Source organism: Brucella anthropi (assembly GCF_046630315.1).
Classification (GTDB): domain Bacteria; phylum Pseudomonadota; class Alphaproteobacteria; order Rhizobiales; family Rhizobiaceae; genus Brucella; species Brucella anthropi_A.
Genome location: NZ_LQBD01000010.1, coordinates 56,917 through 113,178, shown reverse-complemented (window position 1 = coordinate 113,178; position 56,262 = coordinate 56,917). Strand labels below are relative to the sequence as shown.

Here is a 56,262-nt window from a genome sequence, read left to right as displayed (position 1 = left end):
GTCCGCATAAGCCGATTGATTCTCTTTCGTAAAGCGGCGTTCGATCTTCATCTGTCCCATCCAAACGTTCTATATATAGTAGCTTTAGTGACGGTTTTCAGCCACGGCCTGTCTGTATCGCGTCTCTGTCAAAACAGCTCTTCTACGGGGAGGAGCGCCTTGTTGGGGAGAAGCTCCCGGAAATCCGCTTCCGCCTCATCAAAACCCGCGAAAAGACGCCTCAGGGGAGCGTGATTGCAACCATGTGGGCATTATCGCGATCAAAAATCAGCAGAACGAAAAATACCTTATCTTGTAAGAAGCATGAGCGCAAATACTAAATCTAGTGTTAACGCTGTTTCTGCTCGATGCTGCATCCGCTTCTCCTGAGACGAATGCGCCCGGAATTCGGGCGCAGCCAAACACCGAGCGAAAACCACACTTTCAAAGCGCAACGCCCGTTCGATACTCAACTGAACTGAAAGAAAGACCGGCAGATTGCAGCGCTCGATCCCGCCGCTTACGCAACGACAGGCTCATAAAAAACGACTCGCCCGCGAGCGTCAAGCAATGGTTTGTCGTAACCGCCCGGCATCTAGATATTGTGGGTAATCGCTTGGGCCAAATGTGGATAACGGGGAGAAGCGAGGCTTTTGCGAACCAGGCCGATTCTGTGATTTCGGGGCGTGGAACGGTCGTATATTAGCGATATCTGTAATAATTTCGGCAATCTGGTCTTTTCGTAGAGGAAATCCCTGCGAAACCAGCCGGATCTGGAATATGTCGCAAAGGGGCAGGCGGCGCGCTGCCTATTCGGCAGCCGCCGCGATCCCCGAATCACCAAACTGGTGCAATATCTGCTTGAGTTCCGTCTCTTCGACGCGCTTTGCCGCTTCCTGCGGTGAAACCCATTCGCAAATGCGCTGATCCCGCTCAGGCCAGTCATTTTCCTGTCCGGTGAACTGGACGGGAAACACCGCCACCGTGAACTGGTTTATCCGTTCGGGCGGCAGGTCGGTCTTGCAGTAGCAGAAACTGCCGATGGGCGCCGGCGAGACTTCACCGCGAATGCCAGCTTCCTCATAGGCTTCACGGAGCGCTGTTTGCGCAAGTGTCCGCCCAATCTGGGGCCAGCCCTTGGGGATGATCCAGCGGCCCGTGCCGCGGCTTGTAATGACGAGAACCTTGAGGGTGCCCATGTCGCGGCGATAGACCAGCGCCGCAACCTGCTGCAAACGGCCGGAAGGCGTCAGGATACGCTTTTCGGTTGCAATCAGTTGTTTTGCGTGCGACTTCACCGCGACCCCCCCCTTTTTTCCTATAGCATGATCCGATTCGCCAAAATAACAACTGATTAGTCAGGCATCAGGCCTTTGAGAACAGGCGAAAAAAGCGTTTATTTTAAAGGTATTACTAAAATTGTGGGGCTGGATGGCAGCTTCACGAACGCAATCCGCCCGTCATCGGCGTTATTTCGACGCGTTTTCCATAAGGTGCGATTGCGGCAGAAATATCACCGCAACCGCATTCATTTGTTTTCGTTTGATAGCGTTTTGAGCCTGCGGCCATACCTTGCGCAGGCGCGCGAAAGCGCTCGCCGCCTGCATCGGGTGGGAGCGTCAGCCGCGCTTTCCGCCTGCAATCGGTTCCTGATAGGTGAATCCCATATCCCAGGGAAAATAGATCCAGGTGTCCTGTGATACTTCTGTGACGAAGGTATCGATCAGCGGACGACCTTTGGGCTTTGCATAGACGGTTGCAAAGTGGGCCTTCGGCATCATTTCCCGCACGATGGCTGCCGTCTTGCCCGTATCGGTCAGGTCGTCAACGACGATGACGCCTTCGCCGCCCTTTTCCAGAAGCGTTTCGCTCACGCCCTTGAGGATCTGCATGTCGCCCTGCGACGTGTAATCATGATAGGAGGCAATGCAGACGGTTTCGATCAGGCGAATGCCGAGCTCGCGGCAGACGATGGCCGCAGGGACCAGACCGCCGCGGGTAATGGCGACGATTGCATGCCAGTCGCGGTTCATGCCGGCAATCCGCCAGGCGAGGGCGCGGGCATCACGGTGGAACTGATCCCAGGAAACGGGAAAGGCTTTATCTGGCAAGGACATCGAAACGCTCCGTGGAACGATCCGGAGCTTGTTCCCCGGACCTCTAGAAACCAAAAATGCGCTATGACGGGTTGCCTAGCGCTTTAACTGTCAGGATCTGCGGCTTTTCTTCATCCGCGCCCATTCCGGCGGGCTGCGGGAGATGAAAAGGCTCTCCACCCGGCACAGTCGGCGCCGGGTGATGCTGATAACCGCAAAAATGGTCGTCTTGCAAGCGTGTCTTGTTATTCCATGCCCGTTGGCGGGAGAAATGCGCTGTAACGGTCTTTCCAGGGCCTTTCCAAAACGGGAACCGTCCTTGCGGAAAAGTTCGCTTGCCGGATCGGTTTCCGATCCGGCTAAAGCATGTCCGTTGCATGCGATAAATGCAGCATGCCTAGCGCGAGAAGAGCGTGAGGATCGGAAGCTCGTTCAGCATGGACCGTGTCACGCCGCCAAAAACAAGCTCGCGCAGCCGGGAGTGACTGTAGGCGCCCATGACCAGAAGGTCCGCGCGTTCGGCGATGATATGTTCCCGCAGTGCATCCTGCGCATAGCGCCCGTCGGAGGCGATAGCCGTGGGGATTACATCGATACCATGCCGCGATATGGATTCTGCGATATCGTGGCTCGCCAAAGCCTGGTCCTCTCCCTCGATTTCCGGGGGATCAATCCAGACGATCTGCGTTCTGTCGGCCTGCTTCATCAGGGGCAGGGCGTCAAAGGCGGCTCGGGCCGCTTCACGCTTGCCATTAAAGGCGACCACGATGCGATCGAGTGAAACCATCGGCAGCACCGGCGCATAGGGAACCAGAAGAACCGGGCAGCTGGCATTGAAGACGATCGTATCGGCGGTTTCGTCATTGGTGGCCGGATCGTCGGGATCAGGTTGCCCGGCAATCAGCAATTCGGCACCCAGACATGCCGTGAGCACACCATCGGCGGCCGTGCCGGTTTCAGAACGGGTGATGCGATACTCGTAATCGGTGCCCTGACGGCGCATTTCTTCTTCGAAAATGCGTTTCAGTCTTTCGGAAAGCTCCTTGTGCTGCTTGTCATGCAGCTCGAACATTCCCGGATCGATGAAGCCGTTCGGGTCGGCATAGACGATGGGTGAAGGGATGGAGTAGAGCCCGATAACGTGAATATCGGGCACCTTCTGCTTCAAAAGTCCAACGGCGGACACAACCCGTTTCAATTCGGATTCGCTGCGAGAATAGGCAACCACCGTCTTGTAGGACATGACCGAACTCCTTCCGGCTATTTTTCCATTTTAGCATAGAGTGCAACGAGTTGCGCGGGCAAAAGGTTGCAGAGCATCAAGCCGCACCTTCCGTCTCCAGCGATGCGATCATTTTTTCGATTGCAGCAATTGCGGTGTCGATTTTCTCCGGCTCGCTCCCGCGCACCACGAGTTCCGTGCTGAAACGCCCATTCTCGAATTTCGGATAGGACCCGATGACGGTATCCGGATTTTCCTTCTGAATCCGGGTCAGCGGAGCGCCGATCACGCCTTCGCCAAAAGGACAAGGCACCGATCTCGACAGGAGCTTGCGGCCGGTCCTCAATGTGGGCAGCACATTGTCGAGCATCGCCTGAAAGACAGACGGCACGCCGGCCATCACATAGACATTGCCGATATGGAAACCGGGGGCCGCGGAGATAGGGTTCGCTATATGCTCCGATCCTTGCGGCATACGCGCCATACGCTTGCGTGAGTCCGTGAACTCCAGCCCGCGTTTCGCATAATTGTCGCCAAGCAGCTTCATGGCTTTTTCGTCGTAGATGCACGGCACGCCGAAGGCGGCAGATACCGCGTCGGCTGTGATGTCATCATGGGTCGGGCCTATTCCGCCAGACGTGAAGACATAGTCATAATCGGGCCGCAGCGCATTGAGGGCGGCGACGATGGCGCTTTCCTCGTCCGGAACGATCCGCACTTCCTTGAGGTCTATGCCTGCTGCCGTCAGGACGTCTGCAAGATGTCCGATGTTCTTGTCCTTGGTGCGGCCTGAGAGAAGCTCGTCACCAATTGCCAGCATGGCGGCCGTGACGGCTTGCTGCGGATTGTTCGTCATATCCAGACTCCATTTCTGGCGTCAGTTAAGCGCCAGCAGGACGAGCCTGCAACTGCTTTATTTCAGCATTTCATCCGTTTGCGAGATGTTGCGTCTTTCCAAGGAAGGCCGCTCCCCTAATTGAAACGGTCGGGGTGGGCGCTTGGCAAAATCGGAACAGGGAGACGTTGCATGGTTAAGGTGCTGGTGCTGTATTATTCGGCCTATGGTCACATGGAAAAAATGGCCAGGGCGGCTGCCGAAGGCGCGCGGGAAGGCGGCGCGGAGGTGACACTCAAGCGGGTGCCGGAGCTGGTTCCGCCTGATGTCGCGAAAGCCTCGCACTATAAGGTCGACCAGGAAGCGCCGATCGCCGCGCCTGCCGAACTTGCGGATTACGACGCCATCATCATCGGTGTCGCGACCCGCTACGGCATGATGGCGGCGCAGATGAAGAATTTTCTCGACCAGACCGGCGGGCTCTGGGCAAAGGGCGCCCTCATCAACAAGGTGGGATCGGTGATGGTTTCAACGGCCACGCAGCATGGTGGCGCCGAGCTGGCGCTGATTTCCACGCAGTGGCAGATGCAGCATCACGGCATGATTATCGTTCCGCTTTCCTATGCCTATCAGGGGCAGATGGGTAATGATGTGGTGCGCGGTGGCGCGCCCTATGGCATGACGACAACCGCCGATGGCGATGGGTCGCGCCAGCCGTCGGAACAGGAGCTCGACGGTGCCCGGTTCCAGGGCAAGCGCGTTGCCGAAATTACCGCGAAACTGCATGGTTGATGGCATCAGGGCCAAACAAAAGCCGCCGGTTAAACGGCGGCTTTCATGCGAAGGGTTGTGGTGCGGTCGGCGGGACTTGAACCCGCAAGCCTAAAAGGCGACGGATTTTAAGTCCGTTGCGTATACCAATTTCGCCACGACCGCAGCTAATGCCACGTCTATGTCATGATTTGTATTACGAATTCAAGCCTCAAAGCCTGTTAACATCAACAGTTAGCATTGCTGAATATATGCGTGCCCTAAATCGTTGATTTAACGAGCCGATGCGCTTCAACCTTGTCTGCATTGTCAAACCCATGTAGCGATGGTCAAATCCAGTTGGAAATGCAGAAAGTCGAATAATGACCGCCTTTGTGAAATCCGTATCCGAGGCCGAAAAGGCAATGCGTGCGCTGTTTCCCGAAACGCCGCTGCAACTCAACGACTATCTGTCGCGGAAATACGGCGCGGAGATCTGGCTGAAGCGCGAAGACCTCACGCCGGTCCGCTCCTACAAGATTCGCGGTGCCTTCAATTTCATTTCCAAGGCGGTCGAAACGACCGACGGGAATGTGGTGTTTGTCTGCGCGTCGGCAGGCAATCACGCGCAGGGCTTTGCCTTCGTCTGCCGCCATTTCGGCCGCAAGGGCGTGGTTTTCATGCCGGTGACGACGCCGCAGCAGAAAATCGACAAGACCCGCGCTTTTGGTGGAGAATTCATCGAAATCAAACTGGTGGGCGATATTTTCGACGTTTGCTATGCCGCTTCGCAGGAATTTGCCGCAAGCCATAAGGGTGTGATGGTGCCGCCATTCGACCATCCAGGCATTGTCGAGGGGCAGGCGACAGTGGCGCTTGAGATCGAGCGGCAATTGCCGGAAGGAAAGAAGCCGGATTTCATCCTGCTGCCCGTCGGCGGCGGGGGATTGTCCGGCGGTGTCACGCATTATGTATCCGATCTCGGCTGGAAGACGAGTTTCCGCTTTATCGAGCCGCAGGGCGCGGCAAGCCTGAAAGGAAGCCTTGAAGCGGGCAAGCGGATCAGGCTCCTCCATGTCGACAATTTCGTCGATGGTGCGGCTGTTGCCGAAATCGGCAAGGAAAACTTCAAGCTTCTCAAAGGGTTCGATCCGAAAACTGTCATCACGGTTCCGGAAAACCGGCTCTGCGCCACGATCGTCGAGATGCTCAATATCGAGGGCGTGGTGCTGGAGCCCGCCGGCGCGCTGGGCATCGATGCGCTCAAGGATTTCAAGAAGGGCGATCTCAAGGGCAAGCGTATCGTCATTGTTGTGTCGGGCGGCAATTTTGATTTCGAACGCCTGCCGGATGTGCGCGAGCGTGCATTGCGTTTCGAAGGCCTGAAGAAATATTTCATCTTCCGCTTTCCGCAGAGGCCGGGGGCGCTGCGTTCCTTCCTCGATCTTCTGGGGCCGGAAGATGATATTGCGCGATTTGAATATCTGAAGAAATCGGCGCGCAATTTCGGCTCCGTGCTGATCGGCATCGAAACCAAGAATGCGGCAAACTTCAAGCTTCTGGAAAAGAAGTTCGGGGAAGCCGGGTGGGCTTATCAGGACATCACGGACAATCAGGTGCTGGCTGATTTCATCATCTGATTTCGCAGGCCGAAATGAAATCGGTTGCTTTTTCGGCAAAAACATCCCATATGCCGCATCAGGCGCATGGGCTGACGTATTCGTCGGCTTTCCCGGCATTGGACTTGTTGCGTCTCGCCTCTGTCTTCCGGAATGGTCCGGAAGCGGGGAGACCCGAAAGAATGTTCGGGCACGGCAGCGCAAGTCGCCAGGAGTATTAGAACTTCGGCGTCCCGTCGTTATCATTGAACAGACAGAGTTCGGCAAGTTGCGCTTGACCGGCATTTGTATGCGGACCATGACATCATGGTGCCGCTGAGAGAGATTGAATTGACAAAAGAAATTACGGGCGGCTTTGCCGCTCTCGGCGTTACCGGCGTTTTGCTCAAGGGCGTCGAAGCCGCTGGCATGACCGAGCCGAAGCCGATCCAGTTGCAGGCGATCCCGCACCAGCTCGAAGGTCGCGATATTCTGGGCATCGCGCAGACCGGCTCCGGCAAGACGGCGGCTTTCAGCCTGCCGATCCTGCAAAAGATCATCGGCCTTGGCGACAAGCGCCGTCCGAAGACCGCCCGCGCGCTGATCCTCGCGCCAACGCGTGAACTCGCGGTGCAGATCGAACAGACGATCCGCAATGTTTCCAGGCACGCGCATATATCGACGGCGCTTGTTCTTGGCGGCGTTTCCAAACTGTCGCAGATCAAGCGCATCGCGCCGGGCATCGACGTTCTGATCGCCACGCCCGGCCGTCTGACGGATCTGATGCGTGACGGTCTGGTCGACCTGTCGCAGACGCGCTGGCTCGTTCTGGATGAGGCGGACCGCATGCTGGACATGGGCTTCATCAACGATGTGAAGCGCATTGCAAAGGCAACGCATGCCGATCGTCAGACAGCACTGTTTTCGGCCACCATGCCGAAGGAAATCGCATCGCTGGCCGGGAGCCTGCTGCGCGATCCCGTCCGCGTCGAAGTCGCTCCGCAGGGAACGACGGCTGCCGAAATCACGCAGGTCGTGCATCCCGTGCACACCAAGGAGAAGCGCCGTCTTCTTTCCGCGCTGCTGGGCGACAAGGCCATGCGTTCGGTCATCGTCTTCACCCGTACAAAGCATGGTGCCGATGCGGTTGTCCGCCATCTGGAGCGCGACGGCTATGAAGTCGCCGCCATTCACGGCAACAAGTCGCAGAATGCCCGTCAGCGCGCGCTGAACGGTTTCCGTGACGGATCGCTGCGGATTTTGATCGCGACCGACATTGCCGCCCGTGGCATCGACGTGCCGGGTATCAGCCATGTCGTGAACTATGATCTGCCGGATGAGCCGGAAACCTATGTGCACCGTATTGGCCGCACCGGCCGCAATGGTGCCAGCGGTGCATCGATCACGCTCTACGATCCGGCAGCGGAAGAATCCAAGCTGAAAGCGGTCGAGCGCGTGACGCGCAGCAAGCTTCCGATCAAGGATGCACCTGTGGAGCTTGCACCGGCTCCGGCCCCAAGGGCCGCTGCATCGGGAGCGGCTCCGGGCGAACGCCCGCAGAAGACGGGGCATCGCAAAGGCGGGACGCCGCAAAAGGCGCGTCGTGCCGCTCCAAAGGCAGCCGATCATCGCGCAGGCGGTCATGCAGCCGGCGAAGCCGCTCCGAAAGCAAAGCGTCCGTTCCGCCGCAAGCGCCGCAATGCAAATGGAAATGGCGGACAGCGCGCGGCATAAGGCGCTTTTCTCAAACATTTTTCCCAAAAGCCGCCCTTTTCGGGCGGCTTTTCTATTTTCAGCCGCAAGAGCGGTTTCAGTTTGCGCAATCGGCTGGAAAAATATTCCATGCTTGCTTGAAGGGCGGGGCGCTTCCTCATAACTTCCTCTGCGAAACAGGAAGGATGGAAGCCATGTTCCAATCGGTGCTCGACGCTATCGGCAATACGCCATTGATCCACTTGAAGAAGGCTTCCGAAGCGACCGGCTGCGCAATTTACGGCAAGGCCGAATTTCTCAATCCCGGACAATCCGTGAAGGACCGCGCAGCGCTCTATATTATTCGCGATGCCGAAAAGCGCGGGCTTCTGAAACCCGGCGGTGTCATCGTCGAAGGCACGGCGGGCAATACCGGCATTGGCCTCACCATGGTCGCGAAAGCGCTTGGCTATCGCACCGTCATCGTTATTCCAGAAACGCAGAGCCAGGAAAAGAAGGACGCGCTGCGGCTGCTGGGCGCCGAGCTGATCGAGGTTCCGGCAGCACCTTATCGGAATCCAAACAATTATGTCCGCCTGTCTGGACGCCTGGCCGAGCAACTCGCAAAGAGCGAACCGAATGGCGCGATCTGGGCCAACCAGTTCGACAATCCGATCAACCGGCAGGCCCATGTCGAAACCACGGCACAAGAAATCTGGCGCGACACCGATGGCAAGGTCGACGGGTTTGTGGCAGCTGTCGGGTCGGGTGGAACGCTCGTCGGCACGGCCTTCGGCCTGAAGGACCACAATGCCGATATCAAGATCGCGCTGGCCGATCCCCATGGAGCCGCACTCCATTCCTTCTACACGACAGGCGAACTGAAAGCCGAGGGCGACTCGATCACCGAAGGCATAGGGCAGGGCCGCATCACCGCCAATCTTGAGGGGTTCACCCCCGATTTCTCCTATCGCCTTTCCGATGCGGAGGCGCTCGATATCGTGTTCGATCTCGTGGAAAATGAGGGCCTTTGCCTTGGCGGTTCTTCGGGCATCAACATTGCTGGCGCAATCCGGCTTGCAAAAGATCTCGGGCCGGGCCACACAATTGTGACGGTGCTTTGCGACTATGGTAATCGTTACCAGTCCAAGCTGTTCAACCCTGCCTTTCTGCGCGGCAAGAACCTGCCCGTGCCCGGATGGCTGGAGAAGAAGACCGAGATAGACATACCGTTCGAGGGATAATCATGGCATATGAGACCGAAGCGCTTTTCCGCGAAGATTCCTATCTTTCAACGGCGGAGGGCACGGTGCTCGCCATGACCGACACCGGCGGGATCATTCTCGACCAGACGAATTTTTATGCCACCTCCGGCGGCCAGCCGGGGGATATCGGTTTTTTTGAGCGCGCCGATGGCGCGCGTATCGAGATAGCGGCGACTATCACCGGCGAAAACAAGAACGAAATCATTCACGTTCCGGCAGAGGGGCAGGCGTCGCCCGCAATTGGCGAAAAGCTCGTCCTGCATGTCGACTGGCCGCGCCGCTACAAGCTGATGCGCATGCACACGGCCTGTCACCTGCTTTCCGTGGTCTGCCCGTTCCCGATCACCGGCGCAGCCGTGGGGGAGGATGAAAGCCGTGTTGATTTCGATCTTCCCGACCCGACCTACACCAAGGAATTCGTGACCGAAAAGCTGATGGAGCGCGTCAACGCCAATGACGCGGTTGCCATTCGCTGGATCAGCGACGAGGAATTCCTTGCCAACCCCGATATCGTGAAGTCAAAAAATGTGCGACCGCCGGTCGGGCTTGGCCGCATACGCCTTGTCCTGATTGGCGAAAACGGCGTGGTGGACTCGCAACCTTGCGGCGGCACGCACGTTTCCGAAACGCAGGAAGTGGGCGAAATCCACATTGGCAAGATTGAAAAGAAAGGCAAGGAAAACCGCCGCTTCCGCATTCGGTTCGGTGCCTTGCCGGAAGCTTGATTCTATCGTTTTTCGCAGGCTGCCATTGTGGGCGGCATGTCGCTGGAGTGACCCATGGTTGAAAAAAGCGCTTTCGTCGTTTCACGAGACTGGTTGAAGGAACGGCTCGGCAAGCCGGGCATCGCGATTGTCGATGCATCCTGGTATCTTCCCGCTGCGGGACGCAGCGGCGAGGCCGAATACAACGCCGCGCATATTCCGGGCGCCGTCTTCTTCGATCAGGACAAGATCGCCGACAAGGAGTCCGGCCTGCCGCACACGCTGCCCTCACCGGAGCTCTTTGCGCGGCATGTCGGTGCGATGGGCATCACCGCCGATGAAACGGTCGTGGTCTATGACGGGCCGGGCATGTTTTCCGCGCCACGCGTCTGGTGGATGTTCCGGGTCATGGGCGTGAAGAATGTCCATGTTCTCGATGGCGGCTTCGACGGATGGAAAAAGGCCGGTTATCCGGTGACTGATGAGCCGACGAAGATTGCATCCACATTGTTCACGTCATCCTTCAACAAGGCTGCCGTGGTGGATTTTACGCAGATGCGCGAAATCGTGGATGAGCGCCGCGTGCAGATCGCCGACGCGCGCGCGGCCGGGCGCTTCACCGGACGCGATGCGGAACCGCGCGCGGGCATGCGCTCCGGCCATATGCCCGGCGCGCGCAATGTTCCTGTCGGCACATTGTCCGAAAACGGCGAACTGAAGGATCTGGCGAGCCTGCGCAGGATTTTTGACGAGGCCGGTGTCGATCTTTCCAGGCCGGTGGTGACAAGCTGCGGGTCCGGCGTCACCGCCGCTGTCATCACGCTGGCGCTGACGTCGCTTGGCCACACGGATAACCGTCTTTACGATGGTTCCTGGAGCGAATGGGGCAGCCGGCAGGACACGCCGGTCGTCACCGGCGAAGCTGAACAGGCATGACCGAAAAACTGACAGCGCGCATCACGCATCTGGAAATGTCGATCCGTCAGTCCGTTGCGGTGCCGGTGCCCTCCGGTATCCGCCTCGCGATCATGCGCGCGGGCACCATGCCGGTCCATTATTACCGCTATCTCTACGAACAGGTTGGCCGCAAGCATCACTGGATGATGCGGCGTGTGCAGACGGATGGGGAAGTTGCAGCGGCGATCCATGCCGATACGACCGAAATCCATGTCCTCTACGCGGATGGCTGCCCGGCAGGTTTCGTCGAGCTTGATCTTTCGGCCCTGCCGGAAGCGGCCGAGATTGTCTATTTCGGCCTCATCGATGATTTTCAGGGGCGGGGACTGGGCAAGTTCTTCCTCGGCGAAGCCATTTCCGCCGCCTGGGCGCATGGGCCGGAAAAGGTGACGATCCACACCAATACGCTCGACAGCCCGCGCGCATTGCAGCTTTATCAGAAGATGGGATTTGTGCCGGTTGGATGGTCGGAAGAGGAAATCGACCCCTGGGAATGAATTGGTGGGGCTCTATCCCCGCGCTACTTCGCGCCCGGTCGCAATCGAGACGACAGACGCGCTGGCAAGACGCCCGCTTTCCTCATCGAACACCACGCAATTGCGTCCGCGCTGCTTGGCCATGTAGAGGCAACGGTCAGCGCGGCTGAGCACCTGCGAATTGGTCTCATTTTTGGGCGCCGAGGCGACGCCGATGCTGATCGTCAGCGGATAGACCTGATATTGGGTCGTGTGAAACGGCGTATTCTCCACTTCCGCGCGTATGCGCTGCGCGACGCGCATGCCGGTTTCTCCGCTGGCACCGGGCAGAAACACACAAAACTCCTCCCCGCCAATGCGCCCCACGAGGTCGCCCTTTCGCGTCACATTTTGGAGCGCGAATGCGATCAGCTTCAAGGCGCGATCACCGACGCCATGGCCGAACGTATCGTTGATGGCCTTGAAGTGGTCGGCGTCAACGACCAGCAATGTCCCTGTCTCGATACGGGAGCGGCTGATCTTCATGGCCTCGAACAGTGCTTCGCGGTTGAGAAGACCGGTCATATGGTCGATCCGCGCGCGGGCCTGTAGCTCGATATGGGCCTTTTCAAGCTGGAGATAGGCATCTTTCAGCTTGCTGTGCTGATGGAAAATATAGGCGAGGGAAGGGAAAGCCGTGGCCGCGGGAATCCCGGCGCTGAGAGCAAGCGCAATGATACCGGGGCTGAAGCCCGCGGAATAGGCCGCCATCGACGTTGCTGCTATCGAGAACAGAACGACGGACAACGTTATCAAAGCTGCTTTCCAAAGAGCAGTCTTCTTCATTTCCTTGCACTCCCAACCCTGAGTGAGGATGTTTAATGCCCCGCGCGTGAACCCGATATGAACGGGTTTTTGCGGGCCTTATAAAAGGAACGCCTGAGAGGGGAAAGATACCACCATGCGCTTCTTGCAATTTTTTGTTTATGCGTGCCATGAAAGACACAATCACAGGTAGCATAGCGGTTTTATATTACGTGGAAATCAAAACAAGCACAACTATGTTTAAAAGAAATGCTTCTACAGGATATAAATAATAAGTTGCTAATATAATTCGGGAAATAACTTGGGCAGGACAATCCCGGAGCCGCAGGCAGGTGGAAACTCCGGGATTTGTCGGCTGTTATTCTTTGTCCCGAACCCGTTTACCCTTTGCGGGACATGGCGTGGATCAGAAGATCGCCAGATATTTCAGGAGTGAAATTATGCCAATGATAATCACGATAAGCTGAGCGATCTGCTTTGCCCTGGCATCCAGAGGCAGCATGTTGATGAGATAAAGGACGAGGAAGATAACAAGGATTGTTATCAGAAGGCTGATGAGGATGGACATGGGCGGTCTGATCCTTCCCGGAACTTGGGGTTGCGTTGCGCACCGGACGACCGTTCCTCGGCGTCACCCGATTGAGCGCGTTGAAACCGGAGAAGAGAGCAGGGCCCTTGCAACCGGCGCATCGTCACCAATCCAAAGACGATGTGCCGGTTAACGTTCCAGAGAAGGGAAGGTTCCGCTTTATAAGCAACGACTTAAATCTGGCCGGCATCAATCGATGCCGGTTTTTTGAGATATTCAGCCGCGCATGCTGCCTGTTTCGCGCCGACGCTGATGCCAGCTGAACGCTTCTTCGATCAGGTGAGGCGTGTGTCCGCCGCGGGCGCATGCCCGGTCGAAATAGTCGTTGAGCTGGTCGCGGTAATCCGGATGAGCGCAATGATCGATGATGACACGGGCGCGCTCGCGGGGAGCCAGGCCGCGCAGGTCGGCAAGCCCCTGTTCGGTGACGAGAATATCCACGTCATGTTCCGTGTGGTCGACATGCGTAACCATGGGGACGACCGACGATATGGCGCCGTTCTTGGCTTCGGATTTGGTGACGAAGATCGAGATGAAGGCATTGCGGGCAAAGTCGCCGGAGCCGCCGATCCCGTTCATCATGTTGGTTCCGTCAACATGGGTGGAGTTCACATTGCCGTAAATGTCGAATTCCAGCGCGGTGTTGATCCCGATGATACCGAGGCGGCGGATGACTTCCGGATGGTTGCTGATTTCCTGCGGACGCAGGATGAGCTTGTCGCGATAGCGCTCGATATTGCTGAAGACCCGTTCTCCGCAGGCCGGGCTGAGCGTGATCGACGATCCCGATGCGAAGTCGAGTTTTCCGGCGTCGAAGAGGTCGAAGGTGCTGTCCTGCAACACTTCGCTATACATGCGCAGATTGTGGAAGGGGCTGTTTGCAAATCCGTTCAAGACGGCATTGGCAATGGTTCCGATGCCCGCCTGCAAGGGATTGAGCGCCAGATCCAGACGGCCTTCATTCACTTCATGCTTCAGGAAATCGATCAAATGCCCGGCAATCGCCACCGTTTCCCGGTCGGCCGGTTCAACGGGGGAGGCGCTGTCATTTTCCTGGGTGATGACGATACCGGCGATTTTCTCCGGCGGAATGGGAATATATGGAAGGCCGATGCGGCTGTCGCAGGCCATGACCGGGATCGGCTCGCGGGAAGGGCGCTTTGTCGGGATATAGATATCGTGCAGACCTTCCAGCGCCATCGGCTGGTTCAGGTTGACTTCGACGATGACCTTTTCGGCGAGAATGGCAAGACTGGCCGAATTGCCCACCGATGTGGTGGGGATGATTCCGCCGCTTTCGGTGATCGCCAGCGCCTCCACCACGGCGCAATTGATCGGGCCGATCTGATTGGAACGAAGCTGCTCGACGGTTTCCGACAGATGCTGATCGATAAACATGACCTCGCCGCGGTTGATCGCATTGCGCAGGGTGCGGTCGGCCTGGAAAGGCATGCGCCGGGCAAGGATATGGGCTTCGGTCAGGATTTTGTCGACATCGTGCCCGAGCGACGCGCCGGTGATGAGCGTGATCTGGAATGGGTCCGTTGCGGCGCGTGCCGCCATGGCAACCGGCACGGCCTTGGCATCGCCGGCGCGGGTAAATCCGCTCATGCCGACGATCATGCCATCCTTGATGAAACTGGCCGCCTGCTCCGCAGTGATGATCTTGTCTCGAAGCGCAGTGTTCCGGATACGTGTTTCCAACATGTGATCTACCTTTTTTCCCGACCGGCACGAAGCCGGAAATGGCATATTCCGAACGGACATCGATTGTCCGCCCGAACCGGTGCCGCAGGGTAATAACCCATGCAGGCTGTTTATACATGCTGCTTTGGTCTTAGACCCGCGCATGTCATTTCGCAGTCCGTCATCGCAAATGATCCCTTGCACGAAAGCAAGGGAAGCCGGAATGATTTGGATCAAAGGCCAATGCGCTTCTAACAGGCGGGATCAAAAGCAATTTTGCGTTATTGCCGTTCGGTGGCGCCATGGCGATAAAAGGCCTTCAATCCGCTGCACAGGTTGTCGAACGCGATGCGATAGGGTGCTGCCTGCCGCAAATCCATGTGCATGACCATCCACATTTCTATCGTCGGGGCGAAATAATCGGGCAGGATGCGAACCAGCCCCTCCGCCAGCGGCGCGTGACAAACCCCTATGCCGCAACCGGCGCGTATGGCTGCCATTTGAGCCATATCGCTGTCAGTCCGGAGCGCAAAGCGCTCGCGCAGAAGCGGTTGTCCTTCCAATGCCAGAAGGCGCGTATAGGGCAGGGCCGTATCAAAACCGATCAGGCGGTGTTGGCTGATGTCGCCCGGCTCGACAGGCGCGGGGCAGCGCGCCAGATAGCGTGGATGTGCAAAAAGGCCGAGTTCGATCGAGGCGATTTTCCGGGCCACCAGGCCGTCCTGGGAAGGTCGCGCCATACGGATTGCGATATCCGCATCCCGCCGCAGCAAATCCTCGAAACGGTTGGAAACCGCAAGCTCCACGGTGATTTGTGGATATGTGGCCTGAAGGCGGGCAATTTCCGCCGGCAACACTTCGGCCGCAATGACCTCGCTTGCGGCGATGCGCACGGTACCCTCGTGACTGGCCTTCTGGCCTGAGGCCGAGCGATAGAGCGCGTCGGCCGCGGCGGCAAGCGCCTCTGCCTTGGGGCGCAGCATTTCTGCGGCGGGCAGGGGACGCAGCCCCTCCGGCGAGCGGGTGAAAAGCGAAACGCCGAGACTTGCTTCAAGCGCCGCAATATGCCGCCCAAGTGTCGGCTGGCTTATGCCCAGAACGCGCGCCGCGCCCGTCAGCGAGCCCTCGCGAAGAACGGCAACAAAAGAGCGATAAAGCGACCAGTCTGGCGATGCGCGATTCATTCAAAAATGAATGGCAGATCGACATTATTATGCAATAGGAAATATTTGCCGCAGATTGTAGATCGGTGCGTAGAACATTGGAGCATGAAATGAGCAATCGCATCATCAATCTGGACGAGATCGAACTGCATTCACTTCCTGCCGGTATCGCCGCCACAGGTGAGGCGGCCAGACATTACGCACCGAAGATCGCGATGGTGGGCTTGCAACTCGGCGCGCGCAAGCTTGCTTATAATGTCATCGCCCTGGAGCCGGGAAAAAAGGCCTTTCCGTTTCACAGTCATCGCACCAATGAGGAACTTTTCCTCGTACTGGAAGGGTCTGGCGAAATCCGCATCGGCCAGGACTGTTTTTCGATCCGCAAGGGCGATGTGATTGCCTGTCCGGCAGGTGGAGCCGAAACCGCGCATCAGATCATCAATAGCGGGGAAACAGAACTGCGCTATCTGGCGCTCAGCACGAAATTTCCGACCGATATCATCGAATATCCGGATTCGGGCAAGTATCGCGTTCAGGCGGAAGCCGAGGGCGACGCATCTGCCTTCGATGCCATCAATCGCTTTGAAAATTGCGTGGGCTATTGGGACGGTGAATAGCGCAAGACGGAGCCGCCAGCTTCAACGCGGCTCCGATGCATCCCCAATTTGCCCATGTGTCGCATCTGCATAATGCTGTTATACATATGGATCGCATAAGATAGATTATGGAACAATCCAGTCTTGCTCCAGCAACGAGTCTGGCTGGCCCGTGATGGCTGGCTTGTGATGGATTGAGCTTCTTCAAGGCTCGATGTGAGCCGTGAATGGGATACCCATAATATTACCGACGCTGCGCGATATAGAGATGTCCCGGTACCGGTGATCCCTGTTCGCTGCGCACGACAATATCCTCGCATCGCACGCAATCCATTGCGTGATTGTCCAGCATTGCACGCACATAGGATTGCGCGTGTGCGAAACGCTGGTAATCACCGACCATGAATGCCCGGCCTGCCAGCCTTGCATCGTCAAGCGTCTCGCTGGAAAAACCGAAATATCCGCCTGCCGTCAGATGCCTTGCAACGCCTGCAAAGAACTTGTCGAGCTCACCCATATAAGGCAGGACGTCGGTGGCGACGATCAGATCCCAGTTCGGTTCACTTGTGGTTTCGAGAAAGCGGACGGCTTCACCAACGAACAGCGCCTGATAATCGCCTTTCTCGTAGGCCACTTCGATCATGTTTTCAGAAATATCAACGCCGGTCTTGTGTCCCGCCATGTCGTCGAGCGCATCGGCGGACAAGCCTGTGCCGCACCCCAGGTCCAGCATGCGTTCGGCGAAAAACTCATCATTGATTTCCAGCAGAATTTCGCGCAACTGCAACGGAACATCATAGCCGAGCTGGTCGACGAGGATCGTGTCGAACATTTCGGCGTGCTGGTCGAAAAGCGTCGTTACATAGGCATCCGGCGCCTTGAGCGGAACCGCGCCGCGTCCCATGCTGGCAAGCCGTACCGCGGCACCGCCATGGTCTTCGGGGTCAATCCGCAGCACATCTTCATAGGCCCGGGCTGCGGCATCGAAATCGCCTGCCTTTTCCAGCGCAAGCGCCCGGTTATAGGCTTCTGCAAGCGCTTCCTGGTCAAAAGCCGGTTTGTCCTTGTCAGCCATGAAGAGGCCCTTCTTCTTTTGTTCGCTGCAATAGTTTATCCTCATAAACATCGGAAAAATATGCATTTTTCGAGTTTCAGGACATTCATGGGAAGAGGAGGGCGAACCTCCCTCCCCGGTTCCTACGCCGAAGCGGAGAAACACGCAAGCGCATCGCCGGGATCGCGCGGCGTGATCATTCGGCAGCCGCCGTCGCTCGTGCTTCGCGCTCTCCATGTGCAAGTTTTCGTGCGATGACGGCGCAGGCCATCAATTGGATCTGATGAAAGAGCATCAGCGGTAGGACGATGCTGCCGACATTTGCGCCGGCAAAAATCGCGCTTGCCATGGGCGCGCCGCTGGCAAGACTCTTCTTCGATCCGCAAAACATGATCGTGATGCGGTCCGGCCGGTTGAAACCGAGCCATTTGCTGCCATACCAGGTGGCGAGCAGCACCGTGACCAGCAGGATGATATTGACGCTGACCATCATGCCGAGGTCATGCCACGAAACGCTGCGCCAAAGGCCCTCCACGACCGCCTCGCTGAAAGCCAGATAAACCACCATCAGGATCGAGCCGCGATCAACCAGGCCGAGCGCCTTGCCGTGGCGGCGCATGAAATTGCCGATCAACGGCTGGAGAAGCTGTCCGAGCACAAACGGCGCCAGCAATTGCAGCAGGATGGATTCAAGCGCATCGACCGATATGCCGCCGCCGCCCTTGACCGCGAACAGCAGCCCCACCAGCAACGGCGTGAGAAACATGCCGAAGATGTTCGAGGCGGAGGCGGAAACGACCGCCGCCGAAACATTGCCGCCCGCAATCGAGGTAAAGGCGATGGACGACTGTACGGTCGACGGCAGAACGCACAGATAGAGGATGCCCGTGTAGAAGGTCGACTGCGACAATCCCGGAATGGTCCAACCGGCCACCAAGCCAAGGATCGGAAACAGGATGAATGTCGACGAAAGCACCGCCAGATGCAGTCGCCAGTGGGTGATGCCCGCAATCACGGCCTCGCGGGAGAGCCGGGCGCCATGCAGGAAGAACAGAAGCCCGACCGCGAATTTCGTCGCCAGTGCAAACCAGTCTGCAAAATCACCGCGCACGGGAAGCATCGATGCGAGCAGAATGGTCGCGATCAGCATGCTGGTGAACTTGTCAGGCAGGAAACGCATTCTATCGTCCAATCTTGCAGGCATCGCGGAACGCGACGCCAGCTTCATTCATAAGCTTATTTGGGCCCGGTCCAATTCACTCGTAGCCGTTGGGGTTCTTGGATTGCCAGTGCCACATGTCCTGGCACATTTCGCGGAGGTTCTTCTCGGCCGACCAGCTGAGGAAATCCCGCGCAAAAGTGGGGTCGGCATAGCATTCCGCCACATCGCCCGGACGGCGCGGCGCGATCTCGTATTTGATCTCGCGGTTGGACACATGTTCGAAGGCCTTGACGACGTCGAGAACGCTATAGCCCTGCCCCGTTCCCAGATTGACCGAGAAGCATTGCGGTTCGTCAAGCTTCTTGAGCGCCTTCAAATGCCCCGCCGCCAGATCCACCACATGGATATAGTCGCGAATGCCGGTGCCGTCATGGGTCGGATAATCATTGCCCCAGATGTTCAGTTTTTCCCGGCGGCCGGTCGCGACTTGCGCGATGATCGGCATCAGATTGTTCGGAATGCCCTTGGGGTCTTCGCCGATCAGGCCGCTTTCATGCGCGCCGACCGGATTGAAATAACGCAGTATGGCGATCTTCCAGCTCTTGTCGGCATTGTAGAGGTCGCGAAGCATATCCTCGATGACGAGCTTGGTGCGACCATAGGGGTTGGTCGCCGAGAGCGGCTGGTCCTCGGTGATCGGCAGTTTCTGCGGGTCGCCATAGACCGTGGCAGAGGAACTGAAAACCAGCGTCTTGACGCCGGTTGCTTTCATGGCTTGCAGCAGGCGGAGCGTGCCGACCACATTGCAATCATAATAGAGCATCGGCTTTTCGCTCGATTCGCCGACGGCTTTCAGCCCTGCGAAGTGAATGACGGCGGTGCATTTGTGATGCCGGATAACCTGTTCCAGAAAAGCCCGGTCCCGGATATCGCCCGCTTCGCGTCGCGGCGTACGCCCCGTAATCTGCTCGACGCGATGCAGGGCCTCCGGGTGGCTGTTACAAAAATTGTCCACCACAACGACGTCGTGGCCTGCCTCAATAAGCTGAACGCAGGTGTGCGAGCCGATATAACCAGCGCCGCCAGTCACAAGAATTGTCATCGTTTATGTATCCGCTTGTTGAACATGCCGCCCCGATGTGCGATCCCCGGCTGACTATGCAAAATCAGTGACAGACTTCAAGCCATCCGGCACGATTCTCTCGAATGGTTGTAGTAGATCAGCCAAGTTTGACGGAGCGATGATGAAACCATCCCGCAATATCGATCGCCTGCTGGAAATCATGGCGGCGCTCCGCGATCCCCAAACCGGCTGTCCGTGGGACGTGGAACAGAATTTCCAGTCCATCATGCCCTATACGCTCGAGGAAACCTATGAAGTCCTCGACGCCATAGAACGCAACGATATGGACGATCTGCGCGAGGAGCTGGGCGATCTCCTGTTGCAGGTGGTGTTCCATTCGCGCATGGCCGAGGAACAGGGCAGCTTTGCCTTCGGTGATGTTGTCGAAGCCATTACCCGCAAGATGATACGGCGCCATCCGCATGTTTTTGGCGATTCGCAAGCCAGAAGCGCCGGCATGGCCAAGGGCTCGTGGAACCGCATCAAGGCCGAGGAAAAGGCCGAACGGGCCGAGCGACGCGCAAAACTGGGGCTGGAAACAACCGAAAGGACCAGCTTTCTGGATGATATTCCGCAAGCCTTCCCTGCCCTGCTCCGTGCGCTGAAACTTCAGCAGAAGGCCGCAAAGGTGGGCTTTGACTGGTCGGAAGCGGCACCGATTCTGGACAAGATCGCCGAGGAAACCGCGGAACTGAAGGAGGCGATGGCGGCGAAGGAGCGTGCGGATATCGAAGAGGAATATGGCGACCTGCTGTTTGCCATGGTCAATCTCGGCCGCCATCTCGAAATCGATGCGGAAACCGCGCTCGTCGCCGCCAATGAGAAGTTCAGGCGGCGGTTCCATTTCATCGAAAAGACGCTTCGGGAAACCGGAAGCGATCTGGAGGCTGCGACCCTCGACGAGATGGAAACGATCTGGAGCGAAGCCAAGAAAAAAGGGCTCTGACTATTTGTTCATACGCATTATCAGGCCCTATTTGCCGTCTTCCCATTTTGGCCGGAACATCCGGTAGACGCTGTCCGTCGTGGCGAAATCCATATAGCCGAGCCTGCTGACGGGCCTGGCTTTCGCAATATCGATGAGACCGTCGGTCAGAACCTCATCATCGATATGCACGCCGACGACTTCGCCGATCACCATGTAATTATCGGTCGGCCTGCCCTCCTTGTCCTGCAAGCGCTTGATTTCCACCGCAACGCATTCAAGCGCGGCATAGGCCTGCTTCACGCGCGGAGCGGCGATAAGCCTGCTTGGTGCCCTCGTCAGCCCCGCATATTCGAATTCGCTGACACCGCGCGGCGCGTCGACAGACGATGCGTTCATCTGTGTCCGCAAATGGTCACTCACCAGATTGGCGGTAAACTCGCCGGTTTCCTCGATGAAGGAAACGCTATCCTTTGCGCCGTTCGATGAGAACATGACCATTGGCGGCGTATCGCAGACCGCGTTGAAGAAGGAATAGGGCGCAAGATTGACGGCGCCCTCCTTCGACTGCGTCCCGATCCAGCCAATGGGGCGCGGGGCGACGATTGCCTTGAACGGATTATGGGGCAGCGGGTGCCCTTCTCGCGGTTCGTAAAACATATGTTTATCCGTTGATTAGCAAGTCTTTTTGAAGTCGGCTCTAAGCTTGCGTCCATGGGCCGGAATAGTCGGTGACGATCTTGTCCATATCGGCTCGCGGGCGCTCGGGCATCTTGTTTTGCGCCGTTCCGATGTGGACAAATCCCGCAACCCGCTCATGGGGAGCGAGCCCCAGAAAGGCCCGCGCAGGTGCGTCGTCGGAATACCAGTTGGTGATCCAGTTGGTGGCATAGCCGAGCGCGTTGGCAGCCGTGCAAAGGTTCATCGCCACGGCTCCGGCGGACAGGAATTGCTCCCACTCCGGAATGCGTTCATGCGCAACGGGCGACGACACGACGCCGACGACGAGCGGCGCGCGGGAAAAGCGCGTCAGTTCCTTCTCCTTGCGCCCTTCCGGCATCGGGCCTTCAATTTCTTCGGCGCGCCTTGCCAGATATTCCCCAACCTTGAGGCGGGCATCGCCGCGATACAGGATGAAGCGCCATGGGGTCAGGCGTCCGTGATCGGGCACGCGTGCGGCAACTTTCAGCAGTTCCGCCAGTTCCTCACCTTCAGGAGCAGGCTCGGAAATAGCCGAAATCGGGGTGGAACTGCGCTGGGCCAGAAAATCGAAAACCGGATGGGCCACGGATAACCTCGTCATTAAAATGCTGCCTGTACTGCTCCACTTATTCGGGGCTGTTTCTTCTCGCCCGTTGCATCCAAAGTGTAAAGTCAAAATTCAGGGATGGGATAATTGAAGGAAGTTGCAAAAATGCGGGTGCCGAAAGCGATTTGGCCTTGAATTCGCCACCCGCATGGGCTCAAAAATACGGCATGTCGGATTGCTTGTACCTGTCTTGTCCAAAGAGAAAAATTGCCTTGAGCGGCGCATCGTTTTTTACAGCGATTGCCTTTGCCCTCAGTGCATTGCCATCATGGGCGCAGGGCCTCGCCCCCCAGACAGACATTCCGCATTTGCAGACGACCACGACCGGCCTGCCCGATCTGCCGCAGCCGTCACTCAATCTGCCGACCCTGAACACTTACGCCTCCCCGTCCAGCCCCGAGAACAATCCGCTCGTCCAGACGCGGGAACTCGATCTCAAGGCGCGGCTGAGTGAGGGCGGCGGCGATATCCCGAAAGGCCTCGTATGGCGCGTCTTCTCGCCCGATGTCGGGCCGGACGGTCAATTGCCGCTCATCGCGAGCGCCCAGGGCGGCAGTGCGGTCTTCAATCTGCCTGAAGGCAGCTATCTGGTGCATGTCGCCTATGGGCGCGCGGGCGCCACAAAGCGGATCACAGTGGGCAATGCGACCCGCCATGAAGTGATGATGCTCGATGCCGGGGGGATGAAACTCAGCGCGATTCTGCCGGATGGCGGCAAGATCAACAATGATCTGCTGCGGTTTTCGATCTATGCCGACGAAGACAATAATGAGCGCTCGCTGATTGTGCCCGACGTGAAGCCGAATACGATCATTCGCCTCAACAGCGGCACCTATCACGTTGTTTCCAATTATGGTTCCGCCAATGCGATCATTCGGGCCGATATTCGCGTGGAGGCCGGAAAGCTGACCGAGGCGACCGTCCAGCACCGTGCTGCGGAAGTGACGCTGAAGCTTGTGCGCGAGCGCGGCGGCGAGGCGCTTGCCGATACGTCCTGGTCCATCCTGAATGCGTCCGGCGACGTGGTCCGCGAAAGTGCCGGCGCTTATTCGTCGATGGTTCTTATCGAGGGCGATTATGTCGCCGTCGCCAAGAACAAGGACCGCATCTACCAGCGGGATTTCAAGGTTTCATCCGGCAGGAACGAGGAAGTCGAAGTCGTCGCCAATGGCGAATCCGAATCCGTCGTAGATAGCGTGGATTGAACTTAATCTATCTGGAAAAGCAAAAGGCCGCGCATTGCGCGGCCTGATTGTTTTATAGCGCGCATCCCGAAAACCGCTTCGCACTTTTCGGGATGCGCTCAAATATCAAGCACCATTCTTGATACGGAGCAGATCGGGCGGGGTCGCCTCTTCCACCAGCCGCGCAATGGCGTCATCGAGCGTCATGGATTCCTGATCGCGTGAACCGAGACGGCGCATATTGACCGTGTTTTCTTCCGCCTCGCGCTTGCCGCAGACGAGAATCACCGGAACCTTCTGCAGCGAATGTTCGCGGACCTTGTAGTTGATCTTCTCGTTGCGCAGGTCGGTCGCCACTTGCAGCCCGGCGGCTTTCAGCCTGGCGGCGGCCTCGGCGGCATATTCGTCGGCGTCCGAGGTGATCGTCGCGACGACGACCTGCACCGGCGCAAACCACAGCGGCATGTGACCGGCGAAGTTTTCGATCAGGATACCAAGGAAGCGTTCCATCGAGCCGCAGATCGCGCGGTGGATCATCACCGGCTGGCGCTTTTCGGAATCCTTGTCGATATAGAAGGCACCAAAACGTTCCGGCAGGTTGAAGTCCACCTGCGTGGTGCCGCACTGCCATTCACGGCCGATGGCATCCTTCAGCGTATATTCGAACTTCGGCCCGTAAAACGCGCCCTCGCCCGGCAGAATGCCGGTCTTGATGTTGTTCGACTGCTGCTGGATCTTTTCCAGCACCGACATCATCACGCTTTCGGCACGATCCCAGAGCTCGTCCGAACCGACGCGCTTTTCAGGACGGGTGGAGAGCTTGATGGTGATCTCCTCGAAACCGAAATCCTTGTAGACCGACAGGATCAGGTCATTGATGCGCAGGCATTCGGCCGCCATCTGTTCTTCGGTGCAGAAGATGTGCGCATCGTCCTGCGTAAAGCCGCGCACGCGCATCAGCCCATGCAGCGCGCCCGAAGGCTCGTAGCGGTGCACATTGCCGAATTCCGCAAGCTTGATCGGCAGGTCACGATAGGACTTGAGGCCGTGCTTGAAGATCATCACATGGCCGGGGCAGTTCATCGGCTTCAACGCGAACACGCGATCATCGTCGGTTTCCTCGCCGGCGACGGTCACCTTGAACATGTTGTCGCGATACCAGCCCCAGTGGCCCGAGGTTTCCCAGAGCGACTTGTCGAGCACCTGCGGCGCGTTCACTTCCTGATAGCCGTGGCTATCGAGGCGGCGGCGCATATAGCTCACCAGATTCTGGAACATCTTCCAGCCCTTGGCGTGCCAGAATACGACGCCCGGCCCTTCTTCCTGGAAATGGAACAGGTCCATTTCGCGGCCAAGGCGGCGGTGATCGCGCTTTTCGGCTTCTTCCAGCATATGGAGATAGGCCTGAAGATCATTGTCGTTCGCAAAGGCGGTGCCGTAGATGCGGGTCAGCATGGGATTGTTGGCATCGCCGCGCCAGTAGGCGCCGGCAACCTTCATCAGCTTGAAGGAATTGCCGATCTGGCCGGTCGAAGCCATATGCGGGCCGCGGCACAGGTCGAACCAGTCGCCCTGATAATAGATCTTGAGGTCCTGCCCGGCGGGAATGGCATCCACGAGTTCGACCTTGTAGTTCTCGCCCTTGTCAGCAAAAACCTGCTTGGCCTTTTCACGCGACCAGACTTCCTTGGTGAAAGGCTTGTTGCGCTGGATGATCTCGCGCATCTTCTTCTCGATCACCGGAAGATCGTCGGGCGTGAATGGTTCATTGCGCGCGAAGTCGTAATAGAAGCCGTTTTCGATGACGGGACCGATCGTGACCTGCGTGCCCGGAAAAAGCTCCTGCACGGCTTCGGCCAGAACGTGCGCCGTATCGTGACGGATGAGTTCGAGCGCGCGCGGGTCTTCGCGGGTCAGAATCTCAATCTTGCCGGAAGCGCCGAGAGGATCGGAAAGATCGCGCACGGTGCCGTCAACGGCATAGGCAACAGCTTTTTTGGCAAGAGATTTGGAAATCGATTCCGCAAGGCCCGCGCCGGTCATCGACGCATCGTATTCACGCACGGAGCCATCGGGAAATTGCATGGAAACGGTATTCGACATTGTGATCATCCTTATCCAGTCCCGCCAACGATTGCGGGTGGGTTCATGCGTATGAAACTGAGTTGTGGCTTCTAATCCCTTTTGTCCAGCCAGTAAAGCGCGATAGACTGACAGCGCCAGGCCGCGCCCTTTGACGGACAAGGCAAAAAATCAGTTGCGGATCGGAAGGCAGGCGATCTTCTGCTGCTTCAGTTGCGCACATGCCTTTTCGGCGGAAGCCGAATCCCTGAAACCGGCAAACCGGACGCGATAAACCTTGCGGCGTTTTTCGGCAGGCGAAATTTCAGCCTTCAGGCCGGGCGCAACCTTGTCGACCGCGGGGCGGTATCTGGCCTGCAATTCCCGCGCACCGGCAAGCGTCGGCGGCGCGCCAAGCTGGATCGTCCAGGCCGATGCTGTCGCGGCCGAAGCAATCAGGAAGCCGCCATCGCCCTGCTCGATGCGGGAATCATCGATCAGATCGGCAACGGCATCAGCCTTCGGCTGTGCGGCTGCAAGTTTTTTTGCCACCGGCTGCGGCTTGGCCATGGCAACCAGCTGCCCCCCGGCATCGGCGCCTTCGGTGCCAAAGCGTGTCAGCAGTTTCGCCATCTGGTCGTCGCGCTGCCGCGCCGATCCGGCCCCCAGAACGACGCCGACAAGATGCCGGTTGTTGATGACGGCCGATGAAACGAGGTTATAGCCGGACACATCCGTATAGCCGGTCTTGATGCCGTCAACGCCCTGATAGCGATACATCAGATTGTTGTGGCCATTGCGAACACGGTCGCGAAAAGTGAAGGAACGCTGCGAAAACAGCGCATACCGATCGGGGAAATCGCGGCGCAGCGCCATGCCCAGCACGGCCATGTCGCGCGCCGTCGTGAGCTGGGTCGCCTTTGCGGTCAGGCCCGAGGGATTGACGAAGAATGTGCTCTTCATGCCGATCTGGCGCGCGCGCTGCGTCATCAGCCGGCCAAAAGCCGCTTCCGATCCCGCGATATATTCGCCCATCACCGTTGCGGCATCGTTGGCCGACACGATGATCATGGCATTGACCGCATCGCGCACGGTGATCGTCTCGCCGGGCTTCAGCCAGAGCTTCATGCGAACCTTCGCAGCCGCATTTTTCGACACAGGCATGGCGTCGTCCCAGTGCAGCGTGCCGGTCTTGAGGCCTTCAAAGGTCAGGTAAAGCGTCATCATCTTGGCCAGAGATGCGGGCGCGCGCTGCACATTGGCATCGTCCTGGCCGAGGATTCGCCCGCTATCGGCATCGAAGACGACCCAGGACGTATTCGCCATCGCCGCGGACGTACAAAGCACGCTCGCACCGAGTGCCAGGGATGCAATGAGACGTGAAAGGCGGGACGGTGAATTCAGCATAACAGCTCACAGGAATAAGGACGCCGGGGGGACATGCAGGCAAATTGCGGCCCGAAAAAGACCACAGCACTGCCTTAAATTCCAATTCTCAATGAAACGTTGATATCCTTAATGAATTATAATCAGCTAACAAAAAACTGTCAGAATTCACGGCTGGGCGACGAGCAGCGCCAGTATCGCCAGGGCAGATACCATTTCTGATCGCCAGCAAGCGTCCGGGGCACCGGATCAAAACCATGGGTACCGAACGGTCCGCAACGCATGACGCGAAAAAGCCCCATCCACCCGCCGCTCCACAGGCCGTGGCGGGCAATGGCTTCGTAGGTATATTCGGAGCAGGTCGGCAGATGGCGGCAGGAATTGCCGATCAGCGATGACAGCGTGACCTGATAGAGCCGCACGAACGACGTGCCGATCAGCCTGCCCGGCGTCTTGCGCCAGGGATCGGTGAAATTCCGGCTATAGCGCTTTCGTCCGCCCTCGCCCGTGTGATCCTTGCCGCAGACACACATCAGGCGGCTTTGGCCTTTTCCTCGATCTGGCGGATGCAATCGACAACCGCATCGAAGGTCAGCAACGTGGAAGCATGGCGGGCTTTGTATTCGCGAACAGGGGTGAAATATTGCAAGTCGGCGAAACGTCCCTCGGGGGCCGGGCCATCTTCCTTCAGCATCCTGTACATTTCGTCGCGCACGGCTTTCAGTTCCTCCGCGGAAGCGCCGATGATATTGCGCGCCATCACGGAGGACGATGCCTGACCGAGCGCGCAGGCTTTTACCTCATGCGCGAAGTCCGTCACCACGCCATCGGTCATTTTCAGATAGACCGTAACGGTCGATCCGCACAGTTTGGAATGCACCTTGGCAACTGCGTCGGGCTCGGGAAGGCGCCCGATGCGTTCCATGTTTCCGGCGAATTCCAGGATGCGTTTGTTATAAATATCATCGATCATGGCGGCGAACCTTCCGCTCTGCCGGAGAAAAACATAAATTTGTCGCCCGGCTGCGGTTTGAAGTTGCAATTTATTGTCTATATAATAGGCAGGTAGCGTCTGCGCCATAGGTAAGATGAGCACAGATCCGGGGGCAGTCGCACGAAAACCTGTCCGGTGATCCAAAGCGCCGGATCAATACATCGCCCGCTCGCAAAGCGTATCGTTGTATTGTCCGTTTAACTCGTCTCCTCCCTGAAGGAGACTACTGGAGAATACTGATGGACGCTCGCATCCTCAAAGAAGATGACGAATCCAGCCTGCCGAACACGCAGGCAGACATAGCCCTTTTGCATGGCAAGCCGACGCAGGCCGATGCGGAAGCGGCCGTGCGCACGCTTTTGCTCTGGGCCGGAGACGACCCGGAGCGTGAAGGCCTTCTGGAAACGCCGAAGCGCGTCGCCAAGGCCTATAAGGAATTGTTCGCAGGCTATGCGGAAAGCCCGGAAGATGTCCTCGGCACGGTGTTCGAGGAAGTCGGCGGCTATAACGATCTCGTCCTCGTGAAGGATATTTCGTTCCATTCGCATTGCGAGCACCATATGGTGCCGATCATCGGCAAGGCGCATGTGGCCTATCTGCCGGACCATAAGGTGGTCGGTCTTTCCAAGATTGCGCGCGTGGTAGATATTTTTGCGCGCCGCCTGCAGACGCAGGAAAGCATCACCGCACAAATCGCCGACAGCATTCAGCGTATTTTGAAGCCGCGCGGCGTTGCCGTCATGATCGAGGCGGAACATATGTGCATGGCCATGCGCGGCATCCGCAAGCAGGGTTCGACGACCATCACCACCACATTTACCGGCGAAATGCAGGTGAATGCGGAGGAGCAGGTGCGTTTCATGACCCTGACCCGCCGATAAGCGGCAGGCGATCAGGACAATGAGCTTCTTTCCCGCCCAGCCTTCGGACAAGAAGGCGATTGAAGAAGGCGCGGCATTCATGCCGCGCTTCGATGCATCCGGTCTCATCACCGCGGTCGTGACCGACGCGCGCGACGGCGAATTGCTGATGGTCGCCCATATGAACGAGGAAGCGCTGCGGCTCACCCTCGAAACGGGGATCGCGCATTACTGGTCGCGCTCGCGGTCCACGCTCTGGAAAAAGGGCGAAACGTCAGGCAACCTGCAAAGCGTGGTCGAATTGCGCACGGATTGCGACCAGGATGCGCTCTGGCTCAAAGTGCGCGTCGCGGGCGACGGGCCAACCTGCCATACGGGCCGCCGTTCCTGCTTTTATCGGCAGGTGTTGTCAGCCGACGGAAAAATATCGCTGACGATGGAAACAGCCTGCGATCACGAGCATTAACCCCGGTCAAAAGGATGTGATGGCGCGAATAGGAGTCGCGCCATCAATTCGCGACATTTATTCTTTGGATACTATGTTTCGCTAATCTGAAGCGGTTCTCATGATACGGAACTGTCGGAATCGCTTTAGCTGATTGATCTGCGCATTTCCTGACGCAAGCCGCTTCTGCCTTTTGCGGGAAATGCTCCAAGTCGAGACGAAGAGGTGTCCATCGTGATGCTTGCATGGGTGCAGCGGCGGAAGGCTGCGAATAACGACCTTGCACCGCCGACGGATGAAATCGCTGAAACGCCTGAAATCAAGCGCGAGCCGCGCCGGATAGCCTTGGCGCTGGGCGGCGGGGCCGCGCGCGGCTGGGCGCATATCGGCGTTTTGCGGGCGCTGGACGAAGCCAATATCGATATAGAGATGATTGCCGGAACTTCGATCGGCGCGCTCGTGGGCGGCTGCTATCTGGCCGGAAAGCTCGATGAACTGGAAGAATTCGCCCGCAGCCTCACAAGGCGGCGCATGTTCAATCTTCTCGACATCACGTTTCGCGGCAGCGGGCTGTTCGGCGGCATGAAGCTCGATGGCCGTCTGCGCGAGCATCTCGACGGCCTGCGCATCGAGGAGCTGGACCGCCCCTTCGTCGCCATCTGCACGGAATTGCGCACCGGTCACGAAATCTGGCTGTCCTCCGGGCCTCTGGTGGAAGCCATGCGCGCCTCCTATGCCCTGCCCGGCGTTTTCGAGCCGGTGCGCTGGCAGGAGCGTGTTCTGGTGGATGGCGCACTGGTCAATCCGGTGCCTGTATCCGTGTGCCGCGCCTATGAGCAGCGCCTGGTTCTGGCCGTCAATCTGCACTACGACCAATATGGCCGCGCTGCGGTCATCAAACATGCGCAAACGCGCCAGGACAGCCTCTCTGAGGCCATTCACGGCGAGAAGGAAGCGCGCCTTGGCATTACGGGCGTGATGATGGAAGCCTTCAACATCATTCAGGACCGCATTTCACGGGCCCGCATGGCAGGCGATCCGCCGGATGTCACGCTGATGCCGATTGTGGGGCAGATCGGGCTTGCTGATTTCCATCGTGCATCCGAGGCAATCGATGCCGGTTATACGGAAACCTTGAAGCGCCTTGAGGATATCCGGCGCCTTCAGGGCATTGCGGGCTGATATTTTGATGGTCGAGACGAATCCGGGCGCGATGGATTCGCCGGATTCGCGCTTCATTATCCGCCGCAGCCGTCTTGGCTGCCGTCATGCTCCTACTTGATGACGTTTCTCTAAGAATTTTTTGATTTATGGAAGTCTTTGAAAAAGCCCGGAAAATCGGGGTTTTGACAGCATCCATGGCGCTCCGGCCTCCGCTTTTTCACATTCTTTTCCAAAAAGATTGCCGGAAGATGCAGATGGGGCTTGTGCACCCCAAAGTGATTTGCTAAATGCCCACTCGCCGACGGAGTTCGGCTCCTACCACGGGCGGTCGTGGCGGAATTGGTAGACGCGCAGCGTTGAGGTCGCTGTGGGGCAACCCGTGGAAGTTCGAGTCTTCTCGACCGCACCATCTTCTCTCAAGAACAATTTAAAATGCTTTCCCCGCAAGGGGTTGAAGCTGTTTCTTGATTAGAGACATTCACTTCTTATCAAGGCAAGACAAACAAAACGCGCCCTTCGATGAAGAGCGCGTCGATAGAATGACTGTCCGTTCAATCAGCTTTTGCCGATTTCCGACAGGATCGCGTCGCTGTGCTCTCCGAGCTTCGGCGAACGCTTGTCGAGCTTCAATTGGGCATCGGAGAAGCGGATAGGCGTCCGCAGGCCGGGAACCCCCTGCGGGTCGATCTTCATCGCCCTCGCCGCAAATTGCGGGTCTGCGAACACATCGGCGACCGTGTTGATCGGACCGGCGGGTACGCCGATTCTAGCAAGTTCGGCCAGAAGATCGTCGCGTTTCCAGGCACGTGTCTTTTCTTCCAGAAGTGCCGTCAGCGCGGCCCGGTTGGCCACACGCGCCGAATTGCTGGCGAAACGCTCGTCGGCGGCGATGTCGCCAATCCCCAGCAGGGACGTCAGTTTGCCGAATTGTCCGTCATTGCCGCAGGCGATGATGAAATAGCCGTCGGAAACAGGCAGCGTCTGATAGGGCGCGATGTTCGGATGCGCATTGCCCATGCGCTTGGGCGATATGCCTGACGCCAGAAAATTCATGGCCTGATTGGCAAGGACCGCCGACATGCAGTCGAACAGCGCCATGTCGATATGCTGGCCGATGCCGGTGCGCGCGCGCATGATGAGTGCGGACTGGATCGCGATCACGCTGTAAAGCCCGGTGAAAATGTCGGCAAAGGCCACGCCGGTCTTCTGCGGCTCACCGTCAGGCTCGCCGGTGAGATCCATGATGCCGCCCATGCCCTGGATCATGAAATCATAGCCCGCGCGCTCCGCATAAGGGCCGGTATGGCCGAAACCGGTGATCGAGCAATAGATCAGGCGCGGATTGATGGCCTTCAGGCTCTCATAGTCGAGGCCATATTTGTCGAGGCCGCCCAGCTTGAAGTTTTCGATGACGACATCGGCGTCAGCTACCAGCCGGCGCACCAGTTCCCTGCCCTCCTCGGTGCGGAAATCCGCCGTAATCGAGCGTTTGCCGCGATTGCAGGCGTGGAAATAGGCGGCCGACTGCTCGCCCTCCACATCGATGAATGGCGGGCCCCATTTGCGCGTATCGTCGCCTTCGGGGCTTTCCACCTTGATGACGTCGGCGCCGAGGTCCGAAAGCGTCTGCCCGACCCATGGCCCGGCAAGAATGCGCGCCAGTTCTACCACCTTGAGACCATCAAGCGGCGTGTTCTGCATTTTTTCAATCCCGTACAAAAATAGAAGGGCCCGCCCGCAAACTGCGAACGGGCCCGCTTGGGAGGCTTGGGCGACCAGCGATCAGAAGAAAGCCTGAATACCCGTCTGGGCGCGGCCCAGGATCAGCGCATGAACGTCATGCGTGCCCTCATAGGTGTTCACCGTTTCCAGATTCTGCGCGTGGCGCATGACGTGGTATTCGATCTGGATACCGTTGCCGCCATGCATATCGCGTGCCTGGCGCGCAATATCGAGCGCCTTGCCGCAATTGTTGCGCTTGACGATGGAAATCATTTCCGGCGCCATCTTGCCTTCATCGAACAGACGGCCGACGCGCAACGAAGCCTGAAGGCCGAGAGCGATTTCGGTCTGCATGTCGGCAAGCTTCTTCTGGTAAAGCTGCGTGCCGGCCAGTGGCTTATCGAACTGCTTGCGGTCAAGACCGTACTGGCGGGCGCGGAACCAGCAATCTTCCGCCGCACCCAGCACGCCCCAGGAAATGCCGTAACGGGCGCGATTGAGGCAGCCGAACGGGCCCTTGAGGCCGGAGACATTGGGCAGCAGCGCATCTTCCGAAACCTCGACGCCATCCATGACGATTTCGCCCGTGATCGAGGCGCGCAGCGAAAGCTTGCCGCCGATCTTCGGTGCGGAAAGGCCCTTCATGCCCTTTTCGAGGATGAAGCCGCGAATGGCATTGTCGTGCGCGGCAGACTTCGCCCAGACGACGAACACATCGGCGATCGGCGCATTCGAAATCCACATCTTCGAGCCGCTGAGGCGATAGCCGCCGTCGATCTTTTCGGCGCGGGTCTTCATGCCTGCCGGATCGGAGCCCGCATCGGGCTCTGTCAGGCCGAAGCAGCCGATCAGTTCGCCCGAGACGAGACCCGGAAGATATTTCTTGCGCTGTTCGTCCGAGCCATAGGCATAGATCGGATACATTACGAGCGAGGATTGCACGCTCATCATCGAACGATAACCGGAATCGACGCGCTCCACCTCACGCGCCACCAGCCCGTAGGAAACATAGCCCGCATTGGCCGCGCCATATTCTTCCGGAAGCGTCACGCCCAGAAGACCGGACTGCCCCATCAGGCGGAAGAGTTCCGGATCGGTCGTCTCGTCCAGATAGGCCTTTTCAACGCGGGGCGCCAGAACATCCGTCGCAAAAGCCCTGGCCGAGTCGCGGATCATGCGCTCGTCTTCGGTCAGCTGGTCATCCAGCAGAAACGGGTCTTCCCAGCTAAAAGCCGCACGTGACATCAGTGTATTCTCCTCAATGAAAATTTGCACGGAATATGAACCGTGCAGCGGTTCGGTGCAATCGACGTTTACTCATCGATCTATTCCATTTAGTAATGGATCATGACCTCGATTTCACGCCGCCTGCTTCCCTCCACCAGTGCGCTTGCCGCCTTCGATGCGGTTGCGCGGCATGAAAGCTTTTCGGCTGCGGCCGAGGAACTGTCGCTGACGCAAGGCGCGGTGAGCCGACAGATCGCAGCGCTTGAAGAGCAGCTCGGGACAGCATTGTTCGACCGCACCAGCCGCCATGTGGTTCTGTCCGATGCCGGGCGCGCCTATCTGAAGGCGGTGGGCCCGGCGCTGGCGTCGATCCGGGGGGCTTCGCTGCAAGTCATGTCGCAGATGCGCGGCACGACGCTCAATCTCGCTTTCCTGCCGACATTCGGGACGCGCTGGCTGATACCGCGCATACCGCGTTTCGTGACGAAATACCCGGACATCATCCTCAATTTTGCGACGCGCATCGGCCAGTTCGATTTCGATCGCGAAGGGCTGGACGCGGCGATCCATATCGGACAGCCCGACTGGCCCAATGCCGACAGCGTCTTCCTGATGGATGAAACGGTGGCGCCGGTGTGCAGCCCGGCTTTTCTCCAGCGAAACCCGGTTCAGGCGCCCGCCGATCTCCTGCCGCTTCCTTTGTTCAACATGGCCTCGCGTCCCGGTGCATGGGATCACTGGTTCAGGAGCCTCGATATGGTCGCGCCGGTTTCTCCGGGTATGCGCTTCGAGCAGTTTTCCAATGTCTCGCAGGCCTGCATTGCCGGACTTGGCGTTGCGCTGATGCCGCTGTTTCTCATTCGCGCCGAGATTGAAAGCGGCCAGCTTGTCGTCGCCTTCCCGCATACGGTCAAAAGCCCGAGCAGCTATTATTTTGTGACGCCGAAGGCGCGTTCGGGCACTCCGGCGGTGTCGGCGTTCCGGGATTGGCTTCTGGCAGAAATCAAAGGCGAGCGGTCAGGCGATTGACCGGCTTGCGATCTCGTATGAATGCAGGCGCTTCTCGTGATCGTGGATCATGCCGGTCAGCATCAGCTCATCGGCGCCGGTGCTTTCCGCAAAGGCCTTGATGCCCTTTGCCACGGTCTCCGGCCCGCCGACCACGCGGCATGACAGCATCTGACGGACGAGCGCCTGTGCCGCCGGATCGAGCCGCTCCGCATAGCCCTCGACTGGCGCCGGAAGCTTGCCGGTGCGACCGCTGCGCAGGTTGACGAATGCCTGTAGCTGCGAGGTGAAAAGATAGTTCGCCTCTTCGTCGGTATCGGCCGCAATCACATTGAGGCCCAGCATCACGTAAGGCTTTTGCATATATTCGGATGGCTCGAACCGCTCGCGATAAAGCGCGATGGCGCGCTCCATTTCCGCAGGCGCGAAGTGCGAGGCAAATGCGTAGGGCAGTCCCAGCATGGCGGCAAGCTGTGCGCCGAACAGGCTGGAACCGAGAATCCAGACAGGCACGTCCAGCCCCTCGCCCGGTACCGCGCGCACGCGCTGTCCGGGTTCGGCTGTTTTGAAATAGTTGAGCAACTCAACCACATCCTGCGGAAAGGCATTGGCATCGCTGTCGAGATTGCGACGCAGCGCATGGGCGGTGATCTGGTCGGTGCCGGGCGCGCGCCCAAGACCGAGATCAATACGGCCCGGAAACAGGGAGGCAAGCGTGCCGAACTGTTCCGCAATCACCAGAGGTGAATGATTGGGCAGCATCACGCCGCCCGCGCCGACACGGATTTTCGAGGTGCCGTTGGCGACGTAACCAATGACCACGGATGTCGCGGCGCTGGCGATACCCGGCATATTGTGGTGTTCGGCCAGCCAGTAACGGTGGAAGCCGAGCCGTTCGGCATGTTGCGCAAGTTCCAGCGTGTTGCGCAGCGACTGCGCTGCATCGCTACCTTCGGGAACGGGCGAAAGATCGAGAACGGATAAGGGAATCATACCGGCTCATATGGGTTGGAACGCAGCGTTTGCAACGTCGGGGAAACAAAAAGGGCGACCTATTTCTAGGCCGCCCTTTGTCATTGGTTCAACGCAAGTTTCAGTGATGTTGCGCCGAAGTTGGTCCCGTCGGCCCGCTGCCCTCTTCCGAAGGCGCGACATATTCGCCTTCCACGTCCTTTTTCGCGATGAAGGTGTAGAACATCGGCACCACGAACAGCGTGAAGATCGTACCGATCACGATGCCGGTGAAGATCACCAGACCCATCGAGTAACGCGCGGCTGCCCCCGCACCCGTCGCGATGATGAGCGGCACGACACCGAGCGCCATGGCTGCAGTCGTCATCAGGATCGGGCGCAGGCGGGTTTCAGCCGCGACGACGATTGCTTCCCGGCGCGACAGGCCATGCAGGCGGCGTTGCTGATTGGCGAATTCCACCATCAGAATGCCGTGCTTGGTAATCAGCCCGACAAGGGTGATGAGGCCGACCTGCGTATAGATGTTGAGCGTGCCCAGACCAATATTCAGCGGCACGATGGCGCCGAAGATCGAAAGCGGAACCGACATCATGATGATGAACGGATCGCGGAAGCTTTCGAACTGCGCCGCAAGCACGAGATAGATCACGATGACGGCAAGGCCGAAGGCGATCAGGATCGTGTTGCCCTGCTCCACTTCCAGACGCGACTGGCCGGAATAATCCAGGAAGAAGCCTTCCGGCATCTTGGACTTGGCCAGATCGACCAGTGTTTGCAGGCCCTGCCCGGTTGTGACGCCCGGCAGCGGCAAGGCTGAAATCGTGGCCGAGTTCAACTGGTTGAACTGTTCGATTGCCGCAGGCGAAGCGTTCTGGTTGATCGTGATGACCGACGATAGCGGGATCATCGAGCCGGAAACGCTGCGCACATAGAAATCGCCGAGCTTTTCCGGGTTTGAACGATAATTGTCCGGCACCTGCGTGATGATGTCATAGCTGTTTGAATCGCGGTCGAACTTGGCGACCGATGCGCCGCCGGTCAGAAGACCGAGCGTCGAACCGATGTCGCTGATCTGCACGCCCAGCGTCGCCGCGCGGTCACGGTCGATGGTGATCGTGATCTGCGGCGCGTTGAAGGAGAGCGAGTTCTGCACGATGATGAACTGGCCGGAAGCCTGCGCCTCGTTCTTGATTTCCTCGGCCAGCGCGAAGACCTGATCGGCCGGACCGGTCGACTGCAATGCGATCGAAATCGGCAGGCCGCCGCCCGTTCCCGGCAGGGATGGAGGCGCGAAGATGAAAGCCTGCACGCCCGCGACCTTGGAGATACGTGCGGTCAGGTCCTGCTGGATCTCCTTTTGCGAGCGCGAACGGTCGTTCCAGTCTTTGAGAACCCACAGCGCGATACCCGATGTCGTGCCGCCATCCATGCCGACGATCTGGAAACGGGTCTTCAGTTCGGGAAGATCCTTCGTCAGTTCGTCGATCTGTTCGGCATAGAGATTGGTATAGGCCGAGGTTGCATATTGCGGCGCCTGGAACATCGAGAACAGCGCGCCGGAATCTTCTTCCGGCGCCAGTTCGCTCGACGTGTTCATGAACAGGAAACCCGTCAGTCCCATCAGCGCGACAACGATCATCAGCGTAATGCCGCGATAGTCGAGCGAGTTGGAGACGCGGCGGTGATACCACTTCTCGAAGCGCGAGAAGGTCCGGTCGATGAATTTCTGGAACCGGGTCTGGTCGCCATGCTTGAGCATGCGCGCACACATCATCGGCGAGATCGTCAAGGCGGCAATGCCGGAGATGATGACGGCACCGGCGAGCGTGAAGGCGAATTCGCGGAACAGCGCGCCTGTCAGGCCGCCCGTGAAGCCGAGCGGTGCGAACACCGCCGCCAGCGTGATCGTCATGGCGATGATCGAGCCGGTGATTTCCTTCATGCCCTTGAACGCGGCATCCATGGGCCTGAGGCCCTCCTCGATATGCCGGTGGATGTTTTCCAGAACCACGATCGCGTCATCGACCACGAGGCCGATGGCGAGAACCATGGCAAGCAGCGACAACAGATTGATCGAGAAGCCGAGCACATAAAGGAAGAAGCACACGCCGATCAGCGAGATCGGGATCGTGACAATCGGGATCAGGATCGAGCGGAACGAACCGAGGAAGACGATGATGACCAGAATGACGATCGCCACGGCTTCGCCGATGGTGGTGAAGACCTCCTTGATCGACGAGCTGATCTGCTCGGTCGCGTCGTAAACCAGAACCAGCGACATGCCTTCCGGCAGCGATGCCTGGATCGACGGCAGTTCCTTGCGGACGGCCGCCGCCATGTCGATGGGGTTTGCCGCCGGTGTCGGGAAGACGCCGAGGAATGTACCCGCCGAACCGTTGAACGAAACGATGGTGTCCGTGCTCTTTGCCGCAAGTTCCACCCGCGCCACATCGCGCAGACGAACGACATCGTCGCCCGAAGCCTTTATCGGCATGGCGCCGAAGGCTTCCGGGGTCTGCAAGGTCGATTTCAGCGTGATCGAGGACGCGACATATTCGTTCTTCGTGGTGCCTGGCGCCGACAGGAAGTTGGAGGCCTTGATCGCCGCCAGCACCTCCGGCGCCGTGATCTGGCGCGCCGCAAGCTGGATCGGATCGAGCCAGACGCGCATCGAATAGACCTGACCGCCGAGGATTTCAGCCTTTGCGACGCCCTGGATGGTGGACATGCGCGGCTGGATGACGCGTTCCAGATATTCGGTGATCTGTTCGCTCGTCATGTTCGGGTTCTGCGCCGCCAGATACATGGTGGCGAAGTTCTGGCCCGTGCCCTTCACGATGACCGGATCGTCGGATTCGTCCGGCAGGTCGCCGCGCACCTGATTGACCTTGGCGATCACTTCCGTCAGCGCCGCATCGGGGTTTGCGCCGAGCTTCATCTGCACGGTCACGGTGCTCGACGACGGGCGGCTCGACGAGGTCACATAGTCGATGTTTTCAGTGGTCGCGACCGCTTCGGCGATCGGCGCGGTGATGAAGCCCTGAATGAGATCGGCACTCGCACCGGCATAGTTGGTCGTGATCGTGATGACGGTTTCGTCGACCTTGGGATATTCGCGCACAGTCAGCTGCGCGATCCCCTGAAGGCCCAACAGAATAATCATGAGGGCGACTACCGTGGCAAGCACGGGGCGCCGAATGAAAATATCGGAAAAGCTCATCGGGATCGCCTATTGCTTGTCAGCCGCTTGGCCGGCCGGAACGGGATTGACGGTGTTGTCGATTTTCACCGGCACGCCGGGCGAAAGCCGGTTCTGGCCTGCGGTGATGATGATGTCGCCGGCCTTGAGGCCGCTCGTCACTTCAACAAGGCCGGAATAACGGCGCCCAAGCTTGATGAAAACCTGCTGGGCCACCTGCTTTTCGCCCTCTTCCGGCTTTGCATCGGCGGCTTTCGTGCCGTCCTGCTTCTGTTCCGGGCGCACCGCATAGACATAATCACCATAAAGGCTGGAGATGATCGTCGTCTGCGGGAGAGCGATGACATTGTCTTCTTCCGGCAGTTCGACGCGGACCTGCACGAACTGGCCGGGCGTCAGCTTGTGATCGGGGTTCTGCACTTCGGCGCGCACCGAGACGAGACGCGTCGCGGGATCGATCTTGGGATCGATGCCGACAATCGTGCCTGTGAAGTCGAGCGCCTGCGCCGACGAACCGACCTTGACGGTCTGTCCGAGCTTGATGGACGGGAGCGACTGTTCCGGCACGGTGAAGTCGATGCGCATCACGTCGGTGTTCTGCAAGGTGGCGATCACGGTGCCGGGCGTCAGATACTGGCCAAGATCGACCTTCGGAATGCCGACGACGCCGGAAAACGGAGCCCTGACGGATTTCTGCGCCAGCGTTGCGCGCATTTTTTCCACGACGGCCACGGCGGCATTGGCAGCCGAAGCGGTCGTGTCGACATTCGACACCGCGCCGACGCCGCGCGTGCGCAGCGTGTCGGCGCGCTTGAGGTTTTGCTGTGCCAGCACGGCTTCCGCTTCCGCGGCCTCAAGATCGGCCTTCTGGATGCTGTCTTCCATTTGCAGCAGGACATCGCCCTGCTTGACGTCCTGATTGGCCTTGAAGTTGATCTTCTGCACAATGCCGTCGAGCTGCACGGTCAGGTCCACGCCGTTCAGCGCATTGGCGGTGCCGATGGCTTCGACGCCCGGTTTCCACACACCCGGTTCCACCGTGACGGTCGAGACCGTCTGGGCGGGCTGCTGCATGTTGGCGAAGAAATCCTTGATGGCCTTTGATCGGAACAGGTTAAAGCCGACGAGGCCACCAACGACGATCACGAGGAATATGATTGCCAGAATAAGGCGCTTGATCATTGCGGATGCACTCCAAGTGGCTCCCTGATCGATCAGGGTTAGAGGGTTTGACCGCGGGGCCTTCTTTCGCATTCACGCAAAGGTCGCGCGTATTTTACTTGAACGAGAGTGGCGAATAACTGTACCGTCTGGACGGTATTGTCAACACTCGAACTGTCAGGAGATGCAAGTCCGTTGTTAGCGAAAAAGAAAGTCTCGTCGCGCGAAAGAATCTTGCGCGCCGCTACCGAGCTTGCTCGGGAAATTGGCCCCGCTCATCTCTCCCTCGATGCGGTGGCAGCCCGTGCGGGGCTTTCAAAAGGCGGATTGCTTTATTCTTTTCCGACAAAGGCCAAACTGCTCGAAGCCGTTGTTGAAGAATATATGAAAGAGCATGGACACGCCATGGAGGTTCAGGAAACACTCCAGAAAGGCGATAAAAACCGCGTGGCGCGGGCTTTTCTCGATGTTTACCGGGTTCAGACCGACAGCGAAGCGCCCGCATGCGGCATCCTGGCCGCGCTCGCCGACGATCCGAGCTTCATGGTGCCGGTGCGCCACTACCACCGGGCATTGCTGGACCGGATGATTAGGGATGCGGCTGATCCCGATACGACGCTGATCGCCTATCTGGCCATTGCCGGCATGGAAAGCGGCAAGATCCTTGATTGTGATATCCTGACGGATGCCGAGCAGCATTCCGTCCTCTGCCGTCTGGAAGCCATGCTGACAGTGGAATAGCAGCAAGGCTGATAATTAGAGCGGCTCCTGTTTTAACGGAATCGCCGGAACCGCTCTAACTATTTGTTTTGTCGGATTATCCCGCTTCGCACTTTTGGCTCGAAAATGCTCCAGCCTTGCTTGCCGGTCGTGGAGCGAATCAGAGCGGGACTATATCGCCCCTCGCCCATCCTTCCGTGGTTTCGGCGGCAAAATCGTTGAACCGCCCATCGGCAATCGCGGCGCGGATGCCCTTCATCAGATATTGATAATAGGCCAGATTGTTCCAGGTCAGCAGCATGGCGCCGAGCGCTTCGCCGGATTTCACCAGATGATGCAGATAGGCGCGGCTATAGTCGCGCGATGCCGGGCAATCCGATTCCGGGTCCAGCGGGCGATGATCTTCCGCATGGCGCGCATTGCGCAGGTTCACCTTGCCGAACCGCGTGAAAGCCAGGCCATGGCGGCCCGCACGGGTCGGCATCACGCAATCGAACATGTCGATCCCGCGCGCCACCGATTTCAGTATATCGTCCGGCGTGCCGACACCCATCAGGTAGCGCGGCTTTTCCGAAGGCAGGATCGGGCAGACGACTTCCAGCATGTCGAGCATGACCTGCTGCGGCTCCCCGACCGCAAGCCCGCCGACCGAATAGCCCTTGAGGTCCATCGCCTTCAATGCTTCCGCCGATCTCTCGCGCAGGCGCGCAACGTCGCCGCCCTGCACGATGCCGAACATCGCCTTGCCCGGCTGGTTGCCGAAAGCGGCCTTGCAGCGCTCGGCCCAGCGCAGCGACAGTTCCATGGCGCGCTCGGTGTTCTTTTCCGGTGACGGCAGCGCCACGCATTCATCGAGCTGCATCTGGATATCGCTGTCGAGCAGCCCCTGAATCTCGATGGAGCGTTCCGGCGTCATTTCATAAGGTTTTCCGTCGATATGCGAACGGAAGGTCACGCCTTTCTCGTCGAGCTTGCGCAATTGCGCGAGCGACATGACCTGAAAACCGCCGGAATCGGTCAGGATCGGGCCTTTCCAGCCGCCGAATTCGTGCAGGCCGCCAAGACGCGCCACGCGCTCGGCACCCGGCCGCAGCATCAGGTGATAGGTGTTGCCGAGGATGATATCGGCGCCAAGCTCCTTCACCTGGTCCATATACATGGCCTTGACCGTGCCTGCCGTGCCGACCGGCATGAAGGCAGGCGTGCGCACCACGCCGCGCGGCATGGAAATTGCGCCCTGACGCGCCGCGCCGTCGGTTGCCAGCACCTTGAATTCGAAATTTTCTGTCGTCATGCGGTGTCTTTCGCTGTGTCGGCCCGCTCAAGCAAGCTGCCGTCGCCATAGGAATAGAAGCGATAGCCGTTGCCGATGGCATGGTCATAGGCGGCGCGCATCGTCTCCAAACCGCTGAAGGCCGATACCAGCATGAACAGCGTCGAGCGCGGCAGATGAAAATTGGTCATGAGAAGATCGACGGCCCGGAAGCGATAGCCGGGCGTGATGAAGATATCGGTCGGGCCTGCCCATGGACGGATGATGCCATCCTCCCCCGCAGCGCTTTCGATGAGGCGCAGCGACGTCGTGCCGACACAGACGATCCTGCCGCCCCGCGCGTGCACGGCATTGAGCGCATCGGCGGTCCGCTGCGACACATATCCGATTTCCGAATGCATCTTGTGGTCTGCCGTGTCGTCGGCCTTGACGGGCAGGAAGGTCCCCGCCCCCACATGCAGCGTTACGAAATGCTCCTCGATGCCTCTGGCCTTGATCTTTTGCAGGAGGTCCGGCGTGAAATGCAATCCGGCGGTGGGTGCCGCCACGGCCCCTTCCTCACGCGCATAGACCGTCTGGTAGTCCTTGCGGTCACGCTCGTCTTCGGCGCGTTTCGAGGCGATATAGGGCGGCAGCGGAATGTGCCCGACCGATGCGATGGCCTCGTCCAGCATGGCGCCGGAAAGATCGAAGACGAGAAGCGCTTCGCCCGCATCGCCCTTTTCGGCCACGGTGGCGTCGAGCGTGCCGAGGAAGCAGCTCGAACCGGAATGGCCGAACCGGATGCGGTCGCCTTCCTTCACGCGCTTGCCCGGACGCAGGAAAGCTTTCCAGCGGTCGGGGCCGGTGCGCATATGCAGCGTGGCGCTGACCTGCGAAATATTGCCCTCGCGCTCGCGCATGCCTTCAAGCTGCGCCGGAATGACCTTGGTGTCGTTGAAGACAAGCGCATCGCCGGGCTGCAACAGGTCCGGCAGTTCGAACACCTGTCGATCCTCGAATGGCTGGCCGGGACGGACACGCAACAATCTGGCGTGGTCTCGCGGCTCTGCCGGGCGCAGGGCAATGCTCTCTTCCGGCAAATCGAAATCGAAAAGATCAACACGCATGATGAACCTCTAGAGCATTTCCAGCAAAAGTACGAAGCGGCTTTACGTCTGGAAATGCGGCAAACGAATCACGGCCCCGGCGGAAGCCGGAGCCGAAATTTCTCGATACGGACGATTGAATCAGATGTCGGCGGCGATACGCGCCGTCACGATCTGGTCCGGATCGGCGACGGGCTCGCCGCGCTTGATCTTGTCGACATTGTCCATGCCTTCGATGACCTGGCCCCAGACGCTGTACTGGCGGTCGAGCCACGGAGCATCGGCAAAGCAGATGAAGAACTGCGAATTGGCCGAATTCGGGTTGGCCGAACGCGCCATCGAAGCCGTGCCGCGCTTGTGCGGCGTGTTGGAGAACTCGGCCTTCAGGTCCGGCTTGTCCGAACCGCCCATGCCGGCGCGCGAACCGTTGAAATGCGTGCCGCCCGTCTTGCCGAACTTCACGTCGCCGGTCTGCGCCATGAAGCCATCGATCACGCGGTGGAACACAACGCCGTCATAAGCGCCTTCGCGCGCCAGTTCCTTGATGCGCGCCACATGATCCGGCGCCAGATCCGGATAGAGTTCCAGGACGACATTGCCCTTGGTGGTTTCCAGAACGAGCGTGTTTTCCGGGTCTTTGTAAGCCATTGAGCCTCTCCTTGTATTATCTTCGATCTTACTTCTTGTCGGCCTGAAGCGTGGCCTTGATGATCTTGTCGGGGTTTGTCACGGCGCCATTATCGGCTTCGCTGCCCTTCTTTATCTTGTCGACGACGTCCATGCCGCTGACAACCTTGCCGACCACGGTGTACTGGCCATTGAGGAACCCGCCATCCGCGAACATGATGAAGAATTGCGAATTGGCCGAATTCGGGTTCTGGCTGCGGGCCATGCCGACCGTGCCGCGCACGAAGGGTTCCTTCGAGAATTCCGCCGGAATATCGGGATAATCCGAACCGCCGGTGCCGACGCGTGAAGCATCGAAGCCCTTGTCCATATTGCCGAATTTCACATCGCCGGTCTGGGCCATGAAGCCCGGAATGACGCGGTGGAAGGCAACGCCGTCATAGGCGCCGTCGCGCACCAGTTTTTCGATCTGCGCCACATGCTTGGGCGCGAGATCGGGGCGAAGCTGGATGGCAACATCGCCGTCCTTCAGCTTGAGAACCATGGTGTTCTCGGCATTGGCGGCGAAAGCCGTCTGCGACAGCGCGATAAAGGCAACAGCGGCAAGCGCTGAACGAATGAAAGACATGATCGAAAAACTCCCTGCAATCAGGATTTGAATTTGACGTTCAAGGCAGCGGCAACAGCCGCAGGAACGAAGGGCTTTATATCGCCGCCCATGGAGGCAATCTGGCGAACCAATGTGGCGGTAATCGTGCGTACCGCCGGGTCCGCCGGAAGGAACACGGTCTGCAATTCCGGCGCCATCGTGCCGTTCATGCCCGCCATCTGCATTTCATAGTCGAGATCGGTGCCGTCGCGCAAACCGCGCACCATCAATTGCGCAGCATGCCTGCGCGCTGCATCGATGACCAGCCCGTCGAAGGAGATGACGGAAACCCGGCCTGCATCCTTGCCCAATATGGCCCTGGAACTCTCGCCGATGAGCGCCACGCGCTCCTCGAAGGTGAAGAGCGGTTTTTTGCCGGGATGGACGCCAATGGCGACAATAACCTCGTCGGCAAGGCGCAGGGCACCTTTGAGGACATCCATATGGCCGTTTGTCACCGGGTCGAAGGAGCCCGCATAGATCGCGATCGTCATTTCTTCCAGCTAGCCTTTTCTGACGGGATTTTCAACAAGAACCACGGCGATAAGAAAACAGAAACCAAGAAATCAGATGAACGCGATATGAACAGCGATTTCACGACAAGTTCACAACGGATTTACCAAGATAGGCGCAAGTTTGGTGCAACCTTTTCGCTTTGGAAGCGTATATATGTCGAAAGGATAACACGATGATGATCTTTCTTCTGGCATTATCCATGATGGTCGCGATGGCCGTATCGGCAATCATATTGCTTCTCGAAGAGAACGAGGCCAAGCGCCAGCGCGTGCGTCAGGTGGCATTCGACATCAATAGTTTGCGCAACATGCGTTCGCGCTGAGGTGCAAACAGCCGAGCTCGCGCAAAAGCGTTGGAGCTTGCTGTGTGAAAGTTTCTGCGATCGCCAATTCCTCCAGTCTTGGCATCTGAAAAAGGCCGATGGTTTGCACCATCGGCCTTTTTCATTGTTCAGAACAAAGAGCCCGGCTCCTTGATCATTCTTCGGTGCCGGCACCCGGCGCTTCGCCTTCGGAAGCCGCCTCGCCGCCATTGCCATTGCCGTTGTCTTCGTCGCTATCGGCTTCCGATATGCGTTCGACCGAGACGACCTTCTCGCCGTCCGCCGTATTGAAGATCGTGACACCCTTGGTGGAGCGCCCGGCAATGCGAATACCGTCAACCGGCACGCGGATAAGCTGTCCGCCATCGGAAACAAGCAGGATCTGGTCGCTCGCCTCGACCGGGAACAGGGCGACCAGCTTGCCGATCTCGTCGGTCTTCGACGTGTCGGTGGCGCGGATGCCCTTGCCGCCACGGCCCGACACGCGGAACTCATAGGACGAGGAGCGCTTGCCGTAACCATATTCGCTGACCGTCAGCACGGTTTCTTCGCGCGCCTTCAGTTCCTGATAGCGTTCGTCGTTGAGTTCGGTTTCGGTTCCGACATCCTCGCCGACCACCACGATATCATCTGCATCATCCGCGCCTTGCGCCCGGCGCTCGGCAATCGAACGCTTGAGATAGGCGGCACGCTCGGACGCATCGGCATCGACGTGATGCAGGATGGCCATGGAGATGACCTTGTCGCCATTGGCCAGGTTGATGCCGCGCACGCCGATCGAGTTGCGGCCCGCAAAGACGCGCACATCGGTGACGGGGAAGCGGATGCACTGGCCGCCGGCGCAGGTCAGAAGCACGTCATCGAATTCCGTACAGGTATCGACCGAGAGGATTTCATCGCCCTCGTCCTCGAGCTTCATCGCGATCTTGCCGTTGCGGTTGACCTGCACGAAGTCCGACAGCTTGTTGCGGCGAACCGTGCCGCGCGTGGTCGAGAACATGACGTCCAGATTTGCCCAGGATTCCTCATCCTCCGGCAGCGGCATGATGGTGGTGATGCGCTCGCCCTGCTGCAATGGCAGCATGTTGATGAGCGCCTTGCCGCGCGATTGCGGCGTGCCGACGGGCAGACGCCAGACCTTCTCCTTGTAGACAATGCCGCGCGAGGAGAAGAACAGAACCGGCGTATGCGTATTGGCGACGAACAGGCGCGTGACGAAATCCTCGTCCTTCGTCGCCATGCCGGAGCGGCCCTTGCCGCCGCGGCGCTGCGCGCGATAGGTCGTGAGCGGCACGCGCTTGATATAGCCCGCATGGCTGACGGTGACGACCATGTCCTCACGGGCGATCAGGTCTTCATCGTCCATTTCAGCGCCGCCGAAACCGATTTCGGTGCGGCGCGGGGTCGCGAACTCGTCGCGAACCGCAATCATCTCTTCCTTGACGATATTCATCACGCGCAGGCGCGACGACAGAATATCGAGATAATCGCGAATTTCCTCGCCGATCTTGTTCAGCTCGTCAGCCACTTCGTCGCGGCCGAGCGCGGTCAGGCGCTGCAAACGCAGATCGAGAATGGCGCGCGCCTGTTCCTCGGAGAGATTATAGGTGTTGTCGTCGTTGAGCGTGTGGCGCGGATCGTCGATGAGGCGGATCAGCGGGGCCACATCGACCGCCGGCCAGCGGCGTTCCATCAACTGCTCGCGCGCCGTCGTCGGATCGGGCGCACGGCGGATGAGCGCGATCACCTCATCGATATTGGCGACGGCGATTGCAAGACCCACCAACACATGCGCGCGGTCGCGCGCCTTGTTGAGCAGGAATTTTGTGCGGCGCGTCACCACTTCCTCGCGGAAGACGACGAAGGCGCGCAGCATGTCGAGCAGGTTGAGCTGTTCCGGCTTGCCGCCGTTCAGCGCCACCATGTTGCAGCCGAACGAGGTTTGCAGCGGCGTATAACGATAAAGCTGGTTCAGCACGACATCGGCAACGGCGTCGCGCTTCAGTTCCACCACGACGCGATAGCCTTCGCGGTCGGATTCGTCGCGCAGATCGGAAATGCCCTCGATGCGCTTGTCGCGCACCAGTTCGGCCATCTTCTCGATCATCGTGGCCTTGTTCACCTGATAGGGAATCTCGGTGATGATGATGGCTTCGCGGTCGCCGCGCATCGGCTCGATGGTGGCGCGTCCGCGCATGACGACCGAACCGCGCCCGGTCGTATAGGCGGAATTGATGCCTGCGCGTCCGAGAATGATGCCGCCGGTCGGGAAATCGGGACCGGGAATGATCTCCATCAGTTCCGGCAGTTCGATGGCCGGATTGTCGATCAGGGCGACGCAACCGTCGATGATTTCGCCCAGATTGTGCGGCGGGATGTTTGTCGCCATGCCGACGGCAATACCGCCCGACCCGTTGACGAGCAGGTTCGGGAAGCGCGCGGGCATGACCACGGGTTCCTGCTCGCGGCCGTCATAATTGTCCTGGAAGTCGACCGTATCCTTGTCGATATCCGACAGGATGGTTTCGGTCAGCTTTTCCAGGCGGCATTCGGTGTAGCGCATCGCTGCCGGCGGGTCGCCGTCGATGGAGCCGAAATTGCCCTGCCCGTCGACCAGCGGATCGCGCATGGAGAAATCCTGCGCCATACGCACGAGGGCGTCATAAATAGATGCGTCGCCATGCGGGTGATATTTACCCATCACCTCACCGACCACACCCGCCGATTTACGGTATGGGCGGTTATAGGCGAGGTTCATCTCGTTCATGGCGTGGAGAATGCGGCGATGCACGGGCTTCAGGCCGTCGCGCACATCGGGCAGCGCGCGACTGACGATAACGCTCATCGCGTAATCGAGATAGGAGCGCTGCATCTCCTCAATGATGGAAATCGGTTCGATACCGCTAGGGCCGCCGTTTGGGCCACCATTCATATCGTCGGAACCGGGTGGAGGCGTTTGATCTGACACTATTCAGATTTCTTTCTCAACAGAATCGATAAAGTCACTTTATAACGGAAATCAGCAGAAAACGCCAATTTCGCGACCGTTTCGGCGGGCTATTTCCGCCTGTCAATTCAAGGGCTTAAAAGATATTCACATAAAGATTGAGCAAGGATGTTGCCCGACCTCGCGCTTTGCGTCGACCATAGGCTGCCGATCGTCTACAATTCCTGTATCCGATTGGGCATGACATGCCAACAGAAGGGTGCGCACGGTAATGGGGTTCTACGACACGGTTTTCAGCGCCTTCGTCACCCTGCTTGTCACGATCGACCCTCCGGGGCTGGCGCCTTTGTTTCTGGCGCTGACGCCGGGCATGGAGCGGCACCACCGCGGACAGGTGGCGCTTCGCGCCTCGATTATCGGTTTCATCGTGATGGCGCTTTTTGCCATTGCAGGCGCGCAGATCCTCGGCATGTTCGGCATCACCATCGGCGCGTTCCGCGTTGCCGGCGGTCTTCTCCTGTTCTGGATCGCGTTTGAAATGATTTTCGAGAAGCGGACGGAGCGCAAGGAAAAGAGCGCCGAGGTCGCCATCACCAAGGACCATATCCGCAATATAGCCGCCTTCCCGCTTGCCATTCCGCTGATTGCCGGTCCGGGCGCGATTTCGGCCATCGTGCTGACATCGGATTCGTTCCACGGCATCGGGCCGCGCCTGGCGCTGCTCGGCGTCATCTTCGTCTGCCTGCTGATCACCTATGTCGTGCTGCTGCTGGCGGAACGCGTCGACCGGTTTCTCGGCGAAACCGGCCGTTCCATCCTCACCCGCCTTCTGGGCGTCATTCTGGCGGCACTTGCCGTTCAGTTCGTTGCCGATGGCATCAAGACGCTGATAACAGGTTAGCACTACAGTTGCAAATTCGTCAGGCCGTGGCGAAAAGAGTGATTTTCGAGTACCGGAGCGCAGCGTACTTAAAGGTACGTGAGCACCGGAACGCAGACAAATTGCTCTTTGCAGCCCGGCATCACGAAGAATGCAACTGTAGTGTTAGGCTGATTTCTGCCCCTTCCTGCCGATCATGGCATGACGCAGTTTTGACGAGAACCAGTCGATCACGGCAACGGCGATCAGGATCATGATGATCAGGAAGGAAACGTCCTGAAGGTTCAGGACCTTGATCTGTTCGGCCAGATGTGCGCCGATGCCGCCTGCCCCGACAATGCCGATGATGGTGGCCGAACGGGTATTCGACTCGAAGAAATAAAGCACCTGACTGCCGATCAGCGGCAGAACCTGCGGCAGCACGCCGAAGCGATAGCCGTGCAGCCTGCCGCCGCCGGACGAAACCACGCCTTCGACCGGCTTTCTGTCGGCGCCTTCGATGGCTTCGGAGAAAAGCTTGCCGAATGCCCCGAAATCCGAACAGGCAATGGCGAGAATACCGGCGAACGGCCCAAGCCCCACCACCGACACCCAGATCAGCGCCCAGATCAGCGTATCGACGCCGCGAATGGTGTCGAGGAAGCGGCGAATGCCGAAATGCAGGAACATATTCGGGATGATGTTCTTCGCCGCCAGAAAGCCGAACGGAAAGGCGAGGATCGCCGCCAGCAATGTGCCGAGATAGGCGATTGCGAGCGTTTCCATCATCGACCAGAGATAAAGGCTGAAACGCCCGCCAGCCGATGGCGGTATCATCATCAGCGCGAAATCGCCAAGCCGACCAAGCCCGTTCAGAATGCGCAGCAGCGAAAAATCGAGCCAGTAGAAGGCAAACCAGACTGAAGCGACAAGAGCTGCGGTCAAGATCGCCAGATTGCGCCACGCGCGCCCATTGCCGAACAGATCGGCATATTCGGCCCTCAATTGCTTTTCGTGCGCATGTGCTTCACGGGAGAGAGTTTGTGCAATGTCGGTCATGTTTCTCTCTTCTGTTTGAGCATGATCTTTTTCTGATCGAAGCGGGATTAGAAATTAGTCCAGTGGACTAATTTCCCCGCGTAGGCGGTTCCCACTTTTCGGGATCATGCTCCTCAACCAATACGACCAAGCAGTGCGTGGCGCACACGCTGTGTAATGAGATCGATGACAACAATGGTCACGATAATCAGAAGCAGGATGGCGCTGACATCGCTGTAATAGAACTGGCGGATGGAGGTGAGCAATTCCTGCCCGATGCCACCAGCCCCCACAAAGCCCATGACGGAAGCGCCGCGCACATTGATTTCAAAGCGCAGCAGGCCATAGGAGGCGAAATTGGCGGCCACTTGCGGCAGCACGGCAAAGCGGATGACCTGAAGGCCGGAACCGCCCGATGCGCGGATAGCTTCCACCGGACGCATATCGATGTTCTCGACCACTTCGGAAAACAGTTTGCCCAGCGCCCCTGTCGTGTGCAGCATCAGCGCCAGCACACCGGCCATAGGCCCAAGTCCGAAGGCGATGACAAAAAGCAGCGCGAAGACGATTTCCGGGACCGTGCGCAGCAGTTCGAGCCCGCGACGGACGATAAAACGCACCGTCGAATTGGGCGCCATATTGGACGATGCCGCGAAGGATGCGCCAAACGCGACCACCGCGCCGATCAGGGTCGCCAGATAGGCGATCAGCAGCGTCTCGAACAGCATCTTCAGCCAGCCGCCGAGATTCCAGTACCAGGCAGCGAGGTCGCTGCCGAAATTGGCAATGGTCAGATCCGGCAGAATGCGGCCGAGATAGCTTGTGAAGCGAAAGAGATTTTCGACCAGCGTGCCCGGCCGAACATCGGCAACGGCGGAGGCGGCAATGGCGACGACGACGAGCGCGAGGAGAAGCGCGATACCGTAGAGACGTCGTTTGCCGACTTCCCGGCGATAATCGGCAAGCAGGCTTTTTGCGCCACTGCCGTCGAGTGAGGATACCGTCATGCGAGATTCCCTAATAAAAGTGCCCGAAGCTTGAGCGGCTTCGGGCACTTCAATTATTCTACGGATTAGGACTTGCGTGCCTTGTCGTTGAACTTGAGCATCTCGATGATCGGCTCATAATCCTTGGCTTCGGTGGCTACGAATTCCTTGTCCTTGCCGTCGGAAAGCGCGTCAAAGCCGGCCTTGTCCTTCGTCGGCATGTCGAGGAAAGCCTGCTTGATATCGGCCTTCAGCTGGTCCGGCAGCGTGCTGAGGACTGCAAACGGGCCTTCCGGAAGGAAGTCCGACTTGAAGATGATGCGGAAATCATCCTTCGTCATCGCCTTGCCATTGGCGTCTTTCAGCACGCCGCGGCTGACCATGCGGGTCAGGTTGGAATCGTCTTCCGAGTTCCACGAGTTGGCAGCGGCATCCGCGGTGCCCTGTGCAAGCGCGAGGACCGCGTTTTCGTGGCTGCCGGCGAAGAAGTTCTTACCGAAGAACGTATCGACGCTATAGCCTTCGCGGTTGAGGAAGAAGCGCGGCGCATTGTTGCCCGAGGTCGAGTTCGGATCGACGAGCGCAATGGTCTTGCCCTTCAGGTCGTCCATTTTCTGGTAGGGGCTGTCGGCGCGCACATAGACGACCGAATAATAGCCGTTGACGCCGGTGTCGTGACGCTGGTTGACGAGCGGCGTGGTTTCAACGCCGGTCATGACGGCGCGCGCATAGGAAGCCGGGCCATAGAATGCGATCTGGATGTTGCCGGCGCGCTGGCCTTCAATGACGGCGGCATAATCGTTGGCGACGCGCAGCGTGACCTTGGTGCCGAGTTCCTTGCCCAGATACGCAGCCAGAGGCGCATAACGGTCGGACGTGGTCGAGGCGTTTTCCGCCGGGATCACGCCCAGAACGATTTCCGGGTAGTCCTTGCTCCAGTCGGCAGCCTGGGCGTTGAAAGTCATCGTCACGGCAAGCGCTGCGGCCGCCAGAAAGGTTCTACGGTTAAGCATAAGTCTCTCCTGTTAATCCCCGATTTTGGAGCGTGCTTCTTTTCCGGAGCTTTGTGCGCTCATGCGGAAAGCTGGCGCAGAACGGCTTTGGCCGACTGCGGAACCGGCATTGGCATGGTTTCGCGCGGCTCACCGGCGTCGATGACGTCGGCGGCTTCCATGCCGTAAAGGTCGCGTGCCGCCATTTCGGTCAGCATCGACGGTGTGCCGCGAAATACGATCCTGCCAGCCGACATGCCGACGAGGCGGTCGCAATAGCTGCGCGCAATATCGAGCGAGTGCAGATTGCAAAGGACCGTGATGCCGTATTCGCGATTGATGCGGCGCAGCGCGTCCATGACGCTGCGGGTATTGCGCGGATCGAGCGATGCAATCGGCTCGTCGGCGAGAATGATGCGCGGCTGCTGCACAAGCGCGCGGGCAATCGCCACGCGCTGCTGCTGTCCGCCGGAAAGCTCATCGGCCCGATGCGCTGCAAGATGCGCGATATCGAACTGCTGCAAGGCGGAAAGCGCGATCAGGCGCTCCTCGTCGCCCCAGATGCGCAGGAGCGATTTCGGCGTCGAAACATAGTTCAGACGGCCCATCAGAACATTGGTCAGAACATCGAGACGATCGACCAGATTGAAATGCTGGAAAATCATGGCGCATTGCGCGCGCCAGTCGCGCAGGCCCGAACCTTTCAGCCCCGTCACATCGCGGCCGTCCCAGTGTATTGTCCCCTCGGAGGGTTCGACGAGGCGATTGATCATACGCAGAAGCGTCGATTTGCCCGCGCCCGAACGCCCGATAATTCCCACAAACGTGCCCGGTTCGATTTCGAGATCCACGCCCGAAACCGCCATCTTGTCATTATAGCGGCGCGTTATGTTTTTCAGTTGAAGCATGAATTCGTCTCCATTCATGCGCACTGTGAATGGCTTCCATGACACTGCAATGAAAGCTCAATGACGTTTGTGTAAATTTACATGCCACTATAGAAAATCTAATCAAGCGATTGTTTTAACAGCAATTTTATTCAGATGACGAAGGAAGGCCGCTGTGGATGCGCCGACATCGCCGGAATTGTCTATTGTGACAACATCTCCGGCGCCGTCATCGAAGCTCACCTCGCGCTTGAGCCGTGCTGCGATCTCGTCGCGGCTTTCGCGGCCGCGCGCTGCAAGCCGTTCGGCGAGCACATCCGGCCGGGCCGTGATCAGGACCACCGAACGCGATGTGTAGAGCCTGCGGATATCGCTCAGGACCCGGCGCGAGACATTGGCGATCACCACGCTGCCGTCCGCGATTTGATCATCCAGCGCTTTCGGCAGGCCATAGCGCAGGCCATGCGCCCGCCAGTGCAGCGCGAAACGGCCCTCGCCTGCCGCCTGGTCGAAAGCCGCTTCGTCAAGGCTGTCGTGATCTTCCGTTCCCGGCATTTGCGGGCGCGTGATGATGCGGCGCACAAAATGAAATCGCGTGTCGCCCGCAAGGGCAGCACGCGCCGCGTCCATGATCGTGTCCTTGCCGGCCCCGCTGGGGCCGACGACGGCGACGAAACAGCCTTTCGGCGCGTTGGATTGTACCGGCATCACAGCACCCGCTCGCCTTCGCGCCACACCGTGCGCACAACCGGAATTGCGCCTTTCGGGCGCACGCGCACCAGGTCGGCGCGCTTGCCGATGGCGACCTCGCCGCGATCATCCATGGCCATGGCGTCAGCGGGATTCTTGGTCACAAGGCGGATTGCATCAGGCAGCGCAATGGCGCGTTCGCCGGAAGCCAGACCGAAAGCCGACTGGATGAGGCTGAACGGGATATAGTCCGACGACAGAATGTCGAGGCTGCCATTGTCCACCAGATCGCGTGCGGCAATATTGCCGGAATGCGAGCCGCCGCGAACGATGTTCGGCGCGCCCATCAGGATCGAAAGCCCCGCGCCTTTCGACGCCTTGGCGGCTTCCATCGTGGTCGGAAATTCGGCGATCCGCACACCATGGTCGAGCGATTCATCGACATGGGCACTGGTCGCATCGTCATGGCTCGCCAGAACGATGCCGCGCGCCGCAGCCATTTCGGCGATGGAACGTCTGTGTCCAGCCGAATAGGCGTCCGAATCCGCCATGCGCTTTTCACAATGCACCCGGAACTCCTCATCCGTGAGCTTCATCTTGCGCATGTAATAGGTGCGATAGGTCTCAAGATCAACGAATTGCCGCTGTCCGGGTGCGTGATCCATGAGCGAAGCAAGTTTTACGCGGTCGTCGCCTGCAAAAAGCTCGAATGTTTCCAGGCAATCGGCGGATGAAACTTCGCAGCGCAGATGCAGGAAGTGGTCGGCACGCAGGCGATTTTCGCGCACGCCGCTTTCGATCGCATCGGCCAGCATCCGCATATCCTCGCCCACGAAGTCGCGATCATAGTCGGAACCGACGCGCATCGCATCGAATACCGTGGTGATGCCCGATGCCGCGACCTGCGCATCATGCGCCTGCACCGCCGCATCGACATTCCAGCGCACCTTTGGACGCGGCGCATAGTGGCTTTCGAGCTGGTCCGTGTGCAGCTCGATCAGACCCGGAATGACATAATCGCCATCCATATCATCGCCGCCATTGCCGTTGCCCTGATCGATGGCTGCGATCCTGCCGTCGCGGATCAGGATGGAGCCGGAAACAATCTCGTCAGCAAGCACGATCCGGGCATTTTTCAAAACGATTTCATTGGGCATGGCAACTCCTACGCCGCCGCTTTGGGGGCGAATGCGGTAACGTCGATAATCCGGTCGGCAACTTCCGTGCGCACATCCTCATCGTGGAAGATGCCGAGCATGGCGACGCCCTGTTCCTTCTTGGTCTGGATGAGATCGACCACGACGGCGCGGTTCTTCGCGTCCAGCGAAGCGGTCGGCTCGTCGAGCAGCAAGACCGGATGATCGGTGATGAAACCGCGCGCGATGTTCACACGCTGCTGTTCACCGCCGGAAAAGGTCGCGGGCGGTAAGCCCCACAGCCTTTCCGGCAGGTTGAGCCTTGCCAGAAGGTCGCGGGTGCGGTTCCGCGCTGTTTCACGGTCAATGCCGCGCGCGGTGAGCGGCTCGGCCACCACATCGATGGCCGCCACACGCGGCAGCGTGCGCAGAAACTGACTGACATAGCCAATCGTATCGCGACGCACCGCCAGCACCTCACGCGGATCGGCTGTCGCCAGATCGACCGTGCGGTCGGCATGGCGGATCAGGATCGAGCCGCCATTGACCGCATAATTGCCGTAGACCATTTTCAGGATCGAGCTTTTGCCCGCGCCCGATGGGCCGCCAAGCACGGCGCATTCACCGGCATGGAGTTCAAAATTCACGCGGCGCACGACCGGAAGTTCGATGCCGCCCTGCAAATGCATGACGAAGGTTTTCGTGACATCGCTGACGGCAAGCGGGGCTGATGTTTGCAACATGGACATTTTTCACCTCACGCATGAAGTTCCGTTAAATTAGGAACAACACGCTGCAAATATCTGTTTTATTTTACTAAACCTGCAAGATCGATGACACGAGCAGCTGCGTATAGGGCGCCTGCGGGTCGTCCAGAACGCGGTCGGTCAGGCCCTGTTCGACAATATGGCCGTCTTTCATGACCATGATGCGATGGGACAGAAGCCGGGCGACGGCGAGATCATGCGTCACGATAATCACCGACAGGCCGAGATCGCTGACGAGGCCGCGCAGCAGATCGAGAAGACGCGCCTGCACCGACACATCGAGCCCGCCGGTCGGCTCATCCATGAAGACGAGGCGCGGCGCCGTCACCAGATTGCGGGCAATCTGCAGGCGCTGGCGCATGCCGCCGGAAAAGGCGCGCGGCTGATCGTCGATCCGGTCGGAGGCGATTTCGACGCGGCCCAGCCATTCGGTCGCCGTCGAGCGGATATTGCCGTAATGGCGTTCACCCACCGCCATCAGGCGTTCGCCAACATTGGCGCCGGCCGAAACCGTCATGCGCAATCCGTCCGCCGGGTTCTGATGCACAAAGCCCCAGTCCGTCCGCATCAGGAAGCGGCGTTCCGCCTCGCCAATTTTGTATAGATCGCGAAATTCACCGTCGCGCATCCGGTATTCGACCGTGCCGGAAGTCGGCTCCAGGCGGGTTGCCAGACTGTTCAGCAGCGTCGTCTTGCCGGACCCGGATTCACCCACGATGGCCAGCACTTCGCCCGGCCACAGATTGAAGGAAATATCCGCGCAGCCACGGCGATTGCCGTAGAATTTCGACAGGCTGTTTACTCTCAGCAGAGGTTGCTCGCTCATTGTGCTGCCTCGCTCTTGGCTGCCAGATGACCGAAATGGCCGTTGGCCTGACGGTCTTCGCAAAAATCGGTGTCGGAGCAGACGAACATCGAGCCGCCGCGATCATCCAGCACGACTTCATCCAGATAGACGCCCTTCGCGCCGCAAAGCGCGCATGGCTCCCTGAATTTCTGCACCTCGAATGGATGATCCTCGAAATCGAGGCTGACGACCTGTGTGTAAGGCGGCACGGCATAGATGCGCTTTTCACGGCCCGCGCCGAACAGCTGCAATGCCGGGGACATGTGCATTTTCGGATTGTCGAATTTCGGCGTCGGCGAAGGCGCCATCACATAGCGCCCCTCGATCATCACCGGATAATCATAGGTCTTGGCGATATGGCCGTGACGGGCAATGTCTTCGTAGAGCTTCACATGCATGAGGCCATATTCGGCAAGCGCGTGCATCTTGCGCGTTTCGGTTTCGCGCGGTTCCAGAAAACGCAGCGGCTCCGGGATCGGCACCTGATAGACGATCACCTGCCCCTCGGTCAGCGGATATTCCGGGATGCGGTGGCGGGTCTGGATGATCG

55 protein-coding genes and 2 tRNA genes (2 of these 57 cut by a window edge) are annotated in these 56,262 nt (G+C 58.8%); 18 read left to right on the top strand and 39 right to left on the bottom strand.

Annotated elements, in window-relative coordinates; all coding sequences use genetic code 11:
• The 5 genes from AVM02_RS07495 to AVM02_RS07475 all read right to left on the bottom strand — a co-directional run.
• Positions 1-51 carry the 5' end (the start) of a vitamin B12-dependent ribonucleotide reductase gene (locus AVM02_RS07495; protein ID WP_411506336.1) on the bottom strand. The gene continues 3,738 nt to the left of window position 1, outside the view, so 51 of the gene's 3,789 nt are visible here — the first part of the coding sequence; its start codon is at positions 49-51; its stop codon lies beyond the left edge, outside the window.
• A gap of 737 nt (positions 52-788) precedes the next feature.
• Complete coding sequence (locus AVM02_RS07490; RefSeq protein WP_411506335.1) at positions 789-1,277, bottom strand: NUDIX hydrolase; 489 nt, start codon at positions 1,275-1,277, stop codon at positions 789-791.
• 321 nt (positions 1,278-1,598) lie between these two features.
• Complete coding sequence (gene gpt / locus AVM02_RS07485) at positions 1,599-2,096, bottom strand: xanthine phosphoribosyltransferase (protein WP_411506334.1); 498 nt, start codon at positions 2,094-2,096, stop codon at positions 1,599-1,601.
• A 376-nt stretch (positions 2,097-2,472) separates the two neighbouring features.
• Positions 2,473-3,318 carry a universal stress protein gene (locus AVM02_RS07480; RefSeq protein WP_411506333.1) on the bottom strand — a complete coding sequence of 282 codons (846 nt, stop codon included), beginning with the start codon at positions 3,316-3,318 and terminating at the stop codon, positions 2,473-2,475.
• Between the two features lie 76 nt (positions 3,319-3,394).
• Positions 3,395-4,153, bottom strand: a complete 759-nt coding sequence (locus AVM02_RS07475) for a competence/damage-inducible protein A (RefSeq protein WP_411506332.1) — start codon at positions 4,151-4,153, stop codon at positions 3,395-3,397.
• A gap of 171 nt (positions 4,154-4,324) precedes the next feature.
• On the opposite strand from AVM02_RS07475, the gene wrbA reads away from it, so the two are divergent.
• Positions 4,325-4,924 carry an NAD(P)H:quinone oxidoreductase type IV gene (gene wrbA, locus AVM02_RS07470; protein WP_411506331.1) on the top strand — a complete coding sequence of 200 codons (600 nt, stop codon included), beginning with the start codon at positions 4,325-4,327 and terminating at the stop codon, positions 4,922-4,924.
• A gap of 58 nt (positions 4,925-4,982) precedes the next feature.
• Here wrbA and AVM02_RS07465 read toward each other — a convergent pair.
• Positions 4,983-5,068, bottom strand: a tRNA-Leu gene (locus AVM02_RS07465).
• A gap of 194 nt (positions 5,069-5,262) precedes the next feature.
• On the opposite strand from AVM02_RS07465, the gene ilvA reads away from it, so the two are divergent.
• The 6 genes from ilvA to AVM02_RS07435 all read left to right on the top strand — a co-directional run bounded on the left by ilvA (position 5,263) and on the right by AVM02_RS07435 (position 11,595).
• Complete coding sequence (gene ilvA, locus AVM02_RS07460) at positions 5,263-6,522, top strand: threonine ammonia-lyase IlvA (RefSeq protein ID WP_411506344.1); 1,260 nt, start codon at positions 5,263-5,265, stop codon at positions 6,520-6,522.
• 285 nt (positions 6,523-6,807) lie between these two features.
• The gene (locus AVM02_RS07455; protein WP_411506330.1) at positions 6,808-8,214 is read left to right on the top strand and encodes a DEAD/DEAH box helicase; all 1,407 of its coding nucleotides are present in this window, start codon (positions 6,808-6,810) and stop codon (positions 8,212-8,214) included.
• Positions 8,215-8,387: 173 nt separating this feature from the next.
• On the top strand, positions 8,388-9,416 hold the full coding sequence (locus AVM02_RS07450) for a cysteine synthase A (protein WP_411506329.1): 1,029 nt from the start codon (positions 8,388-8,390) through the stop codon (positions 9,414-9,416).
• A 2-nt stretch (positions 9,417-9,418) separates the two neighbouring features.
• Positions 9,419-10,162, top strand: coding sequence for an alanyl-tRNA editing protein (locus AVM02_RS07445; RefSeq protein WP_411506328.1), 744 nt, complete (start codon positions 9,419-9,421; stop codon positions 10,160-10,162).
• A 54-nt stretch (positions 10,163-10,216) separates the two neighbouring features.
• The gene (gene sseA / locus AVM02_RS07440; RefSeq protein WP_411506327.1) at positions 10,217-11,077 is read left to right on the top strand and encodes a 3-mercaptopyruvate sulfurtransferase; all 861 of its coding nucleotides are present in this window, start codon (positions 10,217-10,219) and stop codon (positions 11,075-11,077) included.
• Positions 11,074-11,595: a GNAT family N-acetyltransferase gene (locus tag AVM02_RS07435; RefSeq protein ID WP_411506326.1), complete on the top strand. Its 522-nt coding sequence runs from the start codon at positions 11,074-11,076 to the stop codon at positions 11,593-11,595. Before sseA ends, AVM02_RS07435 begins: the two co-directional genes overlap by 4 nt.
• Positions 11,596-11,607: 12 nt before the next feature.
• Here the strand turns inward: AVM02_RS07435 and AVM02_RS07430 are convergent, their stop codons facing one another.
• The 4 genes from AVM02_RS07430 to AVM02_RS07415 form a co-directional block, all read right to left on the bottom strand.
• Positions 11,608-12,399, bottom strand: coding sequence for a GGDEF domain-containing protein (locus AVM02_RS07430; RefSeq protein WP_411506325.1), 792 nt, complete (start codon positions 12,397-12,399; stop codon positions 11,608-11,610).
• A gap of 385 nt (positions 12,400-12,784) precedes the next feature.
• On the bottom strand, positions 12,785-12,946 hold the full coding sequence (locus AVM02_RS07425; RefSeq protein WP_411506324.1) for a Thivi_2564 family membrane protein: 162 nt from the start codon (positions 12,944-12,946) through the stop codon (positions 12,785-12,787).
• 237 nt (positions 12,947-13,183) lie between these two features.
• Complete coding sequence (locus AVM02_RS07420) at positions 13,184-14,674, bottom strand: acetyl-CoA hydrolase/transferase family protein (protein ID WP_411506323.1); 1,491 nt, start codon at positions 14,672-14,674, stop codon at positions 13,184-13,186.
• A gap of 260 nt (positions 14,675-14,934) precedes the next feature.
• The gene (locus AVM02_RS07415; RefSeq protein ID WP_411506322.1) at positions 14,935-15,837 is read right to left on the bottom strand and encodes a LysR family transcriptional regulator; all 903 of its coding nucleotides are present in this window, start codon (positions 15,835-15,837) and stop codon (positions 14,935-14,937) included.
• Positions 15,838-15,926: 89 nt separating this feature from the next.
• Between AVM02_RS07415 and AVM02_RS07410 the strand changes: the two genes are divergently transcribed.
• Positions 15,927-16,433: a cupin domain-containing protein gene (locus AVM02_RS07410; protein WP_411506321.1), complete on the top strand. Its 507-nt coding sequence runs from the start codon at positions 15,927-15,929 to the stop codon at positions 16,431-16,433.
• A gap of 223 nt (positions 16,434-16,656) precedes the next feature.
• On the opposite strand, the gene AVM02_RS07405 is transcribed toward AVM02_RS07410, so the two are convergent.
• The 3 genes from AVM02_RS07405 to galE form a co-directional block, all read right to left on the bottom strand.
• Positions 16,657-17,487, bottom strand: coding sequence for a methyltransferase (locus AVM02_RS07405; protein WP_411506320.1), 831 nt, complete (start codon positions 17,485-17,487; stop codon positions 16,657-16,659).
• A gap of 175 nt (positions 17,488-17,662) precedes the next feature.
• Entirely contained in the window at positions 17,663-18,646 is a 984-nt protein-coding gene (locus AVM02_RS07400) for a bile acid:sodium symporter family protein (protein ID WP_411506319.1), read from the bottom strand.
• A gap of 76 nt (positions 18,647-18,722) precedes the next feature.
• Complete coding sequence (gene galE / locus AVM02_RS07395) at positions 18,723-19,730, bottom strand: UDP-glucose 4-epimerase GalE (protein WP_411506318.1); 1,008 nt, start codon at positions 19,728-19,730, stop codon at positions 18,723-18,725.
• A gap of 142 nt (positions 19,731-19,872) precedes the next feature.
• Between galE and mazG the strand changes: the two genes are divergently transcribed.
• On the top strand, positions 19,873-20,697 hold the full coding sequence (gene mazG / locus AVM02_RS07390; protein ID WP_411506343.1) for a nucleoside triphosphate pyrophosphohydrolase: 825 nt from the start codon (positions 19,873-19,875) through the stop codon (positions 20,695-20,697).
• Between the two features lie 27 nt (positions 20,698-20,724).
• Here mazG and AVM02_RS07385 read toward each other — a convergent pair whose 3' ends face one another.
• Positions 20,725-21,336: a flavin reductase family protein gene (locus AVM02_RS07385; RefSeq protein WP_411506317.1), complete on the bottom strand. Its 612-nt coding sequence runs from the start codon at positions 21,334-21,336 to the stop codon at positions 20,725-20,727.
• A 40-nt stretch (positions 21,337-21,376) separates the two neighbouring features.
• Positions 21,377-21,964 (bottom strand): nitroreductase, encoded by a 588-nt coding sequence (locus tag AVM02_RS07380; RefSeq protein WP_411506342.1) that lies wholly within the window; start codon positions 21,962-21,964, stop codon positions 21,377-21,379.
• A gap of 188 nt (positions 21,965-22,152) precedes the next feature.
• On the opposite strand from AVM02_RS07380, the gene AVM02_RS07375 reads away from it, so the two are divergent.
• Positions 22,153-23,190: a hypothetical protein gene (locus tag AVM02_RS07375; protein ID WP_411506316.1), complete on the top strand. Its 1,038-nt coding sequence runs from the start codon at positions 22,153-22,155 to the stop codon at positions 23,188-23,190.
• Between the two features lie 105 nt (positions 23,191-23,295).
• Here AVM02_RS07375 and thrS read toward each other — a convergent pair whose 3' ends face one another.
• The 4 genes from thrS to AVM02_RS07355 all read right to left on the bottom strand — a co-directional run bounded on the left by thrS (position 23,296) and on the right by AVM02_RS07355 (position 27,589).
• Positions 23,296-25,272 (bottom strand): threonine--tRNA ligase, encoded by a 1,977-nt coding sequence (thrS, locus tag AVM02_RS07370; RefSeq protein WP_411506315.1) that lies wholly within the window; start codon positions 25,270-25,272, stop codon positions 23,296-23,298.
• Between the two features lie 150 nt (positions 25,273-25,422).
• Positions 25,423-26,637, bottom strand: a complete 1,215-nt coding sequence (locus AVM02_RS07365) for a serine hydrolase (RefSeq protein ID WP_411506314.1) — start codon at positions 26,635-26,637, stop codon at positions 25,423-25,425.
• Positions 26,638-26,777: 140 nt separating this feature from the next.
• Positions 26,778-27,149 (bottom strand): membrane protein insertion efficiency factor YidD, encoded by a 372-nt coding sequence (gene yidD / locus AVM02_RS07360; RefSeq protein WP_411506313.1) that lies wholly within the window; start codon positions 27,147-27,149, stop codon positions 26,778-26,780.
• Positions 27,149-27,589, bottom strand: a complete 441-nt coding sequence (locus tag AVM02_RS07355; RefSeq protein ID WP_411506312.1) for an iron-sulfur cluster assembly scaffold protein — start codon at positions 27,587-27,589, stop codon at positions 27,149-27,151. Before AVM02_RS07355 ends, yidD begins: the two co-directional genes overlap by 1 nt.
• A gap of 260 nt (positions 27,590-27,849) precedes the next feature.
• Here AVM02_RS07355 and folE point away from each other — a divergent pair, with 260 nt between their 5' ends.
• From folE to AVM02_RS07335, 4 genes are all read left to right on the top strand, one after another.
• Positions 27,850-28,491, top strand: a complete 642-nt coding sequence (gene folE, locus AVM02_RS07350; RefSeq protein WP_211694112.1) for a GTP cyclohydrolase I FolE — start codon at positions 27,850-27,852, stop codon at positions 28,489-28,491.
• A gap of 19 nt (positions 28,492-28,510) precedes the next feature.
• Positions 28,511-28,936: a phosphoribosyl-AMP cyclohydrolase gene (gene hisI, locus AVM02_RS07345; protein ID WP_411506311.1), complete on the top strand. Its 426-nt coding sequence runs from the start codon at positions 28,511-28,513 to the stop codon at positions 28,934-28,936.
• 213 nt (positions 28,937-29,149) lie between these two features.
• Positions 29,150-30,097, top strand: coding sequence for a patatin family protein (locus tag AVM02_RS07340; protein ID WP_411506310.1), 948 nt, complete (start codon positions 29,150-29,152; stop codon positions 30,095-30,097).
• Between the two features lie 306 nt (positions 30,098-30,403).
• Positions 30,404-30,488: transfer RNA gene (locus tag AVM02_RS07335), tRNA-Leu, on the top strand.
• Between the two features lie 146 nt (positions 30,489-30,634).
• Here the strand turns inward: AVM02_RS07335 and AVM02_RS07330 are convergent.
• Complete coding sequence (locus AVM02_RS07330; protein ID WP_411506309.1) at positions 30,635-31,780, bottom strand: CaiB/BaiF CoA transferase family protein; 1,146 nt, start codon at positions 31,778-31,780, stop codon at positions 30,635-30,637.
• A gap of 81 nt (positions 31,781-31,861) precedes the next feature.
• Entirely contained in the window at positions 31,862-33,046 is a 1,185-nt protein-coding gene (locus AVM02_RS07325) for an acyl-CoA dehydrogenase (RefSeq protein ID WP_411506308.1), read from the bottom strand.
• 102 nt (positions 33,047-33,148) lie between these two features.
• Here AVM02_RS07325 and AVM02_RS07320 point away from each other — a divergent pair, with 102 nt between their 5' ends.
• Complete coding sequence (locus AVM02_RS07320) at positions 33,149-34,057, top strand: LysR family transcriptional regulator (RefSeq protein WP_411506307.1); 909 nt, start codon at positions 33,149-33,151, stop codon at positions 34,055-34,057.
• On the opposite strand, the gene AVM02_RS07315 is transcribed toward AVM02_RS07320, so the two are convergent.
• The 3 genes from AVM02_RS07315 to AVM02_RS07305 form a co-directional block, all read right to left on the bottom strand.
• Positions 34,046-35,029, bottom strand: a complete 984-nt coding sequence (locus AVM02_RS07315; RefSeq protein ID WP_411506306.1) for an LLM class flavin-dependent oxidoreductase — start codon at positions 35,027-35,029, stop codon at positions 34,046-34,048. The two genes, AVM02_RS07320 and AVM02_RS07315, sit on opposite strands and share 12 nt — an antisense overlap.
• Before the next feature lie 100 nt (positions 35,030-35,129).
• Positions 35,130-38,228, bottom strand: coding sequence for an efflux RND transporter permease subunit (locus tag AVM02_RS07310; RefSeq protein ID WP_411506305.1), 3,099 nt, complete (start codon positions 38,226-38,228; stop codon positions 35,130-35,132).
• Between the two features lie 9 nt (positions 38,229-38,237).
• Positions 38,238-39,389: an efflux RND transporter periplasmic adaptor subunit gene (locus AVM02_RS07305; protein WP_411506304.1), complete on the bottom strand. Its 1,152-nt coding sequence runs from the start codon at positions 39,387-39,389 to the stop codon at positions 38,238-38,240.
• Between the two features lie 174 nt (positions 39,390-39,563).
• On the opposite strand from AVM02_RS07305, the gene AVM02_RS07300 reads away from it, so the two are divergent.
• On the top strand, positions 39,564-40,109 hold the full coding sequence (locus AVM02_RS07300; RefSeq protein ID WP_411506341.1) for a TetR/AcrR family transcriptional regulator: 546 nt from the start codon (positions 39,564-39,566) through the stop codon (positions 40,107-40,109).
• A gap of 139 nt (positions 40,110-40,248) precedes the next feature.
• Here the strand turns inward: AVM02_RS07300 and tgt are convergent, their stop codons facing one another.
• The 5 genes from tgt to coaD form a co-directional block, all read right to left on the bottom strand.
• Positions 40,249-41,382 (bottom strand): tRNA guanosine(34) transglycosylase Tgt, encoded by a 1,134-nt coding sequence (gene tgt, locus AVM02_RS07295; RefSeq protein WP_411506303.1) that lies wholly within the window; start codon positions 41,380-41,382, stop codon positions 40,249-40,251.
• The gene (queA, locus tag AVM02_RS07290; protein ID WP_411506302.1) at positions 41,379-42,470 is read right to left on the bottom strand and encodes a tRNA preQ1(34) S-adenosylmethionine ribosyltransferase-isomerase QueA; all 1,092 of its coding nucleotides are present in this window, start codon (positions 42,468-42,470) and stop codon (positions 41,379-41,381) included. The genes tgt and queA overlap by 4 nt, the downstream gene beginning before the upstream one ends.
• Positions 42,471-42,590: 120 nt before the next feature.
• Entirely contained in the window at positions 42,591-43,097 is a 507-nt protein-coding gene (locus tag AVM02_RS07285; protein WP_411506301.1) for a peptidylprolyl isomerase, read from the bottom strand.
• Positions 43,098-43,125: 28 nt separating this feature from the next.
• Positions 43,126-43,704, bottom strand: coding sequence for a peptidylprolyl isomerase (locus AVM02_RS07280; RefSeq protein WP_411506300.1), 579 nt, complete (start codon positions 43,702-43,704; stop codon positions 43,126-43,128).
• Between the two features lie 20 nt (positions 43,705-43,724).
• On the bottom strand, positions 43,725-44,219 hold the full coding sequence (coaD, locus tag AVM02_RS07275; RefSeq protein ID WP_411506299.1) for a pantetheine-phosphate adenylyltransferase: 495 nt from the start codon (positions 44,217-44,219) through the stop codon (positions 43,725-43,727).
• Positions 44,220-44,413: 194 nt separating this feature from the next.
• Between coaD and AVM02_RS07270 the strand changes: the two genes are divergently transcribed.
• Positions 44,414-44,563, top strand: a complete 150-nt coding sequence (locus AVM02_RS07270; RefSeq protein ID WP_411506298.1) for a hypothetical protein — start codon at positions 44,414-44,416, stop codon at positions 44,561-44,563.
• A 154-nt stretch (positions 44,564-44,717) separates the two neighbouring features.
• Here AVM02_RS07270 and gyrA read toward each other — a convergent pair whose 3' ends face one another.
• Positions 44,718-47,495: a DNA gyrase subunit A gene (gyrA, locus tag AVM02_RS07265; RefSeq protein ID WP_411506297.1), complete on the bottom strand. Its 2,778-nt coding sequence runs from the start codon at positions 47,493-47,495 to the stop codon at positions 44,718-44,720.
• 286 nt (positions 47,496-47,781) lie between these two features.
• On the opposite strand from gyrA, the gene AVM02_RS07260 reads away from it, so the two are divergent.
• Entirely contained in the window at positions 47,782-48,411 is a 630-nt protein-coding gene (locus tag AVM02_RS07260) for a MarC family protein (RefSeq protein WP_411506296.1), read from the top strand.
• A gap of 144 nt (positions 48,412-48,555) precedes the next feature.
• Here the strand turns inward: AVM02_RS07260 and phnE (AVM02_RS07255) are convergent, their stop codons facing one another.
• From phnE (AVM02_RS07255) to AVM02_RS07215, 9 genes are all read right to left on the bottom strand, one after another.
• The gene (phnE, locus tag AVM02_RS07255; protein ID WP_411506295.1) at positions 48,556-49,428 is read right to left on the bottom strand and encodes a phosphonate ABC transporter, permease protein PhnE; all 873 of its coding nucleotides are present in this window, start codon (positions 49,426-49,428) and stop codon (positions 48,556-48,558) included.
• 113 nt (positions 49,429-49,541) lie between these two features.
• Entirely contained in the window at positions 49,542-50,414 is an 873-nt protein-coding gene (gene phnE / locus AVM02_RS07250; RefSeq protein WP_411506294.1) for a phosphonate ABC transporter, permease protein PhnE, read from the bottom strand.
• A 65-nt stretch (positions 50,415-50,479) separates the two neighbouring features.
• On the bottom strand, positions 50,480-51,406 hold the full coding sequence (gene phnD, locus AVM02_RS07245; protein WP_411506293.1) for a phosphonate ABC transporter substrate-binding protein: 927 nt from the start codon (positions 51,404-51,406) through the stop codon (positions 50,480-50,482).
• Positions 51,407-51,465: 59 nt separating this feature from the next.
• A complete protein-coding gene (gene phnC, locus AVM02_RS07240; RefSeq protein WP_411506292.1) occupies positions 51,466-52,293 on the bottom strand; it encodes a phosphonate ABC transporter ATP-binding protein in 828 nt (275 codons plus the stop codon).
• A 102-nt stretch (positions 52,294-52,395) separates the two neighbouring features.
• Entirely contained in the window at positions 52,396-52,980 is a 585-nt protein-coding gene (gene phnN / locus AVM02_RS07235) for a phosphonate metabolism protein/1,5-bisphosphokinase (PRPP-forming) PhnN (protein WP_411506291.1), read from the bottom strand.
• Positions 52,980-54,119, bottom strand: coding sequence for an alpha-D-ribose 1-methylphosphonate 5-triphosphate diphosphatase (locus AVM02_RS07230; RefSeq protein ID WP_411506290.1), 1,140 nt, complete (start codon positions 54,117-54,119; stop codon positions 52,980-52,982). Before AVM02_RS07230 ends, phnN begins: the two co-directional genes overlap by 1 nt.
• Positions 54,120-54,127: 8 nt before the next feature.
• Positions 54,128-54,847, bottom strand: a complete 720-nt coding sequence (phnL, locus tag AVM02_RS07225; protein ID WP_411506289.1) for a phosphonate C-P lyase system protein PhnL — start codon at positions 54,845-54,847, stop codon at positions 54,128-54,130.
• 67 nt (positions 54,848-54,914) lie between these two features.
• Positions 54,915-55,691 (bottom strand): phosphonate C-P lyase system protein PhnK, encoded by a 777-nt coding sequence (phnK, locus tag AVM02_RS07220; protein ID WP_113474744.1) that lies wholly within the window; start codon positions 55,689-55,691, stop codon positions 54,915-54,917.
• On the bottom strand, positions 55,688-56,262 hold the 3' portion of the coding sequence (locus tag AVM02_RS07215) for an alpha-D-ribose 1-methylphosphonate 5-phosphate C-P-lyase PhnJ (RefSeq protein WP_411506288.1). The gene runs 304 nt beyond the window's last position; the window shows 575 of its 879 coding nt (coding positions 305-879); its start codon lies off the right edge, out of view; its stop codon occupies positions 55,688-55,690. The genes phnK and AVM02_RS07215 overlap by 4 nt, the downstream gene beginning before the upstream one ends.

What these genes read in the sequence shown, in the direction of transcription:
- AVM02_RS07430 (WP_411506325.1), bottom strand. Translation starts at nt 12,399, where the DNA reads ATGAAGAAGACTGCTCTTTGGAAAGCAGCTTTGATAACGTTGTCCGTC.
- folE (WP_211694112.1), top strand. Translation starts at nt 27,850, where the DNA reads ATGGACGCTCGCATCCTCAAAGAAGATGACGAATCCAGCCTGCCGAAC.
- sseA (WP_411506327.1), top strand. Translation starts at nt 10,217, where the DNA reads ATGGTTGAAAAAAGCGCTTTCGTCGTTTCACGAGACTGGTTGAAGGAA.
- AVM02_RS07375 (WP_411506316.1), top strand. Translation starts at nt 22,153, where the DNA reads ATGTCGGATTGCTTGTACCTGTCTTGTCCAAAGAGAAAAATTGCCTTG.
- phnL (WP_411506289.1), bottom strand. Translation starts at nt 54,847, where the DNA reads ATGTCCATGTTGCAAACATCAGCCCCGCTTGCCGTCAGCGATGTCACG.
- AVM02_RS07475 (WP_411506332.1), bottom strand. Translation starts at nt 4,153, where the DNA reads ATGACGAACAATCCGCAGCAAGCCGTCACGGCCGCCATGCTGGCAATT.
- yidD (WP_411506313.1), bottom strand. Translation starts at nt 27,149, where the DNA reads ATGTGTGTCTGCGGCAAGGATCACACGGGCGAGGGCGGACGAAAGCGC.
- AVM02_RS07450 (WP_411506329.1), top strand. Translation starts at nt 8,388, where the DNA reads ATGTTCCAATCGGTGCTCGACGCTATCGGCAATACGCCATTGATCCAC.
- wrbA (WP_411506331.1), top strand. Translation starts at nt 4,325, where the DNA reads ATGGTTAAGGTGCTGGTGCTGTATTATTCGGCCTATGGTCACATGGAA.
- coaD (WP_411506299.1), bottom strand. Translation starts at nt 44,219, where the DNA reads ATGACGATCGCGATCTATGCGGGCTCCTTCGACCCGGTGACAAACGGC.
- phnD (WP_411506293.1), bottom strand. Translation starts at nt 51,406, where the DNA reads ATGCTTAACCGTAGAACCTTTCTGGCGGCCGCAGCGCTTGCCGTGACG.
- AVM02_RS07415 (WP_411506322.1), bottom strand. Translation starts at nt 15,837, where the DNA reads ATGAATCGCGCATCGCCAGACTGGTCGCTTTATCGCTCTTTTGTTGCC.
- phnN (WP_411506291.1), bottom strand. Translation starts at nt 52,980, where the DNA reads ATGCCGGTACAATCCAACGCGCCGAAAGGCTGTTTCGTCGCCGTCGTC.
- AVM02_RS07435 (WP_411506326.1), top strand. Translation starts at nt 11,074, where the DNA reads ATGACCGAAAAACTGACAGCGCGCATCACGCATCTGGAAATGTCGATC.
- AVM02_RS07280 (WP_411506300.1), bottom strand. Translation starts at nt 43,704, where the DNA reads ATGTCTTTCATTCGTTCAGCGCTTGCCGCTGTTGCCTTTATCGCGCTG.
- AVM02_RS07230 (WP_411506290.1), bottom strand. Translation starts at nt 54,119, where the DNA reads ATGCCCAATGAAATCGTTTTGAAAAATGCCCGGATCGTGCTTGCTGAC.
- AVM02_RS07420 (WP_411506323.1), bottom strand. Translation starts at nt 14,674, where the DNA reads ATGTTGGAAACACGTATCCGGAACACTGCGCTTCGAGACAAGATCATC.
- gpt (WP_411506334.1), bottom strand. Translation starts at nt 2,096, where the DNA reads ATGTCCTTGCCAGATAAAGCCTTTCCCGTTTCCTGGGATCAGTTCCAC.
- tgt (WP_411506303.1), bottom strand. Translation starts at nt 41,382, where the DNA reads ATGACGACAGAAAATTTCGAATTCAAGGTGCTGGCAACCGACGGCGCG.
- AVM02_RS07410 (WP_411506321.1), top strand. Translation starts at nt 15,927, where the DNA reads ATGAGCAATCGCATCATCAATCTGGACGAGATCGAACTGCATTCACTT.
- AVM02_RS07260 (WP_411506296.1), top strand. Translation starts at nt 47,782, where the DNA reads ATGGGGTTCTACGACACGGTTTTCAGCGCCTTCGTCACCCTGCTTGTC.
- AVM02_RS07310 (WP_411506305.1), bottom strand. Translation starts at nt 38,228, where the DNA reads ATGAGCTTTTCCGATATTTTCATTCGGCGCCCCGTGCTTGCCACGGTA.
- AVM02_RS07285 (WP_411506301.1), bottom strand. Translation starts at nt 43,097, where the DNA reads ATGGCTTACAAAGACCCGGAAAACACGCTCGTTCTGGAAACCACCAAG.
- AVM02_RS07355 (WP_411506312.1), bottom strand. Translation starts at nt 27,589, where the DNA reads ATGATCGATGATATTTATAACAAACGCATCCTGGAATTCGCCGGAAAC.
- phnC (WP_411506292.1), bottom strand. Translation starts at nt 52,293, where the DNA reads ATGCTTCAACTGAAAAACATAACGCGCCGCTATAATGACAAGATGGCG.
- queA (WP_411506302.1), bottom strand. Translation starts at nt 42,470, where the DNA reads ATGCGTGTTGATCTTTTCGATTTCGATTTGCCGGAAGAGAGCATTGCC.
- thrS (WP_411506315.1), bottom strand. Translation starts at nt 25,272, where the DNA reads ATGTCGAATACCGTTTCCATGCAATTTCCCGATGGCTCCGTGCGTGAA.
- AVM02_RS07315 (WP_411506306.1), bottom strand. Translation starts at nt 35,029, where the DNA reads ATGATTCCCTTATCCGTTCTCGATCTTTCGCCCGTTCCCGAAGGTAGC.
- AVM02_RS07425 (WP_411506324.1), bottom strand. Translation starts at nt 12,946, where the DNA reads ATGTCCATCCTCATCAGCCTTCTGATAACAATCCTTGTTATCTTCCTC.
- AVM02_RS07400 (WP_411506319.1), bottom strand. Translation starts at nt 18,646, where the DNA reads ATGCGTTTCCTGCCTGACAAGTTCACCAGCATGCTGATCGCGACCATT.
- AVM02_RS07385 (WP_411506317.1), bottom strand. Translation starts at nt 21,336, where the DNA reads ATGTTTTACGAACCGCGAGAAGGGCACCCGCTGCCCCATAATCCGTTC.
- AVM02_RS07365 (WP_411506314.1), bottom strand. Translation starts at nt 26,637, where the DNA reads ATGCTGAATTCACCGTCCCGCCTTTCACGTCTCATTGCATCCCTGGCA.
- AVM02_RS07305 (WP_411506304.1), bottom strand. Translation starts at nt 39,389, where the DNA reads ATGATCAAGCGCCTTATTCTGGCAATCATATTCCTCGTGATCGTCGTT.
- AVM02_RS07480 (WP_411506333.1), bottom strand. Translation starts at nt 3,318, where the DNA reads ATGTCCTACAAGACGGTGGTTGCCTATTCTCGCAGCGAATCCGAATTG.
- mazG (WP_411506343.1), top strand. Translation starts at nt 19,873, where the DNA reads ATGAAACCATCCCGCAATATCGATCGCCTGCTGGAAATCATGGCGGCG.
- AVM02_RS07320 (WP_411506307.1), top strand. Translation starts at nt 33,149, where the DNA reads ATGACCTCGATTTCACGCCGCCTGCTTCCCTCCACCAGTGCGCTTGCC.
- AVM02_RS07405 (WP_411506320.1), bottom strand. Translation starts at nt 17,487, where the DNA reads ATGGCTGACAAGGACAAACCGGCTTTTGACCAGGAAGCGCTTGCAGAA.
- phnK (WP_113474744.1), bottom strand. Translation starts at nt 55,691, where the DNA reads ATGAGCGAGCAACCTCTGCTGAGAGTAAACAGCCTGTCGAAATTCTAC.
- phnE (WP_411506294.1), bottom strand. Translation starts at nt 50,414, where the DNA reads ATGACGGTATCCTCACTCGACGGCAGTGGCGCAAAAAGCCTGCTTGCC.
- hisI (WP_411506311.1), top strand. Translation starts at nt 28,511, where the DNA reads ATGAGCTTCTTTCCCGCCCAGCCTTCGGACAAGAAGGCGATTGAAGAA.
- AVM02_RS07330 (WP_411506309.1), bottom strand. Translation starts at nt 31,780, where the DNA reads ATGCAGAACACGCCGCTTGATGGTCTCAAGGTGGTAGAACTGGCGCGC.
- AVM02_RS07270 (WP_411506298.1), top strand. Translation starts at nt 44,414, where the DNA reads ATGATGATCTTTCTTCTGGCATTATCCATGATGGTCGCGATGGCCGTA.
- AVM02_RS07445 (WP_411506328.1), top strand. Translation starts at nt 9,419, where the DNA reads ATGGCATATGAGACCGAAGCGCTTTTCCGCGAAGATTCCTATCTTTCA.
- galE (WP_411506318.1), bottom strand. Translation starts at nt 19,730, where the DNA reads ATGACAATTCTTGTGACTGGCGGCGCTGGTTATATCGGCTCGCACACC.
- AVM02_RS07455 (WP_411506330.1), top strand. Translation starts at nt 6,808, where the DNA reads ATGGTGCCGCTGAGAGAGATTGAATTGACAAAAGAAATTACGGGCGGC.
- phnE (WP_411506295.1), bottom strand. Translation starts at nt 49,428, where the DNA reads ATGACCGACATTGCACAAACTCTCTCCCGTGAAGCACATGCGCACGAA.
- gyrA (WP_411506297.1), bottom strand. Translation starts at nt 47,495, where the DNA reads ATGAATGGTGGCCCAAACGGCGGCCCTAGCGGTATCGAACCGATTTCC.
- AVM02_RS07325 (WP_411506308.1), bottom strand. Translation starts at nt 33,046, where the DNA reads ATGTCACGTGCGGCTTTTAGCTGGGAAGACCCGTTTCTGCTGGATGAC.